Consider the following 57,122-nt stretch of genomic DNA (forward strand, 5'->3'; position numbering starts at 1 on the left):
GTTCCGGGGCGGGGCCGGCACGCTCCTACGCGTGCGGGCCCGGCCCCGAAGCCTTCCCTGGCTCTGGACTGCGGGAATTATTGAATCATTGTCCCGTCAGGGGAAATCGCATACCAGACCCCGCCTACTCCGTGGCCGGCGGTATCTCCGGGCTTGGCATCCTGGGCGAAGGTATACAGCGGCATGCCGTTGAGCGTCAGCTGCATTTCTCCCTCGGGGCTTTCTATGACGTCCACGTCACCGGTGACACCATCCAATGCCGGCTCATCGCTCGTGGTCGTGGCAATCGGCCACTTGGCCAGGCAATCACCGGTGCAAGCGCTGGTCGCTGCGCCCTTCTCATCCTTTGTGAAGTAGTACAGGGTCATGCCTTTGGAATCCACCACGACATCTCCTAGCTCGGTGGAAGCAACACCCAAGTCAGCCCCGGACCCGGTTTCCATTGGGGCTTCGCTGGTGCTTCCGCCTCCGCCCCCATATCCTCCGCCACCGCCGCCGGAACCAGTGCCGCCACCGCATCCGGCCAGCAGCAATGCCGCTGAGAACACGGCGGCCGTTGAAACCGCAACTCTCTTGCTGTTCTTGTTACCCATGGTCCGTTCCTTTCCTCGTGCAGGCTGAACCGCGTCCCAGGGGAGCGTGCTTACCGCGCCCTCACCCTATAAGACGCAGGGAATCGTGCCCGGGTTCACTTTTCATGGAATTTCTTATTCATACTTGGGCCATGGTTGAACCATTTGCCGCTCGGCTACGTCTAAGGAAGTGAAGCCTTGGATCACAGGAAACCTGATGGAACGAAGGTGCCCTTGGATGCGCAGGTAGTCTCCGATATCTACCGCGAGCACGGCGATGCCCTGCGGCGTTTCGCCATGCGAGTGGCACGCAGCCCAGAGGAGGCCGATGACGTGGTGCAGGAAACGGTGCTTCGTGTCTGGAAGGCCGCTCCGGACGTGACCGGTTCACTGCGCAGCTACCTCTTTGCCACGGCACGCAATGTCATCATTGACCGGCACCGACGAGCCGCCGCGAGGATCTCGGCAATTCCCCTGGGAGAAGTCGATCCCGAGTCCAACGGTTCGGCTGCCGGCATCGCCGAGGCCCTGGACCGGATCCTGATGGAGGAGGCGCTGATGCGTTTGAGCCTGGAGCATCGGCAGGTGGTAGTCCATCTGCATTACTTCGGTTCCACCGTGGCCCAAACGGCACTGGAGCTGCAGATCCCGGAGGGAACCGTGAAGTCCCGCGCCTACTATGCTCTGCGCTCGTTGCGCGAGATCCTGGTCGAGATGGGAGTGGAACAGTGAACGAGCACCTCGAACTCGGCACATATCTGCTTGGCGGGTTGGCTCCCGGAGAGCAAGCAGCATTTGAAGCGCACCTCTCCGGGTGCCAGCAATGCCAGCTGGATTCGCAGCAATTAGCCGCAGTGGGCCAACGGCTGCGCACTATGGACCGGGCAACCGCCCACGCCCTGCTCGCGGCTCGCCCTGCGGATCGGCAGTCTGCTGCCCCGGCCCGATCGATGGGGGACTTGAGGGTCCGGCGGCGCAACCGGCGGATCGCGCAGGGCGCCGGCTTCACCGCGGCCGTCGCGGCTTCGGTCGCACTGGGGCTCGGGCTATCGCCCGTGCTGTTTCCTTCGCAGGTACCGGAACCGGATGCCAGCTACGAGGTGCAAAGCAGCACCGGCGCGCAGGTGGCCTTGGGGCTGAACGCCAAGGCATGGGGCACCGAAGTGAATTTCAATGGCCACGACCTGCCCACCGATGGCAAGCTCTCGCTATGGGTGCTGGATGCGGCAGGAAGTGCCGACCAGGCCGGAGCCTGGCAGGCCACCGCTACGGGCCAGACGCAAATGACCGGTGCTGTGCCAGTGATGCTGCACGACATTTCGGCCATCCAGCTGCGCGATGCCGGCTCAACGGTGCTGGCCGAGGTTCCGCTGCCCCAGCATGGCACTTCCTAGCCCAGGAGCATCACGCGCGGATCCCTACCACGGCGAGGGCTCGTAATCCTTGAGGAAGCACCCGTACAAGTCAATGCCGCGCTCCCCGTCAACGATGGGCTGGTACACCCGGGCGGCGCCATCGATCAGGTCCAATGGGGCATGCCACCCGGCGGCGGCTTTGCGGACCTTCGCCTCATGCGGGCGTTCATCGGTAATCCAGCCGGTGTCCACTGCGGTCATGAGAATGCTGTCGGTGTTCAGCATTTCTTCCGCGCTGGTGCGGGTGAGCATGTTCAGCGAGGCCTTGGCCATATTCGTGTGCGGGTGCCCGGCTCCCTTGTAGCGGCGGGAGAACTGGCCTTCCATTGCTGAAACGTTCACGATGTACTTGCGCCGCGCCTGGCTGGCGGCCAATGCCGGGCGCAGGCGTGAAGCCAGCAAGAACGGGGCGGTGACATTGCACAACTGCACTTCCAGCATTTCCAGGGCGTCAACATCGCCTAGGATCTGGGTCCAGGAATTCTCCGTCACCACGTCCGGGATCAGGCCGCCCGCGTCGATTGCGGTTCCCGCTGCCATGCGTTCCAGCGATGCGGAGCCTGCGCGCATGGCCAACTCTGCCAGTTGCTGCGCATCGAAGCTTCCCGAAGTTGCCGGGGCCAGCAGGGCCGTTTGTTCCAAGCGGAAGGCACTGGCCAGGGCCCTGGGATGCGCAGCCGGCGGGTTCGCTTCTCCCCACAGCTCTGGTCCCCCGTTGCAGGCCAGCAATTCAGCTGCCAAGGGCTGGCGCTCGGATTCGATCAGATGCTGGTAAGAGTTGGCGGTACGCCGCACGGTCTGTGCCGCATTATTGATCAGAATATCCAGCGGGCCTTCGGCAGCGACGCGGTCTGCCAGGGAGATGACCTGGGCTGGGTCGCGCAGGTCGATACCGGCAATGCGCAGCCGGTGCATCCATTCGGCACTGTCCTCCACGGCCGCGAAGCGTCGTGCGGCGTCCTTGGGGAAACGCGTGGTGATGGTGGTGTGGGCGCCATCGCGCAGCAGACGCAGCGCGATGTGCATGCCAATTTTGGCTCGTCCGCCGGTCAGCAATGCGCGCTTTCCGCTCAGATCCGCGCGTGCATCCCTGCGTTCGCGTCCCGCGGCAGCGCAGTCCGGGCAGAGATAATGGTGAAAGGCATCCACGGTGGTGTAGCGCTTCTTGCAGATGTAGCAGCCACGCGGCTTGCGGAACTCCCCGGCACTTGAGCTGCCAGTTGAGCTGCTCAGATCCAGGCCGAGGGTTTCATCATCCAGCCGATGCGGCGAGCCGGTGGCGGTACGCTCAATCACGGCCCGGTCCGCGGCGCTGATTTCGGCACGCTTTTGGGACTTGCGGTACCGCTTGGCTGCTTTGAACATGTTGCTGGTGGCTCTGCGCACGGCAATATGCCGTTCATCCTCGGGGTCCAGCTGGTGCACCACCGATAAGACCTTCAACGCGGCGGACAGTTCCGCTTCGGTAAACAGTTCGGTTTCTAGTGCCTGCCCGGGCAGCGGTGTCAGTTCAGTCATCTCCCCACCAATTTTACGCGGTGGGTTGCACGCTACTTTCCCCGGGCGAGGTCGGCAAGGGTAGCGATGAGCAGGCGGCGCTCAACCACCTTGATGCGTTCGTGCAGGGTCTGTTCGGTATCGCCCTCCTCGATGGCTACCGCTTCCTGGCGCAGGATCGGACCGGTATCAACCCCGGCATCGGCAATGTGCACGGTGCAGCCGGTAACCTTCACGCCGTAGGCCAGCGCATCGCGCACGCCATGGGCGCCGGGGAAGGACGGCAGCAGCGCAGGGTGGGTGTTGATGTAGGTGCCGTCGAAAGCCTTGATGAATTCTTCACCGACGATGCGCATGAAACCGGAGGAGACAACATAGTCCGGGGCGTAGGACAAGCACTTTTCGGTTAGCGCATGGTTCCATTCGGCACGGTCCGCGAAGTCCTTGAAGTTCACCACGAAGGTCGAGATGCCCGCCTCTGCAGAGCGCTGCACGCCGTAGGTGTCGTGCTTGTCTGCACCGACGGCCGCAATCTCGACGTTTTCCAGCTGGCCGTCGGCCACTGCATCGATGACTGACTGGAGATTAGAACCGGTACCTGAAACCAAAACCACAATGCGCATGAGCTCAATTCTACGGTTCGCCGGTTCCTGCGCTTCAACCCGGACGCAATGTTGCACGGCGTTTCCCTGTGGTTGCCATAATCCCTGCCCCTGCTGCTGCATCGGCCATAGACTGGCCTTCACGGCGGCGTTCGACTTGGAGGTCTTGATGAGCCAGCTAGTTCCCGATGGCAAGGACTGGACCTTTGTCCTGGACACGGTGTGCGAGCAGTGCGCCCACGACGTGCGCAGCATCTCGCCCGGCGATGCCGTTGCCCGGCTTCCGGTGTGCGTAGACCGCTTTATCGAGGTGCTCGGGCGCCCCGATGCGCAGACCCGCACGGACCCTGCGCGCTGGAGCGACCAGGAGTACGTTGCCCACGTAGCCGAAATGCTGCAGGTGATGATCGGGCGCTTCGAATTGATGCTTGAGCACGATGACCCGACATTCCCCAACTGGGACCAGGACCGGGCCGCCGAAGAGGGAAACTACAATTCGCTGCCGGCAGGGCAGGTCGCCGAGCTTTTGCGCCAAAGCGCCGCCCGCTATGCCGCGAAGCTGTCGAGCATCGACCCGGCACAGTATTCCCGCCGCGGCCTGCGCTCGAACGGTGCCGCTTTTACCGTGGAAACCCTGAACCAGTACGCCTGGCATGACGTGGTGCATCATCTGTGGGATCTGGCTCCAGCGAGCAGCTAGCCGCGCCCGACACAAACGAATGGGCTAAATGGCAGGTGTTCTGCCCTTTGGCTAGACTTCTTGGCGTACGCGCGAAAACAGTTCTATGTAAGGAGCCAGGCAGTGATGCCCAAGGCACATCTCGGAAAAATTGCGGTACTGGCTTTCACCGGACTGCTGTGCTTATCTGCGTGTTCTGCCGGGATTCCGGAGGCCGGGGAATCTGATGCCCCGGTCCCATCGGCTGGAGAATACCTGCCGCTTCTGGCGCAACCGCAGAGCGACGAAGACAAGCTTCCAGAGGGATTTGAGGATACCGAATCCTACGATGCGGAAACCCGCCACCTGCTGGCCACCTCGGATTTTGGCAGGCACTATGTCGCCGTGGGCAGCGAAGGACAGTTGTGCATGGTGGCCATTCCAAAGCCGACGGAAGAAGATGGCGATTACGAAATCGCCGGGACCACCTGCCCGACGATGGATTACGTGGTGCAGAACGGTGTTCCGCTCAAGGTCGATGGCGGTGAAAACAGCCTCAAGATCGTCACCTACCTGATGCCTGCTGGCGTTAGCGACGTGACTGTGAAGAACTCCATCTCCGGGCTTCGCGCCGAGCACCCCGAGCTTGAAGCCGAAGATATCCAGGTAGTCGCCGAAAACGATTCGGTGCTGCTGGTGATGGAGGATTCGACCGCCCGAGCACTTGGAACGATCACCATCAACCGTCCTGGCGGCGATCCGCTGGTTTTGGCCAGTCTGACCTAGAACAACAGCGGCAAGCCTCTAGCCTTCGAGTACCGGGTCGGTCTCGAACAGCGGGGCAATCAGGTAGCCGATCGCGGTGCCCACACCGATTTGCAGTGCCAGTGCGCCTGCGGTCGCCCACATGTTCGGGCCGATCTCAACCAGTCGCCCAATGGCCAGGGACCCGGATGACAGCCAGGAACCGATCAGGCTCAACAGCCCGCAGACAATGCCGGTGAAGACCGCCAAGGACGCGGTCGATGCCGCCAGCGACAAGGCATTGAACGGAATCCGACGGGCAAACCAGTCTTCGAGGTGGTTCTCGCCCACGCGCAAGAAGTACCAGCCGGCGACAATGCCCGCGGCCACTGGAATCAGCAGGAACAGCCATTGATGCGCCATCTCCCCTGAAGGAAGGGCAGCCAGCATCGGAATCGACGGCAACGGGCCCACCGTGGTTTCAAGGGTGGACAGGGTGCTGCCGGTGCCGATGCTGAAACCGCCACCGCTGATCCAGGACAAGACCCAGAACACTGCATTCGGGACGAAGGAAAGCTGGACCGTAGTCAGCGCGGCCGAACCGATCGGGCCCGGACGCAGCTCCTGCGACACGTTAGCGACGTCGGTCCAGTGCACGCCCAGGTTGATGGTCAGCAGCAATCCGGAGATTCCCACGGCCGCAACATAGCCAAGGAACCCGGCCACGATCACATGCCATACGTAGGATCCGGCCCAGCGGCGATGCGGTGAGATCCGCTGAATATAGGCGGCCATGTCAACACCGAAAAGACGAGCCCAGGAGCCGGCTTCGCGGCGCGCACCAATGACCAGGCCCACGAGCGCGATGATCAGCGGAATGAAGGCAGCCGCGATGATATTGACCCGCGCGTGCGAATTATTGGCGAGGAACCCGATGCCGGTACCGATGGCCCCGTAAGCTACGAAGGCGCCGAGCAGCCCTTGCCAGAGCTGGTCGGTGTAGGAGGCGCGGGCGATGCGTCGTCCCGCACGCAAGCAGAACAAGAACGGCAATAGCGATAGTCCCAATGGGATCAGCGTGACCCATCCAGTCACCGAACTGGGGTCCGCCTCGGGTCCGAGATTCAAGAGCTCCACTGGCACGCCGTGGATGAGCAGCCAAATGAGCCCGCCGAACTGCAAGATGGCCTCAAACGAGTCTTCGAGGAAGCCGCCGCTGAAATAGACGGCGACCAGCGGCAGCGTGATCAGGGCAAGGCAAAAGACCACGGATTGCAGTATCTCGAAGACCCCCTGCAACGCCAGGGGCATTGGCCAGCCGTTGCGCAGGCGCAACATCACTGCCTTCATGGGTTTCTTTTCGCGGCTCATCATCTTCAATGTTGCCATCATTGGCGCCGACCGACCTCGATCGACGCGCAATGATGACCTGAAGGGTTGCCTAGAACACCGGGTTAGTAGCTGTCCGGTGCAGCGCTTTGGGCCTCAGAACTGAAGCTTGCAGCCAGTGTTTCGGTGGCACGTGCCAGCAGTGCCACGTCGGCGCCCACGCCCACGTAGTCCGCGCCGGCGGCCATGTATTCGCGGGCGCTCTTCTGGTCGAAGGCGTTGACCCCGGCATACTTGCCTGCGGCCTTGGCAGCATTGATGGACTTGATCACCGCGGCGACCACGTCTGGGTGGCTCTGCTGGCCAATGACGCCCATGGAGGCGGCCAGGTCCGATGGACCGATGAAAATACCGTCAACACCTTCGGTGGCAACGATTTCCTCGACGTTCCGCACCGCTTCATCCGCTTCGATTTGAACCATGATGGTGATGGTTTCATCAGCGCGGGTCAGGTACTCGGGGATGCGGTTCCAACGGGCCGAGCGGGCCAGGGCGGAACCGACACCGCGTACGCCCTTGGGCGGGTACTGGCAGGAGGCCACGGCAGCGGCAGCTTGCTGGGCATCATTGACCATTGGGATGATCAGCGATTGCACGCCCAGATCCAGGAACTGCTTGATGACCACCGGATCGTTGACCGCAGGGCGGACCACTGGAACTACCGGGTAGCTCCGGACAGCTTGCAGCTGGGCCAAGATGTTCTGCAGGTCGTTGGGCGAGTGCTCGCCATCGATGAACAGCCAATCGAACCCTGCACCTGCGCAGATCTCAGCGATCAGCGGGGAGGCCGAACATACCCAGATACCTGCCAACGAGTGGTCGGCGTCCTTGAGCGCGTCTTTCAGCGACGGATCTGCTTCTACTCGAAATGACATGTGACAGTTCCTAGCGGTCCGTAATCAGCAAAGACGGTATCCCCTGCATTGACCCACATTGGACGGGAGAAGGATCCGGCCAGGATGATTTCCCCGGCCTTGAGCTTGTCGCCGTGCGGGGCAATCTTGTTGGCCAGCCAGTACACGCCAGCGGCAGGGTGGTTCAGCACACCGGCTGCGACGCCGGTTTCTTCAACGGTCTGGTTCTTGAACAAGATCCCGGAGACCCAGCGCAAATCGACGTTTTCGGGCTTGACCGGATTGCCGCCGATCACCATGGCACCCATGGCGGCGTTGTCACTGATGGTATCCACAATTGTGCGGCCTTCCATCTCCACGCGGGCATCGAGGATTTCCAGAGCAGGGATGACGTATTCAGTAGCCTCGAGTACATCGAAAATGTTCGCCCTTGGACCTTCGATGTCCTTCTTGAGTTTGAAGGCCAGCTCCATCTCCACGCGGGCGCCGGTGAAGTCTTCCCACTTCAGCTTCGCGCCGGAATCGTAGACCATGTCATCAAAGATGATTCCGTAGTCAGGCTCCGTGATTCCGGTAGCCATCTGCATGGCGCGGGAAGTCAGCCCAATCTTGCGGCCTACCAGCACCCGGCCAGCAGCTTCGGAACGCTGGCGCCACAGGTTCTGGACCCGGTAGGAATCTTCTACCGTCATTTCTGGATAACGTGCGGTCAAACGCGGCACGGGAGTCCGTGTCTCGCCGGCCTGGACCAGCTCATCGGCAATGGCCGTGATTGTTTCCTCGGATAGCATCGACGGCTACACCTTTCACTACTGTTCAAACCTCTTGGAGCTGCCATCATCTCGAAGAGATGACTTAGCTCACGGTTCTTGATCGTACCGAGGTTCGAGATTGATGGCACATCGTACTAACATTTTGCTCCACATTCATGGCCGTTCGAGCTCCCATGCGCAAAAAAGAAATGATCCCACCACCATGCAACCCGGTGCGGGTACATGGTGGTGGGATCAACACGGCGGAACAGAACGCCTCAGGATCCGGACTTGAGGTTTGCCAGCAACGCTTCGAATGGCAATGAGGAGAGTTCATCGTCAGGATCGGCGAATTCGCTGACCGAAGGGGCGATGGAACGGGTATCCCCCAAATCCGCGTCAGCGGATAACTCCCCTTCGTCCAGGGACAGCACCAGGACGACTTCTTGCGCAACCCTGCGAGCGCGATCGGCCAGTGTGCCAGACAGTCCCTGCCCACCGAAGTCTTCCGAAGCCGCAAAAACCGTTGTCGGCATGATTTGCGCCCTGAGGTAGGAGAAGATCGGGCGCATGGCATAGTCAACCGCGAGCTGGTGCCGCTGGGTTCCCGCGGTGGCGGCTAGCACGACCGGCTTACCGTTTAGCGATTTAGGGTCCAGAATATCGAGGAAGGACTTGAACAGACCTGAGACTGACGCTGTGAAGACCGGGGTAACGGCCACGAGCACGTCAGCATTCACCACCGCGTCGATAACTTTTTGCAGGCCTGGGGCGGCAAAACCGGTGAGCATATTATTGGTGATCTCACCAGCATGCTCACGCAGTTCGATATTGCTCACGTCGGCCTGCACCCCCGCGGAAGCCAGCTGCGTGGCAATATTCTGTCCGATTTGCTGACCCAGCAGCGAGGAGCTCGACGGAGTTCCCAGCCCACCGCTAATGACGACTACTGACTTGCTCACGATTCCTGACCTTCCACTATTTATATGCGTATGCATGTATCAACAGCAGGGGCGCCAGGTGTATTCCCGGCATTGGAAGATCTTTTTCGATTCGCCGGCCAAGGTCGGTTTTTCACTATTGTGACGGTCGCAAATTTATTGATAATATCTGCCTATGAGCAATTCGAAGCCACAGACCGAGAACCAGCGCGCAATTGAAGATGGCGTCCGCACTGACTTCAAGAACACGATGTCCTACGGTAGCTACCTTGATCTGGAACGCATCCTGTCCGCGCAGCATCCGGTCAGCGTTCCCGAGCACCACGATGAAATGCTCTTCATCATCCAGCACCAGACCAGCGAACTGTGGCTCAAGCTCATGCTCCATGAACTCCTCGAAGCTCGCCGCCTGCTGGGCCTCGATGACTTCGGCAAGGCACTGAAATGCCTTGCCCGTGTAAAGCACATCCAAAAAACCCTGACCGAACAGTGGTCGGTCCTGGCTACCCTGACGCCGCGCGAATACGCACAGTTCCGCGGCTTCCTCGGTTCGTCCTCCGGGTTCCAGTCTTTCCAGTACCGCGCCGTCGAATTCATCCTGGGCAACAAGCATGACGGCATGCTCAAGGTCCACGAGGCAGATCCAAAGGCCCACGAACTACTGTCCAAGCTGCTTCACGAGCCAGGTCTCTACGATGTCTTCCTCGCGGCTCTGGCCCGCCACGGTTACGACATTCCCGAAGAGGTGCTTTCACGGGACTTCACCAAGCCTTGGGCATTCCAGGAGGCACTGGTGCCAGTGTTCAAGGACATCTACGAGTCGGAGGACACCCGCTGGGGCTTCTACCAGGCCTGCGAGGACTTGGTAGATGTCGAGGACAACTTCCAGGCATGGCGCTTCCGCCACATGCGCGTTGTCCAGCGCACCATTGGCTTCAAGCGTGGCACCGGAGGTTCCTCGGGCGTTGACTTCCTCAAGCGCGCCCTGGATCTGACCTTTTTCCCAGAGCTGTTCGCGGTGCGTACCGAAATTGGCAAGTAACACCTCCCTCACGGCGCTGAGCCTCGATGATTTCGAGGCGAGAAGCGGAAGCGCCACATCGATTATCCGCACGATTACCGGCCTTTATATACGGCACGAGAAAACACCGGTGGCGCGCACCCAGATAGTGGAGCTGGCCCGTGCTGCCGGAGTTTCGGTCCCTGCGGCGCAAACCGCCATCTCTCGACTAATTGACCGAGAAGTACTGGAAGCAGCGCAGCCTTCCACCTTGCGCGTTTCGAGCGCCGCGCAACAGATGTTTGAGCGTGGCACCAGAAGAATATTCACCCCACGTCAAATGTCGGGCACCGACCCCTGGTGCCTGGTGGCCTACTCGCTGCCGGAGACCTTGCGCTCATTGCGCCACCAGGTTCGCAAGAATTTCCTGCAGCTTGGCGGAGGCATGCTCGGATCCGGGTTATGGATTTTCCCTGAGTACTTGCGCGAGGAAGTCTCGGCGGTGCTCAGCGCCTTGGGCGCCAGGGAACATGCGACGCTTTTCACCGCCCAGCAACCGCACTTCCCCGGAACACCGCAGCAGGCTGCCGGGCAGTGGTGGGATCTTGAGCGCCTGGGCACGTTGCATCTAGCCTTCTTGGAGAGCACCGAGTCCTTCGATTCCAGCGACACTGCTCCGCCCAGCGCTTATCGGGGGTACGTCAAGATGGTCGATTCATGGCGCGCCCTTCCCTACCTTGACCCCGGTTTACCGGGGTTCATGTTGCCCGCGCATTGGCCCGGCGATGAAAGTCGAGAACGCTTCTTGGCACTGTCCACCGCATTCCAGGAACCAGCCTTGCTCTTCGCACGCTCGCTTCTGGCTTCCTAGCTCCAGACTGGTTCGTCTTCTCCATACGGCGCAGGCGGATCGGCGTAGTCCAGTGCTTGGCCTGCCAGGCTGAAAGGCGGCGGGACATATTCAAGAGTCCCGTAAGCGCTATCCATTCGCTTCAGCCGCACGCCACTGTCGAATTGAGCGGGTTGTTGCGTGGCGTCGAATGCGAACAGGGCATGAGCCGTCCGAGCCAAGGAGAATCGCACCGACCCGGTACGTCCTTGGGCGCTGCGGGCACGAACCAAGGCGATAATGGCAGCAGCGAGCCCGTAACCGGTGGCGTGATCCAGGGCCTGCACCGGCAGAGCGCCCGGAGATTGCCCGTTGCCACGGTAGACCTGTGAAATGCCGGTGGCGGCTTGCACGATGCTGTCGAACCCGCGCCGCTGGGCCCAAGGCCCTGAAAAGCCCCACGCACCTAATTCAGCAACAATGAGCTCCGGGTACCGCTGGGCTAATTCATTCTCGCCAAGCCCTGCCCTGGCCAAGGCCCCGGGGCGATAGCCCAGGATGACGGCATCAGCATCCTGCAGCAGTTCGTGAATCCGCGCCTGCCCCGATGCGCTTTTCAAATCCAGCAGCGTGCTGCGCTTGCCGAATCCGGTATCAACATATTGCCAAGGCAATTCGGGGAGTAGCGGCCCGTCCACGCGCAAGACCTGGGCGCCAAGGGCGGCGAGCGTTCTGGTTGCGGTGGGGCCGGCGATAACCCGTGTGAGGTCCAAGACCTTCAACCCGTGAAGCGGCATTCCTGCGCGCGGTTCAAATTTCCAGACCGGGGCCGAACCTATTGGGCGCATGCGAAATTGTGCCCAGTGCCCGCTGCCGGCCACCTTGCCTTCGGCTGAGCTGAGCCACTGTTGACGTGATCGCACCTGCGCGGCAATTCCCCCAGCTGCAACGATGCGTTCTTGGGCATCGTGGGCTGAAAGGCTTGCCAGCGCATCTGCAACTTTGATCCCCGCAGATGCTCCCAACGCGGATTTGAGCGAGTGCTCGTGATGAGGGTAATTCGCGTGGGTTCTGATCCAGCCATCGGCAGTTCGGTAAAATCCCGAATATGGAGCAAAACCTTGCGTTTTCTCCCCAGCAATGCGCAAGTGAGCAGAGGACGCGAAAGCAGCTGCGATATCCGGCGTCTCCGATGCCAGCCACGGTGACGAAGCGGCAAGGGCATTAAGCGCGGTGCAAACCAAGCCAACGGATCGCGCTGCGAGCTTCTCCACATTCAAGGGACCAGCCCACCAGACCGCGGGCCCGGTAATAGGGCAGTTGCCAGCCGCCTCGAGCAATCGGTGCGCAATGAACCCTGATCCCAGGATGTTCTCTACCGCCACGCGCTCATCTTCGGAATGTCGCATGCGCCCCAGCCTATACCTGGATATTCACCACTACGGTGCAGGCAGCTCCAAAACAGGAAACCCGCGTCGCGTAAAAAATACGCGACGCGGGTTTTCTGAAGCTCTGCGAAATTAGTTCGCTGGAACGTTCAGGGTCTGCCCAACCATGATCAGGTCTGGGTTGGTCAGCTGGTCGTCGTTCAAGACGAACAGGCCGCGCCAGTCCTTGACGCCAAGCTGGTCGGCAATCTTGGCCAAGGTATCACCTGACTTGACGGTGTAGTCCTTGCCCGAATCGCTCACGTCAATGTTGAACACTGGTGCCTTTGGAGCCGGAGCAGCGTGCTTTGGAGCCGCCTGCTGCTTAGGAGCCTGCTTCTGAACCGGAGCGGTCTGCTGCTTTGGCGCTGCCTGCTGCTTCGGTGCTGCCTGCTGCTTAGGTGCTGCCTGCTGCTTTGGCGCTGCCTGCTTCTGAGGAGTCGCGGAACCCGAAGGGGTACCGCTAATGCCCAGCTTTGCAGTACATGCTGGCCATGCGCCCCAACCCTGAGATGCCTGGACCTTGGTTGCAATGCGGATCTGCTCGGCCTTCGAGGCCTGGTGCGGCATGCCCGAGCCGCCAAACGCCTTCCAGGTGGACAGCGAGAACTGCAGGCCGCCGTAGTAGCCATTGCCGGTGTTGATCGACCAGTTGCCACCGGACTCGCACTGAGCAAGCTTGTCCCAGGTGCCTGCAGCGTTAGCTGGTGCGGAAGCGGCAACGATTGCGGTGCCGGCAACTGCAACGGCGGCCAGCGAGGCTCCACCGCGACGGATCAAGTTCTTGGTCTTCTGCTGGATCATGATTCTCCAGTTGCTCTTCCCGCGCTCAAGTCTTCCTAGACCATCCTTGTGCACCACTCAGCGTCGCATTTCGACTTTGATTAAATACTGCCCTGGTGAGTGGTTTGGAAGTCCCGGCAGTACCTGTTTCCCCATAACACTGCGAGTGTTATCGAAACGTTATGAACGACCATAACGCACCAACCCACCACCCTCGCAACTCAGGAAACGGTCAGAAACCCCGTAAATACAGGTCACTTGGTTAGAAAAAAGTTTTAAATCTGCTCCGAAATCCACCACGATCCCCATATCAAGCAACGAAAATGTTACTTTCCAAAAGTGGATATTCATCAGCGCACTGTGATATAGCTTGCAATCCGCTCGCGGGTCACGCCCAGCGCCCTCTAAGGTTGCATTCCTGCGTCGCCATAGGTGGAAAAGCTGCGCCCGATACGAACGGCGGAAGGCACTCTGAAGGGGCATTATTTCTCCAGCAGACGCCCGCTTCCTCGCTGCCCTCTCAAGGTATTCCCGGGCAATGGACACACCGCGACGCTCAAACAACAAGTCAACTAAATTGCCCTTAGGTAATGTGTTTCAAGAAGCCAGAGCTGTAGGTTTGATTTCATCAGTCAGACAGGGGAACTCAATGCCAGTAAAAGGCAGCATGACCAAAGACCGATTCATAGAATCCTTGACCTGCTATCCCCGAGCCCTGCGGGAATTCTTTCGCAACGATGGACTAGATGTAGCAGCCTCCCTGTCTTACTTCATGGTCCTTGCCATGTTCCCCGGCTTGTTGGCATTGATCTCGCTCTTGTCCTTGGCAGGTGCCAGCGAAAGCGGCACCAAATGGATCATGGAGCTGCTAGAGCAAAGCCTCGCCCCGAACGGACAATCCGTAAGTGGCGACTCCCAGCAATTGCTCGACACGGCCGAACAGTTGCTCGCAGGTTTGGCATCCCAAGCCAGCGGAACGTTCTGGGCAATCCTCGCCGGTTCACTCGGTGCGTTATGGAGTACATCTGGATACGTCACGGCATTTAGCCGCGCGTTGAACCGGCTTTATGGTGCGCCGGAAGGCCGCCCGCAGTGGAAGCGCCGTCCGCAGATGTTCCTGATTACCGTACTGATTATGCTGGTTGCGGTCGTGACCCTGGTGCTCTTGCTAGCTTCGGGCTCCGTCGCCCGTGGAATCGGCAATATCATTGGCATGGGTGACAGCTTTGTACTCGTGCTAAATATCGCTAAGCCCCCATTGATGCTCGTGATGCTGCTCCTGGTTCTGGCCTTGCTTTACTACTTCACCCCCAACGTCAAGCCAACGAAATTCCGCTGGTTCTCGCCCGGCACCCTGACGGCTCTGGTGATCCTGGGACTGTCGGTCTTCGGCTTCGGTTTTTATGTTTCACAGTTCGCCAGCTACTCCGCCACCTACGGAACCATTGGTGGCGTGATCATCTTGGTTCTTGCTTGCTGGATCAGCAACATCGCTTTGCTCCTCGGAGCCTTGGTGGATATCGAATTCATCCGCCTCCGCCAGCTTCGCACGGGCATGCCTGCCACCGATGATGTACTTCTTCCGCTGCGTGATGACACTTTGGTAGCCAAGCAGGAATTGGCAACTTACAAGGACCTCGTCCAGGCCCAGGAAATCCGTATCAAGCACGGTGGCGACCCACTGCAAGATATGGAAAGGGATCCATCCACCAGGCCAAAGCGCAAGATGAAGCTACTCCCCATGGGGCTGGTTGCCGTGGCGGCTTGGACCGCTAGCCGCGTGAAAACCAAACGCGATCTGCGCAGGGGCTCAGAATAGTCCCAATAAACTCAGCAGTGCCCACCAGAGGCCACCAGAACCCAAAACAAGAATCACCAAAACCCACAATGAGGCAAAGGTCCGCGTAGCCTCGGCGATCAAGTATGCATCGGATTGCGCAATATCCTGGCGTCTCCAGAGATGTACCGAAAGAAGCTTCACAAAGTCCTTAAGGCCAGCCAGCAGCAAGAACCCAGCGATAAGCAAAGCCAGATACAGGTACGCTTCGACAGGTGCAAAGAAGACCACTCCCAATGCCACTACTGCGCTGATAGTGCACACAATAAAGGCCGGCCAATTTCGGACAAAGATCAGCGCCAGCAGGAACAGCAACGCGTAAATTCCTAGCGCCCGCCCGGAATAGCCCGTAGATATCCCCCACAGCATCAAGGCTGAAACCCATATTGGTGCGGGGTACCCGAAAATCCCCGAGACAATGACAGAGATCTTGCCCCGTCCAATACTTCGCACTTCTCCGGAGTGGTCCCAGCCCAACCGCAGGCCAGCCACATATCTACCCGTGAATAAGGCCGCGATGATATGGCCGAGCTCATGAATAAGCGTGGAGTACAAGCCGGTGATACGCCAGACCGGACGGGGTACCACCAATAGCAGGATCACGAACGCAACGATCAGCCACTGCCACTGGTTCAAGGCCACGTTCACCGGCTGCGAGAGCCGCTCCCAGGCCTGGGCAATATCTAGATTCATTCCTGCTCCTAAGTGGCGTTCGGTATTACTCATTCTTGCAAGCCCCACCTAATACCAAGTGGCCGGAGAGTGCATGTCCCGACTTTCTGGGAAACATCACAGGTGACGGGCATAGTCTGCAAAGCGAAACATTTTGCTATATATCTGGAGGAGTCTCATGTCTCGCATCGTTTCAACCGCCTTGGCCACCACCGGTTTAGTGGGCGGATACGCTACCGGTCGTGCCACCAAGAAGCGCCCGCTGGCTGCGGTAGTGCTCGGTATTGCAGGCGCCGGCGCCTTCGTGCTTTGGAAGAAAGATGCTGGAACGGCTAAAGCCATTGCCTTGATCAGCGCCTACCTCGGAGGCTTCGGCGCTTCTCATCCGCTGGCCAAGAAAATCGGTGCGTGGCCAGCGGTGAACTCGGTGACGGCTGGCGTTGCCATTCTCTCGCTCGTTCTTGGCGGTTCCAACAAGAACAAAGAAGAGCTGTCCTAATCGGCATCAGCGAATCTGTCGGGGTCTGGTGCTACGTTGACTAGGTAAGAAACAAGTCAACGAAAGGCTCAGGCCCCGTGTTCTTTCTAGATGATCAGTTCATCTTCTCAGCGAGTGACCTGTCAGTCTCCGTTGACTGCAACTACCAATCCCTGTACCTGCTGGACGTGAAACTCGGCCTGCGTCCCAAGCCTGATACGGCACGAGACGAGATGCTGGAACGTACGGCGGTGCTCGGCGACGCCCATGAGCGGAACGTTCTCAAAGACCTAATAGCTACCTACGGCGATTACGACCCGGAGACGGGAACCGGCGTCAAGCAATTTACTGATCGTCCGCAGATGTCTCCAGCCGGTCTTCGGGCAGCCCACGAAGCGACCATGAATGTGCTTCGCAACGGTGCCGATGTCATTTTCCAGGCCACATTCTTCGATGGGGCTTTCATTGGCTTTGCTGACTTCCTGGTCCGTCAGGAGGACGGCACCTGGGCCGTTTGGGATACCAAGCTCGCCCGCCATGCAAGGGTCAGCGCCCTGCTTCAGATCGCAGCCTACGCGGATCAGATGCTGGCAGAAGGGCTCCCCGTGTCCACCTCGGCAACACTGGTCCTCGGCGACGGGACTCATTCGGTGCATCGGGTTGATGAAGTGCTGCCAGTCTTCCGGGCCCAACGCGAACGATTCTTGAAGATGGTGCAGGAACACCGTGCGACAAACCAGCCAGTTCGGTGGAACTCCGATGAACTGCGCTTATGCGGTCGTTGTGATTATTGCGAAGAGCAGGCTCAGGAAACCCGCGACCTTCTATTGGTCGCTGGCATGTCCATGGTGCAGCGTGAGAAGCTTCGCGCCCGTGGCATTTTCACCATTGACCAGCTCGCCCGGTTGGAGGCTGAACCGGGTACATCCCTGCAACGTGTCGCGGAGCAGGCCAAAATGCAGTTGGGCCTGGCTGAAACAGATGGCAGGGTCCAAGGCGTCTCCTATCGGGTGAAGAACGAAGGCCCGATCTCCTCGTTGCCGCGTCCTGATCAAGGCGACATCTTCTTTGATTTCGAGGGCGACCCGCTCTATCAGGAACCTTCCGACGGCTCCTGGGGCCTGGAATACCTCTTTGGCGTCATCGAATATGACACCGGCGTGCCGGTGTTCAAACCCTTCTGGGCGCATAGCCGTGCCGAAGAACGACAAGCATTCCTGGACTTCATTGCCTATGTCGAAGAACGCCGCCAGCGGTTCCCGCACATGAAGGTCTACCACTATGCACCCTATGAGAAAACTGCCCTGCGCAAGCTCTCGCAGGTGCACATTGCTGGTGAGGACGAAGTCGACCAGTGGCTGCGTGAGAACCTGCTAGTCGATCTCTACGAGACCGTGCGCAATGCCTTGGTGGTTTCCACCCGCTCATACTCCATCAAGAAGCTTGAACCGTTGTACATGGGAGAGCACCTTCGCTCCGGGGATGTCACCGATGCCGGAGCATCGGTGGTCGCTTATGCCCAGTACATGCTGGCGCGGGATTCGATGAACGATGGGGCCGCTGAAGCCATTCTCGAGTCCATTGCCGATTACAACGAGTACGACTGCCTTTCCACCCTGCGCTTGCGAGATTGGCTGCTCTCGCTCAGCGATGAGGCGCCTGGCACTCTGGCGGATATGCCTGAGCCCGGCCCGGCCGGTGACGAATACGAGCCCACAGCCGAAGAGCTTCGGCTGCAAAACTACCTTGCGGACCTTCCCCACGCTCAAGCGCTGAGCGACGATGACCGCGCGATAGCAATGGTCGCCGCTGCTACCGGTTACAACCGCCGTGAAAAGAAGCAGTTCTGGTGGGAGCACTTCGATCGCTTGTCCGCGCCGGTGGATGATTGGAGCGATGCCAGAGGAGTGTTCATTGTGGACACTGCGGAAGTACTCGAAGATTGGCACAAAGCCACGCCTCGGGCGCGCACCTATACGCGTGTGACTAGATTGCAGGGGACCTTGGCGGAAGGTTCCCTGCTCTCCCCCGGCTCATCAGTGTTCGCCATGTTTGATGCTCCGTTGCCTGAAGGTATGGCCGTTGATGACTCCGTGCGCGGTGGCGCATTCAACGCCACGGTAGTCGAGCTCGGAGCGGGCTGGATTACCATCTCGGAGAAATCCAGTGCCAAGGTCCCTGACTATGGTGCGCTTCCTTGTGCATTGACGCCTGATAAGCCGTTGGCGACGATGAGCATCGATGCTGCGCTCAAGGAGATCGCCCAGTTGGTTGGCTCCACCGTGCCTGTACTCCCGGAACGGCCGGGAATCGACATCCTGCGGCGGATTCCGCCACGCCTGAAGACCCTTGCGGCGCCGGTGGAACCAGCCCTGGTTGATGGCCAGGCGCAGATCTATCCTGCCGTGGTTCAGACGTTGAAGGATCTGGATAATTCCTATCTTGCGGTACAGGGTCCTCCGGGGACCGGCAAGACCTTCGTCGCTTCGCATGTGATCCGCGAACTCGTTGATTACGGATGGAAGATTGGTGTGGTTGCCCAGTCCCATGCGGTGGTTGAAAACGTCCTGCGGAAGGCGGTAGATGCCGGGGTCGATCCCGAGGCAGTAGCCAAGGAAGTCAAGCACGATGATCCGGTTCCTTGGGCCGGCACGTCCAAGGATTCCTTGACTGAAGTTCTTCAGGCTTCGGGCGGTGGGCTCATTGGCGGTACTGCCTGGACACTGACCGGTTCGAAGGTTCCTGCAGATAGCCTGGATTTGCTGGTTATCGATGAGGCCGGGCAGTTCTCATTGGCCAATACCTTGGCGGTGTCACGGGCAGCCCGCAATTTGCTGCTGCTCGGTGATCCTCAGCAGTTGCCGCAAGTCACCCAGGGTACTCATCCGCAGCCGGTGGATGAATCGGCGCTGGGCTGGCTTTCCGGTGGCGAACCGGTGCTGCCAACCGAATTGGGCTACTTCTTGGCAGCTTCATGGCGAATGCATCCAGCGCTTTGCGCCAAAGTTTCGGCATTGAGCTATGACCACCAGCTGTTCTCGGCAGACGCCGCCGGGTTGCGGCTGCTCGAAGGCACACCGGCCGGGGTCGAGACGGTGTTCGTTGAACATCGAGGCAATACGGTCAGCAGCGCGGAAGAAGCCGGGACTATTGTCCGATTGGTTCGTGAGCATTTGGGAATGATGTGGAGTCCTGGTGCAGGCAAGCCTGCACGCCCATTGGCCGCCGCTGACATCCTGGTGGTTGCTGCCTACAATGCCCAGGTAAATCTGGTGCGCGATGTCCTCGAAGCTGAAGGGCTGTCGGCGGTCAAGGTGGGAACGGTTGACAAGTTCCAGGGACAGGAAGCACCAATTGTGCTGGTGACCATGGCATGTTCGAGCGCTACCGATGCATCGCGTGGCATAGAATTCCTGCTCAACCGCAATCGCATCAACGTTGCGATTTCCCGTGGCCAATGGAAGGCCATCATCGTGCGTAGCGAAAGGCTCACCGATTACCTGCCCTCCAACCCATCGACGCTCTCGCAGCTCGGTGCATTCATGGCTTTGTAGCTTGATGATGGATTGGTCCGGTCATTCGCGCGCCGGATCAATCACATCCTCGACTTTGAAGAAACTTCCCAGAACGGGCCGGTCGCCGCGTAGTTCCTTGGCGAACTGCAACCCATCCACATTGATGCGCATCTGCCGCTGGTATTCATCGCCCTGCTGCATCCATGCGCGAATCGTTCCATCAACGCCGTAGAAGTAATCGAACCCCTGGTCTTTGAAGAACTGATAGCGTGCCCCTGCGTAGCGCTGGGTCCGGGCAATATCTGATCCAAAAGGATAGATGTAGTGCCCGGTTTTTCCCACGATCGGTTCCACTTCGGCTTTCCACAGTTTGGTGTCCCGCTTGAGCCGGTCCATGCTGACCGTCCCGGTGGCAATGTGCCCCCACGAATGAGACGCGAAAACCCAACCGCTGTTCTTCATCGCTTCCGCGATCTCCGCGGCCTTCTTCTGGTCAGCTTTCAGAGTTTTGCTCTGCGGGTACTGGCTGGCCGAGGTGCGGTAGCCGAATGCGCCGTTATATCCGGTCATTGCGATCAGGCCGCGAGCGTCCCGATAGGTGAAATCGGGATGTTCCGCTATGAAGTCATCGACCATCGTGGTGACGTCAAAAGCGCCAACCTGCGTTTTTCCCTCCGCGTCCACGTATTCGTTACGGACCTTGCCGTCCTTATCCAGCACGAGTTTGCTGGCGAAGCCATCACCTTCCATATATTCGTAATAGCTCAGGTCATCGATGGACAGCACCAATGGCTTCTTGCCCTTGGGCAGCATGATGTCCCGATACTTCATCTGCCCCTGCTCGTCGAGCGAGGCGAAATCTCCCGGGTTGACCAGCACGTAGTCACGCGCATACAGCTCGTTGAGAATGGCCGCAAACTCTTTTTGAGTCACCATGTAGTTGGCGTATCCCTGTGAACTGCTGTCTTCGTCAAAGGCTCTGTCGGGATCGACAATCAGCGAGTGAAAGAACAGGTGAGGTATATTATTCGGCTCTTCCCAAGCCGAAACCTGGCCTTTCTCATCTTCTAGGCCGCCGGCCATCTGGTTCAGCTGTTCGGCGCTGTCTTTCTTGGCGAGTTTAATGGCCGCGTCATAGTCGTATCCGTCAGCTAGCCGGTTGATCTCGGCTTTAACGCCGTCCACTCGTGCTTTTTCTTTCTCAGCCTTTTCGACGGCAGCAGGATCCGGGGGCGGCGTTGACGGATCCTCTGCAGCGCTGCACCCGGCAAGGCCCAGCGCCAGCCCGAGCGAAATCACTAATCGTAGGTTCTTCAATGGCTGCGACCTCCGTGACCTCCACCGCGCCCGCAAGGCCGGAAGAAAACGAGTTGTCATCTGGTTATTTCGACCCTACACAGATAGCGCAGGGGGCAACACCCTTTCACGATGAATTATCGAACTTGAGCGGTGTCTAACATTCAGCTTTTAGGGAGCTCACATTTTGGAAGGAGTCCAATGATTTAGAATTGATTGGTTAGGCATCCCAAAGATCAAGGAAGTTCATGCAGCCCTCGCACCGCGCGAATAGTTTGTGGCTTCAGTCCCAGCAGTTCAAAAGCTCGGCCGCGTATCGGCTTCTGACCGCCCAGCCGTGGGCTGTGGCGTTCATCCGTGCAGAGTTCACCGCAGATCGTTCCCGTATCGCATTGGAACTTTTCCATGCCTCCTTGGATTCCTTCCTGAAGCAAGCGCGCAAAAGCGATGACCAGATTCCCGTCTCGTATTCGGCTCAGGATTTCGCCGAGACATGGGTAAAACAGGGAATTCTGGCTCGTCCGCTGATTGATGGACGCTTCGTGTATGAACCAAGTGCGCAGACCCTGCGCGCCCTGCGCTTCTTGGCGGATTTTTCCACCGATGATTCGCATTTGAACTCGTCGCGTCTGAACACTTTGCTTTCTTCCTTGGAATCCCTGGCCCATGAAACGGATCCGGATCCCGAAGCGCGTATCCGTGCCCTCGAATCCCAGATCGCGCTACGCCAAGCCCAAATTGACCAGCTGCGCAGCGGGGATGATCCGGCGGTGCTTTCTCGCACGACCGCGTTGTCGGCAACCCGTTCCGTACTCGATCTGGCATCCAGCTTGCCAGCAGATTTCCGACGCATGCGCGATGGCGTCCAAGATATGCTCCATTCATTGCGTGAAGGTATTTTGGATGCTTCCACAGCCAAGGGCGTAGCCGTGGGCCAGGTTCTTGAAGCTGACCGTCAATTGCGTTCCACTGCCGAAGGCGAAACCTTTAGCGGGTTCACTGAATTCCTGAATTCCCCGGAAGCACAGCAGCGTTTCCGCGCCGCATTGGCCGAAGTCCTGGAACGCGACTTCGTAGATGATCTGGAAACTCCCGAACGCCAGATCCTCACTAACCTGTTGCGTGAATTGCGCCGCCAGGCAGCTGAAGTCCATGCCTCCTACGGCAAGCTCTCCGAATCCCTGCACGCTTTCGTGCAGTCTGAGGACTACAAGCAGGCCGAGCTATTGCGCCAAGCGGTCCGCGAAGCTGAACTAGCGATCAGCAAGTCCACGAGCCTGAAGCCCCGCAGCGGACTGGCCCCCATGGAGCTCTTCGCTCCGCAGTTTGTCACCCTTGCCGGACTTGGAATTTACGACCCTTCCGAGCATGTGGCTCCGCCTCCGCTGGCTCAAGCGCCAGAATTCAGCGAAGCCGACATTGTGCGTAATCCCTCAACGCCCCAAGCCGACATGCCGTTGCTGCGTGAATCCATCACCCGGCATCTGAGCCAGTCCAGTTCCGGCTCGATTCGGTTAGATGAAGTCTTCGAATCCTTGGATGCCGAGCAGCGGCACTTGAATTCGATTCGCGCCCTGGTGGAAATCGGGCGCACCAATGGCGAATCACTGAATGAGAGCGATCTGCTCAGCATCCATTTCCAGCAACTCGATGGTTCCATGCGAACCGCAATCCTGCCCGCGTTAAGCTTTACGAAGGAGCCGCTATGACCAAGAGCGATTCATACGCCGCACCGATCACCGAACCAATGTTTGAGGGCGATACCGGGAAGTTCTCGCTGCCGCTGCGCCAGCTGCTGGTCCGGTTGATGCGCGGCCCGTACCTGGATGGATCCATCGATGCCTCGGCTTGGCAGCTGTTGCTGGACCAGCAGCAGGGCATCAGCGATTACTTCTCCGAGATTTTCTTGGCACTGCAGCTAGACATGGATCGCAAGATCGCCATGCTTACCCCGGTCCAGATTGAACAGGTCCACACTTCTCCTATCGCTCCGCGCCGTCCGCTGAAGCGTGATGAAACCCTGCTGGCTCTGCGACTGCGGCTGTTGCTCGAACAGCATTCGGGCAGCGGCAGCGATGCCGTGATTTCGCGTGCGGGCATGCACGAGATCCTGGCCGAGCACCGCCAGACTTCAGACCGGGATGACAAGCGCTTTGCCGAATCCTGCGATGCTGCGGTTACCCGCCTGCAGGCTTTGCGCCTGCTGACCGGCACCGAGCTGGAAAATGAGTTCCGCATCTCCCCTGCGCTGGCGATGGCGCTACCGATCACCAATATTCAAGACATCCCGCGCTACATCGCGGCAATCGACGCTAATGACCCAGCTTTCAATCTGGGAGCCGAAGAAGCTGATGACCTCGCAGAGCAGACCCCCGAGTTGGTGCAGGAGTAACCGATGAGCATTGAAATGACTCTCCCGCTGGGCGGGGCTCTCAACCCAGGCCAGCATCGTCTGAGCCGAGTCCAGATTGTTAACTGGGGCACCTTCCACGGCTTGCATGATCTGGCCGTGGACCGTGCTGGCACCTTGGTCACCGGCCATCCAGGCGTGGGCAAATCCACCTTGTTTGATGCGATGGGCCACGTCTTTTTCGCGACTCCTCGCCTGAACGAGTCGGCCAATGATGCGGCCACCCGCGAGGACCGCCGCACCACGTTCTCCTACATGCGCGGGCGCAAGTTCAAAACCAGCGCCGGTACTGTCTACCAGCGCCCGGGTGCGACGTGGAGCGCCATTGTGCTCAGCTACGACGATGGCATGGGCAACACCGTTACAGCCGGCGCGGTCTTCGATTTGCCCGATGCCGGCCTAGAAGGACAGGTCTCCAAGCACTATCTGTTGTGCGAAGGCAAGGTCAATATTGCGGAGCTGGAAAACCACGGCCCGCGCCGCTTCACCGTCTCTTCATTGTCCAAGGCCCTGGCGCCGAGCGAGGCATTCGATACCCACAAGGCGTTCATCGAGCGATTGCGCCGCCGCTTAGGCGTCGAAAGCGATAAGGCATTTGCCCTGTTGCGCACCTTGCAAAATGGCAAGGGCCTGGCCAAGGGCGTCAACCAGTTCTTCCGCCACGAAGTGCTGGAAGAACCGGCCACATTGAAGGCTGCAGCCGCAGCAGTGGAAGACTTCGCTCACTTGCGTGGCATCTACCGCCAGCTGGATACCGCCCGTGCCCAGCGTGACGTGCTCGCACAGGTGCCGGAGCAGGATCAGGCCTACCGTTCCTTGGCTGGACAGATCGCCACCGCCAGGCAATTGCTGGAAAGCGACGTCCACACTTTGGAAGCCCAGGTCCGCCAGCTGGTACTGCGCAATGATTTGAACTCCCATGAAACGGAGCTAGCCAAGCTCAAAGCCGAAGAGGCTGGGCTGCGGCAGCGCAAGGAAAAGCTCGATGACCAGCTGGCGTCGCTGGAGGCTGCCCACGATTCCGCGGGCTCTGCTTCCTTGATGCTGCTGGAGCGCGAGGCCGATGTGGCTCGCAAGGCGTTGAGCGAGAAGGAGAACATCCTCCGCACACTGCAGCAGCAGGCCGCGGATGCTGGCTTGGCCTTCGACTTCTCAGCCACCGGCTTGGATGAGTTGCGGGCCAACGCTGCACGTACCTTGCAGCAGCTCAGCTCAATTACGCATGATGCCCAGACTGTTGAGTACGAGGCCATGGCCACCTTGGTCAACCTGCGTAAGCGCGCAGAAACTTTGGCTGAGCAGATCCGCTCCTACCAGCGCCGGGCCAGCAATATCGATGACCGTTCGATAGCTGCCCGCCGTGCCATCGCTTCGGCCTGCTCGCTCAAGGAGGAACAGCTTCCTTTCGCTGGCGAGCTCATGGATGTTTCGGCAGATGCCAGTAACTGGCGTTTGGCCGCTGAAAAGTCCTTGCACTCGTTGGCCCGTACCCTGCTGGTTCCCGGGGACCTGCTCACCCCGGTCACCCACGCCATTGATCAGCTCGACGGCCTGGGCCGTGTCCGGTGGAGCGACATTTCCCAGCAGCCTCGCACCGTTGAAGCCGGCCCGGCGGATCTGGTGGCCAAGCTGGACTTTGCCCCCGGTGAAGCCGGAGCATGGCTGAAGGCGAAGATCACCGCGGATTATCCGTTGGCCTGTGTTGAGAACGATGCAGCCATGCATGTGCACCCCAAGGCGATAACCCCGGCCGGCACGATCAAGTCCGGAACCGGAAGCTTTGAGCGCGATACCCGCACTTTGCCTGCTTCCGAGTACCTTCTGGGCTTCACTAACGAGTCGAAGATTGCCGAGTTGCAGTCCAAGGCAGCACGGTTGAACGAGAAGATCGTTCAAGCACAGCAGGCTGCCGATGAGCGCAGTGTGGCGAAGAACAAGATCGTGGCCAAAACCCAGCTCTTGCAGGCCCTGATTGCCGATGAGCGGACTTTTGGCCAGCTTGACGCGTCCGAGGCGTTAGAAGCGTTGCGCCGCAGCGAGCAGAAGCTCGGCGATGCACTGGCGCTGTCCGGGGACTCGTCCCGGGTTCGCCAGCAGATTGAAGCGGCGAAGGCTGAGGCCGAAACCTTGGTCGGCGACCTCGCGCTGGTTCGTTCACGCATTGCAGATCTTGACTTGCAGGTGCAACGTGCCCAGCAGGTCCTGTCCACCAGCGACGATTTGGGGTCCGGCTGGGAGGAGAGCATTCCTTCCGCCCTGCGCCAGCATCAGCTGCTTGGCCCGGTTCTCCAGCAAGTTGTTGCAGGCAACTGCCCTGCTAGTGAACAAATCAGCGAAGCCTTTGCCGAGCTCAAGCTCCAGTTGGGCAGCCAGGTCAATTCCTTGCAGTCGCAGCGCCAGGAAATCGGTGGCGCGCTGAGCGAAACCTTCCGTCGTTTTGCCCGCGAATTCGGCACCTCTCACGCGCAGACCCATGGCACCACCGCTGAAGCAGCTGAGCATTACGCGCAGCTGCACGATCAGATTGTGGCCGATGGCCTGCCGCACCATGAGGCACAGTTCCGTGAATACTTCGCGAACCGGTCCTACGAACGCTTCAGCGACCTCTTGCAGTTGCTGGATGAAGAGCGCCGGATGATCTCTGAACGCATCAAGCCGCTGAACCAGATTCTGGCAGAGGTGACTTTCGAGCATGGATCGGTTCTTCGCTTGGAAGCGGCTAATGCGATTCCAGTTGAGGCCGGCACCTTCCGCAAGGAATTGAAGGACGCTTTGCAGGAGGCTTACACCACCAAGGACGAATCCACCCTGGCCAGCTCTTACCAGGCGCTGGAGGCACTGGTTACCGCGCTCAGCGACCCGGCAATGGTCTCATGGCGTTCGACCGTGCTCGATGTCCGTCAGCATGTGATGATCAGCTGCAATGAGCACAAGCCCAATGGCGAGATTGAGACCGGTTTGGAACCCGGCACGCTCTCCGGCGGCGAAGGCCAGCGCTTCACTTCCTTCATCATGGGCGCTGCCTTGGCCTACCAGCTTGGCTTCGCTTCGGCCGGGTTCACTTCCTACGGCACGGTGATGATTGATGAGGCTTTCATTCAAGCCAACTCCGAATATGCAGCGGCAGGCATACGTGCGTTGCAGGAGTTCGGTTTCCATTTGGTGCTCGCTGCACCCGAAGACAAGATTGACCTGAGCCGTCACCTGGGATCCATCACGGATATCATCAAGCACCCCGGCTCTAATATTTCGGGCTTCGTGACCACTGGCCGTTCCCCGGCCATGGCCACCACGATTACCCTGCGCAGCTAATCATCCAGGACAAAGCACTAGGTCCAGAACTCGCCGCGGCGAGTTCTGGACCTAGTGCTTTGGTGCTTTGCCTCTAAACCATGCCGCGCTGCACGCGTTCAGGGATCATGACGACCCGTGGGACCAGTTCTTGGGGTGCGAAGGCGGGATCGATGCACTGTTTCCAATACTTCAGGTGCACCTTATCGATTTCATGTGCAGAATCCTGCACCTCCACACCACCTTCACCTTGGATGCTGTACCAGTAGAGGTAGTCGACGCCATCCAGGGTTTCACTGAAGATCGTCTCCACGTACATCTTTTCGCCTTCCAGGGTTTCAAGCACCGCGGGCATATTGCTGTTCAGGAATTCCAGCCATTCATTAGCTGCCGCAGTTTGGCCTGGCAGAACGCGGAATCGAGTGAGTTCAATTTTCATGCCTACAGCCTATTGGCTTCTGCTGCGCCCCGGAAAAAGACAGTGGTCCTGAAAGCCTTTGCTTTCAGGACCACTATCCATGGCTGGCTACCGGCTATTCGACGGCCAATCCTTCAACCGGCGACAGCTTTGCGGCGCGGCGGCCCGGAGTCACCGATGCCAATAGCGCTGCCACGATGCTGATCAGCAGGACCAGTGCGAGCTGCCACCATGGGATCTCGTAGGTCATCGCGCCCATGGACGAGAGGGCCGAGCGGGCTCCAAGCAAGCCGTAGGCGACACCCAGCACCAGGCCGAGCAGGGCTGCTACGCCGCCAATGAGCACCGCCTCGGTGGCCAGCATGCTGCGCAGCTGCTTCTTCTTCAGGCCCAGGGCCCGCAGCAGGGAATTCTCCCTGGTGCGCTCCAGCACCGAGAGGCTGAGCGTATTGGCGACGCCAATCAGCGCGATCAGGACCGCCACTGCCAGCAGCGCCGAGACGATTGCCAGCAGGACGTCGATGACTTGCGAGAACATGGACTTCATGACCACGCCTCCGGAGATCATCGACGATTCCACACCGGTAATATCCGCGATTTCGCTGACCAGGTCATTGACCTTCGAGCTGGCCAACTGGTCATCGGTCTTGACCAAGATCCCGGAGAAGGCTTCGGATTCATCGATCCCGAGCTTGCTGAAGGTCTCCTTGCTCACGATGTTCCCATCCACCGAGGCCGTTGAGGACTTGACCTGGAGAGTCTGGCCACCGATGCTCACCGAGGTGTTCTCGGTGGGCCACTGCGTGAACACGATCTGCCCGTCGTCCGGTACGATGCCCTCGGCCAGCGCTACGCCGGCAAAGGACTGCGGGTCGACGGCCATCAACTGCACGTCGTAGGATTCCTCCGCGTTGAATTCCGCCTTGGCTGAGCCGAAGTCGTAGGTGGAGGAAGCGCTGACGCCCTCTAGTTCCCCAATCTGCTGGGCAAAGTCCTGGGCCTTGGCTTCATCCAGGCCATTACCCGGCAGGGTGACCATCAGGTCCACCGGGAATTCCCCGGCGATGGAACTGTTCAGGCTGGCCTTGGCCGTCTGCCCGCCGACCATGATCATCGACACCAAGGTGACGCCGATCAGCAGCGCGGTAGCAGTCGCGGTGGTGCGCCCGGGGTTCCGCACGGCGTTCAGCGCGGCCAGCTTGCCGGCAGTCGAGTTGCCTGCGACTGCCTTGCCGATCCCCGCCACGCTGGAGGGAACGAAGAGCGAGGCGAGCATCAAGATTCCAGGGAAGGACACCAGTCCGCCGAGGAAGGCGATGACCAGGTCCCCTTCGAACGCACCGTAACCCAGTCCCACTGCTCCTGCGAGCACCAGCAGGGCACCGAAGATGATGCGCGCCTTGCCAGCCCGGTTCTTGACGCTGGCCGCATCGAAGGGACGTAGCGCGGCCAGCGGAGCCAGACGCATCGCACGGCGGGCCGGCAGGCTAGCAGAAACCACTGTCATCAGGATGCCGACGGCGATCGGGATGATCATCCCGGCGGGGTTCAACGCCAAGGTGGCATAGGACATCGATGGCACCAGCGCATGCAGCAGCTCGATCAGGCCGGCCATCAGTGCGATGGCCAACAGGACGCCGATTACCGAGGCGGCGATGCCGATGAGCAGGGCCTCGACGAGTACCGAGCTGCGGATCTGCGTGCGCTTGGCGCCCAGGATACGCAGCAGCGCCAGTTCGCGGGTGCGCTGGGCGATCACCACGGAGAAGGTGTTGACCACGACGAGCCCGGTGACCACCAGGGCGATCAGCGCGAAGACCACGAGCACGACGGTGAGCTGGTCGGTGCCTCCGGTCATCTGGGCCACATCGTGGACGACCTTCTCGTCCGCGGTGACCACTGCAATGTCCTTCATCTGCTGGCTGGCGAAGTGCTCCTGCAGCTGCGTCTCCAGGGCCGGCAACGGCCCCTGGGCGTTGATGACGATTTCCCCGAAGTTCTCCTGTCCTGCGGCGAACTGGCCCCAGGACTTCTCGCTCAGCCCGCCCAGGGCGGTCGCCGCTACCTGCGGATTGGTGCTGGAGCGCTGGATGCCGACAATCTTCATGTTCTCGGTCTTGCCCTGCTCATTGCCCAGCGCCACGACATCGCCAACTGAGATGCCCATGTCTTCGGCGTGGGCCTCATCGATAATCATCTCGTTGCCGCCCAGCGGCGGGCGGCCTTCGAGCAATTCCATGCCGCCGAGCCGCTGGTTGGGATCCACTGGCTGCAGCGCCACAGAGTAGCCGTTATCCGAGGTGTGCATCTGCCCGTAGGCGTAGCCCACTCCGTAGGCGGAGGACACCCCGGGCAGGTCGCGGATGGCCGCAATGTCCTTCATGTCCAGCCGGGTCAATTCCTCGGCGTCAGGGTCCATCTCCCAGTCCGGGTAGGCGACCAGGTCTGCATTCTTGTACGCATCGCCCAGGGAGTTGCGCAAGGTGGCCTGGGTGGAGGAATTCACCGCGAGGGTCGCGGCAAGGAAGGCGGTGCCAATGGCCACAGCCAGAATGACTGCGATATAACGCCGTGCATAGGTCTTGATATTCGAAAGTGCTACGTGCAGCATTGCTTACTCCGCCAGGGAGGCCAGGGCCTCGGTTACGGTAGCCACGGTTGGCTCCTGGATGGATCCGACAATCGTGCCGTCCTTCATCAGCAATACATTGTCTGCGTAGGACGCGGCGACCGGGTCGTGGGTAACCATGATGATGGTCTGGCCCATTTCACGGGTGGAAGTGCGCATCAAGGACAGCACTTCTGCACCGGTACGCGAGTCGAGGTTGCCAGTGGGCTCATCGCCGAAGACAACTTCCGGTCGGGTGAGCAGTGCCCGGGCTACCGCAACTCGTTGCTGCTGGCCGCCGGAGAGTTCATGCGGCTTGTGGTTCAGGCGGTCGCCCAGGCCGAGAGCCTGGATCACGGTGTTGAACCAGTCGCGATCGTGCTTCTTGCCGGCCAGCGACAATGGCAGCAAGATGTTGTCCTTGGCGGTGATGGTTGGCACGAGGTTGAAGGACTGGAATACGAAGCCGATCTGCTCGCGGCGCATCTCGGTCAGCTGGTCATCGCTCAGCTCCAGCAGGTTCTTGCCGCCGATGATGATTTCACCGGCGTCGGCGGTATCAAGTCCAGCCAGGCAGTGCATCAGCGTGGATTTTCCGGAGCCCGATGGGCCCATGATGGCGGTGAAGCGGGATCGCTCGAAGGAAACGTTCACGTCGCGAAGGGCCTCGACACGGGTGCTGTCATGTCCGTAGGTCTTGGTTAGGCCGCGTGCAGCGACCGCATTTTCAGTTCTCGGCAGAGTCTCAGAAGTCATACTAGAAAGACTACAAAGCACCTAGCCAAACCTGCATCCACCATCGGGACCTAGTTTGTCGGGGGCACGTCATACCAAGGTATGAGCAAGGCTGCAGACGCTATCCACCCGGAGGTTATCGGTTAGCAGCCATGTTCGCGTTCGGTTTTCTGGTGTGATGCTGGCTCAATCTGGAAGGTCGAGTGCTCAATGCTCACGGTGAAATGATCTGCCACGCATTGCTGCAAATCCCGAAGCAGCCCACCGGCTACCCCAGCGGAGAACATCGAGTCCTCGACCACCACATGGGCCGTGAGGACCGGAAGGTTGGAAGCAATCTGGCTGGCGTGCAGATCGTGCACCGCAATGACCCCGGGCAATGCCTCCAAATGCTCTCTTACCCCGAGCAGGTCCAATCCCCTAGGGGTGGATTCAAGCAGAATATGGGTGGTTTCCCCCAGCAGTTTCATGGCCCGGGGAACAATCAAGGCGCTGATGACCAGGGCTGCCACGGAGTCTGCGCGCATCCATCCGGTGAAGGTGATAACCAGCGCGGCAATAATGACGGCGACCGATCCCAACGCGTCGTTGACTACTTCCAGAAAGGCCGCGCGCATGTTGAGGTTGCTATTGCGTCCCGCGGAAATGATCCACATGGAGATGACGTTGCCTAATAGGCCGATGATGCCGAAGGCCAGCAGCCCGGCCGGTTGGACCTCTGCAGGGGTAAAGAGCCGCCGTACGGCGTCGATGGCCGCATAGATGCCCACAGCCAGCAGCAATGCCGATTGGAAGGTGGCGGAGAGGACTTCTGCGCGGCGGAATCCCCAGGTGCGCTTGGTCGTTGGCTTGCGCATGATCAGGTTGGCAGCGGTCAACGCCAGCAGTAGCCCCAGGGTATCGGTGAGCATATGCGCTGCGTCAACCAGCAAGGCCAGCGAGTTGGTGACGATAGCGCCAACGACCTCGGCGACGAGGATCGTAGCGGTGATGGCAAAGGCCCAGGCTAGGCGGGTTCGGTTTGCTCCGGAATGATCGTGGGAGTGCCCGTGAGAGTGGTCGTGTCCCAAGTTCAGCCTTCCTTCGGGTCCATGCTGTGCGCTTCTTGCCAATGGTGATGGGCTGGATCTTGTGGCAGAAGCGCCGAAGCGGCAGCAGTCAATGCGTCAAGTGCTTCGCTCTGGCCCAGCGAGTAGATGCTGGCCCGCCCTTGGCTTCTGACCAGCACCAGGCCGGTATCTTTGAGACAGGAAAGGTGCGCGCTGACCGTGCTTTGGGCAAGGCCCAAATGCTCGGTGAGTTCCCTGACCTTATGCTCCCCGGTGCGCAGATGGTCCAGGATCAGCAGCCTTGTCGGGTCAGCGAGGGCGTGGAAGAGCGCCGCGAATTGAAGCTTGCCGTTGCGGACTTCCAATGCATCGATATCCGACTCTATTATCGCCATATACCGATGATAGGTGACTTTGGCGCGAAACGAAACGTTTTATGGCCATCTGTGAATCGCGATGGATGGCAAGATGAAAATATGACTGAAGATCTCATCGTTGGCGAAGACGGATTGGCGCGCCCTCGCTGGGCCGCCTCGAATGACATGCTCCGCACATACTACGATGCCGAATGGGGCATGCCGATCACCTCCGAAGAGGGCCTTTTCGAACGCCTCAGCCTTGAATGCTTCCAGTCAGGCCTTTCCTGGGCCATCATCCTTTCCAAGCGCGAGTCGTTCCGCAAGGCTTTCGAGAATTTCAATCCCGAGAGGGTCGCATTATTTACCGAGGATGACTTCAATCGCCTGATGGAAGACACCGGGATCGTGCGCAATAGACTCAAAATCCGCGCAACGATCGCCAACGCCGAAGCGACCCTGATGTTGCGCGAAGAAGGCGGACTTTCGGAATTCGTGTGGTCCTTCAAGCCAGAACAGACCCCGGCTCCGCGTTCTTTCGCTGAAGTACCCACGCAAAGCCCAGAGTCCAAGGAACTGGCCAAGGCGCTGAAGAAACGGGGCTTCAAGTTCGTGGGCCCGACAACCATGTACGCGTTGATGGAAGCCATCGGCATGGTAGACACCCACCTGGTCGGATCGCACCGGCGTGGTACTTCTGGCATCTGGGCCTGAGCGCATGGAACTGCGTCTCCCGGCAACGGGAATTCTGGATGTAGGCCACGCACTGGCAGTCCTGGAATTGCATTCCCTGCCTGCCCAAGAGCGGCTGGATGCCAATGCGGCCCAGCTGCACCGTGTCCTGCAGCTGGAGGGAAACCTGGTAGAAGTTTCACTGGCCCTGGACCCTGCAGGCGTTTCGATCACCCACGATGCCCCGCCGGAATCCATTTCCCGCCTCACGCAGATCATCAACCATTGGCTTGGACTGCAGCAAGACACCGGAACTGCTTACAAAGCGCTCCAGGCCCTTCCTTGCTACCAACCGCTAGCGATGGCCTTCCCCCGCTTGCGGCTAATCAGCTACCCGGATATTTTCGAGGCTTTGGCGACCACGATCATTGGGCAACAGGTGTCCTTGGCGGCGGCCCGGACCCTGGGCGGCCGCTACGTCGGCGCATTGGGCCAACTGCATGGCTCGGGCCTTCGGGCTTTCCCCTCAGCTGCCTCAACGGCCGCGTGCACGCCTGGAGAATTGCGCGAGATCATTCACTGCCCGCAGTCGCGGGCAACGACGCTGCATGCGGCAGCCGAATGGTTCGAGGACAGTGGAAAGTTCCTGCTTGGAGACGTGCCGGCATTCCTGGAGCAGCTCCAGGGGCTGCGCGGGGTGGGTCCATGGACGCGCAATTACATGGCCTTGCGGGGCTTGCGGGATCCGGACATCTTCCTGGATTCGGATCTAGTAGTTCGCCGAGCCATGAGCAAGCTTCACGATAGCGGCGTAACCGTGGCACTTCCACCGAGGGGTGCTGGCTACCTGGCTACGTTATTGCTATGGTCTTTTGATGCTGCCAAGCCATAGCGACGAGAAAGGGAGCTTATCAAGGTGTGCAATCTTGATAAGCTCCCTTTTCGACGAATCAGCTGACCGAGCAAGTCAGCCGATTCTCCATTCCCCTTATTCAAGCCGGCTACGCCGCTCGCTGCTTCGAGGTGAGCAGCCCCGGTAAGCAGTGAGCTAGCCGATAAATATCGGTCAAGCTTGACGCTTCTCCCGACCACACACGGGAGAAGCTCTGGAATAAGCATATCCTAAGAACTGGCAATAACGTCAAGCCCTATTTGCGTAATTTTTCGATTAATTTCTTAGGTTCCTCTAACTCGCTCGATTCAGGCAGCGCCAAAAAGGCTAGTCGGCGAAGATCTTGCCAACTTCCGTACGCTTCTCGGCCTGGAACGCATCTTCCGCACGGCCGAAGGCCCAGTAGGCAGATAGCGACATGTCGCGGCGGTCCACGCCATGCTCGTCATAGAAGTACGCGCGCAGCTTCTTCATGACTTCGCGCTCACCGTGGGCAAAGACCTGCACCCGGCCCTCGGGCCATGGAATCGACCGGACCGCGGACTCCAGGATGGTGCTTTCAGGGGAGAATTCGGCATTGCGGTGAATCCAGCGAATTTCCACACCAGCGGGCGCCTGCAACTGCATTTCGTCAGCCTCGTCAGCGACCTCGATGACAACCAGTCCCCTCATCTGCGGGGTCATGGATTCCAAGGATGCTGCAATGGCGGGAATGGCAGTTTCATCTCCGGCAAAGAAGTGGAAATCAAATTCATCCCTGGGGACAAACATTCCACCCGGGCCCGAGAAGCAGATCGATGAGCCGATCTGCGCGTCACGCGCCCAAGGTCCCGCTAGGCCGTCATCGCCATGGACCACGAAATCAACCTCGATGGTGCCCGCCTGCATATCGCTGCGACGCACGGTGTAGGTACGGCGAACCGGCAAATCCTCGGGAGCCAGCCGCTCGCGCAGCGCTTCCATGTCGTAGGGCAGCTCAAGGTCCAGTTCCGGCTTGGCGAACAGGAATTTCACATAGCGGTCGGTCACCGGCTTATCAACGAAATCCGAGATGCCTGGGCCGCCAAGCGTGAGCCGCACCAGATGAGGTGCGATGTTCTCACGCTTGAGGACCTGCAGGAGGACCTGGGGGCGCGCAGGGCGTCCTCCAGTTTGCGGGCGACCACCAGCCGGCTGGGACACAAAACCACTTCCTGTCTTAATAAGGGTAGATAGATCAATCCTAATTGACGGGAGCGCAAGAGGTTACTTCGGGAAGGTCGGAGGCCCTTCATATGCACTCAACCCAGCGCGTTCTCCGGGGCTCAAACGCTGCACCCGCGAGGTCACCGGGTCGAAATAGGCCAAGGTAGTGGATGCCTTGACGCACAGATAATCCTCCACCGGATCACGGAACTCGTAGCAGATATCAAAGCTGGCCGGCTTGATATTGGCAACCCAGAGATCGACATTGACCGGCACGTTGCGGTATTCCAACGGGCGGGAATACCGCACTCGATGCTCGACAACGAGGATCTGGGTTCCGGCAGGCACTGCGGAGAAGATATCGGCTTGCGGCTGCGTGCCTGGCGCGCCGGTGCCACCGGGCACGCCAAATCCGGCGATACGCGCTTCTTCCATCAACCGGATCAGGTTGACGTTATTGACGTGGCCATAAGCATCCATATCGCCCCAGCGCATAGGGACCTGCACCCGCAAAGTGGTTTCAACCATGGCTAATCTTCCTTCAGCAGGTTTGCGCCGTCATTGCTCACGATCCCCAACTTGGCCAGTTCCCTGAGGATCCGGGCTCCATCTGGTTCGTAGACCCAACGCACCCCGGGGGTGGTTCGGCGCAGCTCATGCGAGCGTCCGCCGGCTAGCACCGCTTCCGAAGGGGTCAGCTGGCGGATCACAATAGCCCGGACCAGTTCGGGGTAGCGGCGCGCGAACTCCGCATAGATGGCCGGATCATGCTGGCCGTCATCGCCTATGAGCACCCACGAAATGTGCGGGAACTCTTCGGCCAGCCGACGCAGCTGATCAACCTTGTGCTGCATTCCGCTGCGGAACCAGGAACGGTCCGTCGGCCCCCAGTCGGTTAGCAGCAACGGCCCCTTCGGGTACAGGTTGCGCGAGATGAAGCGCTGCAGGGTCTGCGCGACATTCCATGCGCCGGTGGACAGGTAAATAGTTGGAGATCCCGGATGCTCAAGCAGCACCTTCTGGAGCATCACCGCCATCCCGGGGGTCGCCACGCGGGCATGCTCGGAGAGCACAAAGGAGTTCCACGCCGCCAGCATGGGGCGCGGCAGCGCGGTGACCACGACGGTGTCATCCACGTCGCTGATCACGCCGAACTTCTGCGCCTGGTCGATAACGAGGATCTTCGCCTGCGCGGCATCGCCGTTGTGGGCTTGAAGCCGGATCTCATTCCAGCCTGCGGGCAGGTCGACTATCAGCTTCACATCGATGACGCCGCCGCGGTCAGCCTGGACTTCGAAGCGCTGGTCGCCAACGTGAATGCTGACCTTTCCACCGGGAAGGATCGGGGAAATGAAATTGCGGAAACCGCGAATGCCATCGGCAATTACTTGGGCTTGGTGCTGCCCGTCTTCAAAGGCGCCTGGCTTGGCCAGGACAACGCGAGCGAAGACGCGAATCCAGCCGCCGCTCGGTCCGGTGGAGCCATATCCCACGTAGGGGAGGATTACCGCTTCCTGGCCGTGCGCCAGGGCGCGCCGTGCACGCCAACGATGCACCCCGTCTTCCATTCGCGAAGCTACATGCCGGGCATCGCCATCAGCCGAAATATGACTCATAGCCCCAGTCTTTCATGTCGACCCCCAAGCATGGGAAAACGACAACTTGTGTCTTAAACCCTTGCCTTTTTCTACGAAGAGTAGAAAACTGGTGCTATGAAATTCGAACACGAACTGAATAGTCCGGTCCTGGTATTGGATGAGGACCAATCGTGGCAGCTGCTCTCGCACACCTCCCACGGACGCGTAGCAACTTCGGTTGCAGGGTTGATCGATATCGTTCCGGTGAACTACGCGGTGCACAACGGCAAGCTATTCTTGCGCACCTCGCCCGGAAATAAGCTTGCGGCCATGTCGATCAATGAAAAGATCGCTTTCGAAGTAGACGGCATCCTTTCCGATGAAGCGTGGTCCGTTGTCGTGCACGGTAGCGCCGAGGTACTGGAGCATGAAGCCGATATCAAAGAGGCCCGCGAAAGCGGCGTCAGTCCCTGGATCCCCACCCAGAAGGATTTCTGGATTCGGGTCAACATTGATTCCATCTCCGGGCGCCACTTTGAACTTGGCGAACAACCAGAGGTCGCTGAATAGTTCTCTAGGATTTGCACGGCAAACGCCGCTGCCTGCCCCATGCCGATCGGGCTGGCAGCGGCGTTTCCAGCATTATGCCGATACCTGGGAATAAGGGTAGAACCCTTCTCCGCTCTTGCGCCCGAGCTTGCCCGCCGAAACCTTTTCGGTGATCATCGGGTGCGGCTGATCCGCCTCATCACCGGTCTCGGCGTAGGTCGCCTGGGCGATGAAATCGATAACATCCAATCCCACCATGTCCATCAGCTCGAATGGACCCATCGGGTGCCCCAAAGCGGTCTTCGCGGTGGTGTCGATGTCTTCGATGCTGGCGATTCCCTGGTGAGCCAGTTTCAACGCCTCGGCGTTGATGGCACCCATCATGCGGTTGGCAATGAAACCCGGAATCTCCTTGTTCACCAGCACCGGGTTCTTCCCAAGCTGGTTTGCTACCTCGGTGACAGCCTGAATCGTGGCATCGCTGGTCTGCTCATTGCGGACTACTTCTACGCATTTCATTACCAATGCGGGGTTGAAGAAGTGCATATTGCACACCTGCGCTGGACGGCCACTGGCCTGGGCTACCTTCGAGGAGGGCAGCGTCGAGGAGTTCGTCGCAAGGATGGCGTGCGCCGGTGCATGCTCACCGAGTTGGGCGAAGATCTGCTCCTTGATGTCCAGTCGCTCCACAGCAGCCTCGATCACCAAGTCCGCCGTGGAGGCACCCTGATTCAAATCGGTGTTCTGGCTCAAACGACCCAGCGCCGCATCTACCGTGGGCTGGTCGAGTTTGCCCTTGGCCACGCGGCCGGCAGCCCAGGATTCCAGCTCGGTGCGTGCTGCGTTCAACGCGTCGGCCGAGATATCCTGCAACACGGTGGCGTAACCGCCCAGCGCGCAGCTCATCGCGATCTGCCGGCCCATGGTGCCGGCGCCGATCACCAAAATACGTTCAATCCTCATTGATCATTCTTTCTCTGCAGTCCCAGCCTGCGCCCTTTAGCCGCGCAAGTAGGTTGTCGTGGTGTGCGTGTAGAACTCGCGAGCTGCTGCTCCCTGCTCCTTCGGTCCGTAGCCGGAAGCTTTCGCGCCGCCAAAAGGCACATGCGGGTCAGCGCCGGCTGACTCCGAATTTACATGCAAAATACCCACGTCGAGAGTTTGTTGCGCCTCGAGAGCCAGCGCAAGGTTCGAAGTGAACAACGCCAGGCTCAAACCGTATTCCGAGTCTTCTGCAGCTTCGAAAGCTTCCTTCCACCCGTCGACTCGGCGCACGGACAAGATGGGTGCGAAGAATTCTTCCTGCCATGCGCAGTTGGCTCGCCCTGCTTCCCCCTCCGGAAGTTCCAGAATGGTTGGTGCCAGGAAGCTGCCGGTTTCCGGGGCGAGCCCGCGATAGCGCAGTGTTGCACCCTGTGCCAGCGACTGGGCGATCCCCTTGGCCGCCGAGTTCGCCGCTTTGGCATCCACCAGCGGGCCCATGTGCACCGACGGGTCCAGCGGGTCCCCGGTCACCCACTGCTCCAGCCTTTCGGTTAGCTTGGCCAAGAACCTGTCCGCAATGGCCTCATCGAGGATCAGCCGGCTGGTGGCCGTGCATTTCTGGCCGGTTGAGCGGAACGCCCCGAAAAGCACCTGCTCGCTGGCCAGGTCCAGGTCTGCGTCGGCCAGCACTACCGAAGCATTTTTGCCGCCCATTTCGGCCTGCACCGGAATCCCCCGGGCCGCACCCGCCGCGCAGAGTTTGCGTCCCACGCCGGTGGAACCGGTGAAAGTCAGGCCGTCCAGATGCTCATGGGCGATGAAGGCATCGCCCAGCGCACCCGGGCCGATGACCAGGTTCAGTACGCCAGCGGGCAGCCCTCCATGCTCCAGGGCCTGCACGAAGCGCATGGCCAGCAACGGCACCAAGCTGGCCGGCTTGAACACCACGGTGTTGCCGAAGACCAGCGCCGGGGCAATCTTCCAGGCCGGAATTCCAATCGGGAAGTTGAACGGGGTGATCACCCCGATCACCCCCAGCGGCTTGTGGGTAACCATGATCTGTTCGCCGGCACGCGGGGATTGGAAGACGGTGCCGGCAGCGCGCTCGGCCTCGCCCGAATAGTAGGCCAGGATCTGCGCGGCGCGCAGCACCTCGCCAATTCCCTCGGTTCTGGTCTTGCCCTCCTCAGCGGCCAGTTCCGCTCCGAAGTCCTGCGCATGCTCCTTCAGGTAGCCGGCGGCCTTGGCCAAGATCGCCCCGCGGTCGGCCATCGGAGTGGACGCCCAGGACTTCCTGGCCCGATGGGCGGCGCCGAAAGCGGCGTCCACCTGGTCCACGCTGGCCGCGGTGCCCGCCGCGAGCACGCTGGATTCGTCGGCGGCCGCCTTCGAATCGATGCGGCGGCCCTCGCCAGGCACCCACACGCCATTGACGTAGTGCTCCAGGGTGGCAAGTGTTGTCGAAAGGTTCATTTGCTTGGTTCTCCCGTCTTCCTTGGCTTAGCGGAAGGCCGGCACGCCGGTGAGCTTATTGCCCAGGATCAGGGTGTGCACCTCGTCAGTGCCTTCGTAGGTGCGCACCGATTCCAGGTTGTTGGCATGGCGCAATGGCGAGTAATCCAGCGTGATGCCATTGCCTCCCAAGATGGTGCGTGCTTCGCGGCAGATCGCGATGGCTTCACGGCAGTTGTTCAGCTTCCCTAGCGAAATCATGTGCAGGTCCAAGTTCCCGGCATCCTTCAACCGGCCGATGTGCAGGGCCAGCAGGAAGCCCTTGTTGATTTCCAGGGCCATGTCCACCAGCTTCTGCTGGGTCATCTGGTATCCGGCCAGCGGCTTGTCGAACTGCATGCGTTCCTGCGAGTAGGCCAATGCCGCTTCAAACGAGTCGCGGGCGGCGCCCATGGAACCCCACAGGATGCCGTAGCGGGCTTCGTTCAGGCAGGAGAATGGTCCCTTCAGGCCCTTGGCGTTGGGCAATACCGCGGAACCGGGCAGGCGCACATCGACCAGATCGATTTCGCACTGGATGGAGGCGCGCATGGACAGCTTCTGCTCGATCGGGGTGGCGGTGAAGCCCGGGGTGCTGGTTGGAACGACGAAGCCGCGGATGCCCTCATCGGTCTGTGCCCAGATCACTGCCACCTGCGCCACATTGGCCAGCCCGATCCAGCGCTTGGAACCGTTGATCACCCAGTCATCGCCGTCGCGGCGGGCGAAGGTCTTCATGCTCGACGGGTCCGAACCTGCGGTTGGTTCGGTCAGGCCAAAGCAGCCAATGGCTTCGCCGGCGGCCATCTTGGGCAGCCATTGCTGCTTCTGCTCTTCGGAGCCGTGCTTGTAGATAGCGCTCATGGCCAACGAGCCCTGGACCGAAACGAAGGTGCGCAGCCCCGAATCGCCGGCTTCCAGCTCGGCACCGGCGATGCCGTATTCCACGGCCGAGCGCCCGGCGCAGCCGTAGCCTTCCAGGTGCATGCCCAGCAGGCCCAGCTTGGCCATTTCCGGAACGATTTCCAGCGGGAAGACTGCGTCGTTGTACCACTTGGCGATGTTCGGCTTGATGTTCTCGTTGACGAAACCGCGCACGGTATCGCGCAGGGCCAGTTCCTCCGCCGAGAGCAGCGAATCGAAGTTGATCAGGTCAGCTGGATCCAGAAGGCGTTCTGCGGTGCTCATGATAGGTCTCCTTGAAAGTTCTTGCTATTAGCTATTTGCCAGGGTGCCCAGAAGTTCTTGATGCTCCCCGTGGGCCGGCGGGATTGTGCGGTATTGGGCGGCGGTGCGCGAGAGCCCTATGGGGCTGGCGATCTGCTCGGTCGCTTCGCCGGTGGCCGGATCGGTGATCAGCGCGATGGGATCAAGGCCAAGTTCCTTGGCGAAGTCGATGGCCTCGGCGATGGAGTTGACCTTTCCGGCGGGCACTCCCGCGGACATCAGCGCATTCGCCCAGTGCGCGGCAGTGGCCGAGGCGGTGGCCGCTTCGATGATTGCCTTGAGTTCTTCGCGGTGGGCCACCCGTGCGCTATTGCTGCTGAAGCGCGGGTCTTGGGCCAGTTCCGGCCGGCCAAGGTGCTTGGCCAGAGCTGCGAACTGGCGGTCGTTGCCCACTGCGATGGCCACGACGCCGTCGTTGGCTGCGAAGGTTTCATAGGGGGCAATGCTTGGGTGCGCGTTGCCCATGCGTGCCGGGGATTTTCCGGTAGCCAGCGTGCTGCTGGACTGGTTGGTCAGTCCGGCCAGCAGCGAGCCGAGCAAGTTGACGGTCACCCGCTGGCCCAAACCGCTGGCATCGCGTTCGCGCAATGCCAGCAGGATACCGGCAACCGCATTCTGCGCAGCCAATACATCCACCAGGGCAACGCCGGCCTTGCTCGGAAGACCGCCTGGTTCTCCAGTGATGCTCATCAGTCCGCCCACTGCCTGCACCAGCAGGTCGAAGCCGGGCAAGGCTGCACCCTGTTTTTCGCCGAAGCCTGAGATGGAGCAATAGACCAGCTCCGGGTTCAGCTCGCGCAGGCTCTCGTAGTCCAACCCGAATTTGGCCAGCACGCCGGGGCGGAAATTCTCCACCAGCACGTCAGCCTCGCGGATCAATCCGAGCAGGGCACGCAGCTGCGTCGTGTCCGCGAAGTCGGCGACTACTGCCTGCTTATTGCGGTTCACCGACCAGTAGTAGGTGCTGATGCCTTGGGCATTGACCGGTGGCTTCCAGCTGCGGGTCTCATCTCCAGCAGCGTTTTCCACCTTGAGAACTTCGGCTCCGAAGTCGGCCAGGGTCATGGAGCACAGCGGCCCGGCCAAGATGCGCGAGAGGTCGATGACCTTGACCCCTTCAAGCGGTTGGCTCATTTGCTTCCACACCTTCAATCCACACAAAATGCCTTAGTTACATGTTGCATGCAACTCTATGTTGCACGGATCACCCTTGGCAAGGATTTTCAGGATATTTCGTCGGCTTCAGGGCACCGAGCGCAACCAGGCCGGCGCAGGGCGAAGCCACTTGGGGCTGAAGGGTGCGCCCGGCAGGTGCTAGGAAATCAATGCGTCCAGCCGCTCCAGGAACGGTTTTGCATCCAATCCCGGAGTACGCGAACAAACCGAACTGATCAGCATCTGCGCGGTGCGCATGACGTGGTCCCGTACGGCCATCGCTGCGGCGTTCGGGTCTCTAGCCAGAATCGCGTCCATGATCTCCTCGCGGTCCCCGGCCAAATCCTGGCTGGACCGGGCGAAGGGCACGGTGGTCTGCCCATGGGCCAGGACGAGGTTGCGCAACTCCCCCACCACGCTGTCGAGTTTCGCGTTGCCAGCCAGCCCCAGAAGGCATAGGTGGAATTCCTTGTCCGCTTCCAACGTTGCCCGGCCATCACCGGTTTCGCCGATTGCGAGCATTCGCTGGTGCAACGACTTCAGCTGGTTGATGTCGGCCTCGGTCGCGTTTAGCACGCCACGTGCGGCCGCTGGAGGCTCGATAGCCAAACGCAGCTGGAAGACTTCGACAATGTCGTCCAGGGAAATCTGGTTGACGCGCACCCCGCGGTTTTTGGCCACGGTGACGATTCCCTCTTTTTCCAGCAGCTGCAAGGCCTCGCGCACTGGAGTTCGCGAGACGCCGAGCTTTTCCGAGATGCCAATGGCTGAGTAGTGCTCCCCCGGAGTCATCTCGCCGGCAACGATGGCGGCACGGATCATCGTGGTCACCTGCTCGGTAAGAGATACCTTCGGCTTAATCGGTTGCATGCTACTCATGGTCTGAAGCTTATCCTGATTCGCCCCAACGACAAGGCCAAGCCGCTAGATCGTCTTGCGCAGCGGCACTTCCTTGATGAGCAAGATGCAGAAGAAGGCAACTACAGCTACGGCCGCCGAGACGATGAAGACGATTCCTGTCGCCTCGCCATAAGCCGCTTCCACGACCTGCCGTAACGCATCTGGCATCCCCGAAAGATTCAAAGAATCCTCGGTGGCCGGTGCCGAGGAGAGTTGCCCCTTGGCCGCCAATGATTCGGTAATAAGATCGGCCACATTGCGCGAAAGCAACGCACCGAGCACCGCCACACCTGCGGAGCCGCCTACGGAGCGGAAAAACGCCACCGAAGAACTTGCCGCACCGATGTCGGTAACTTTCACCGTGTTCTGCACCGAGAGCACCAAGTTTTGCAGCATGAATCCCATGCCCACGCCGTTGAGGAACATGCCGCAGGCCAAGAGCCAATATTCGGTATCCTGGCGCATCAGCCCCAGCAAGCCAAGGCCAGCGATATTCAGGATCGAACCGATCAACAGGTAGATTTTCCATCGACCGAAGCGGGTAATCATCTGTCCCGAGAAGACGGACCCAAAGTAGTTGCCCGCGATCATTGGCAAGGTCATCAGGCCGGCCATGGTTGGCGTGGCTTCGCGAGCAATCTGGAAGTACTGGCCGATGAATGCGCCGGTGCCGAACATCCCCACGCCAATTGAGATCGAGGCGAGAATGGCCAGCGAAGTTGTTCGGGTGCAAATGATCTTCAGTGGAATGATCGGTTCACGAACCCGCGATTCAACAAGCAGCAACGCGGCAGCCAGCAAAAGGAACATCGAGACCATCGTGTAGGTCTGCCACGAATTCCAGCCGAAGTAGTCGGCTTTGCCTACATAGGAGACCCAGATCAGCAGGATCGAGACGGCGGTGGTCAACAGGACTGCGCCGACCCAATCGATATGCACCGGACGCTTGAGGTGCTTCAGGTGCAGGGTCCGGTGGATCAAGAGCATCGAGAGCAAGCTGATCGGGATGCCGAAGAAGAAGCACCAACGCCAGCCTAGCGGCGAGTCCACGATGAATCCGCCGAGCAGCGGTCCTGCTGCGGTAGATACAGCCATGACGGCACCGAAATATCCCGAATAGCGTCCACGCTCTCGTGGCGGGATGACCGTGCCGATGACTGCCATGCCCATGGCGGTCAGCCCGCCCATGCCGATGCCCTGGATTACCCGGGCGAACAGCAGCACTGGTATGGACCAGGCAAGCCCGGCCAGCAACGAGCCGAGCACGAACACCAAAATTCCGGCTTGCAGCAGTTTCTTCTTGTCGAAGAGATCCGCCATTTTTCCCCAGATGGGAGTGGTGGCGGCATTAGCCAGCAGCGTGGTGCTCAAAACCCAGTTGAAGTCGGTTTGCGAGCCGCCCAGGACATCCATGATGGTCGGCAAGGCAATAGACACAATGGTCGCCGCCAGCATTGCGGCGAAAAAGGATGCCAAGACGCCAGCGATGGATTTGAGCACCTCGCGTTGATCCATCTGCGGCTGGTCTGCCGCTACCTCGGTGAGGTCAGTAGGACGTTCCTTTTCCGGCATGCTCTTATCCAAGGTCTGTATTTTCTGCGTTGCCGAACTGCTCGGTCCGTTGGGATTGGATGCCGCGGATCATCGTATCGTTCAATTCGCCCAGCGCGTGGGCAACGCTGGCCAAGCGGCCCGTATCCCAGTCGGGAAGGACTTCTCGCATTCGCTCCAGACGCAAGCGGTCGCGGAATTCAAGCCGCTCGCGACCAGCCTCGGTCACCCAGAGCACGTGGCGGCGTGCGTCGATTTTGCTGGGTTGCTTGGCCACCAGACCCGATTGCTCTAGTTCCGCTAAATGCCGGCTCATCGCTGCGGTGCCGATACTCAAGGACTGCGCAAGGTCAGCAGCATGCGTGGGTTCACGGGATTTCAACGTTTTGAGCACATGATGGGAGGCGTTGGATACTTCGGGGTCGGACTGATCCATATGCGAGAACACGCGAAGGATCCTGGAACTGCGGGCCAACTCGTCGAGCAGGTTCTTGAGTTCAGAATCCGAATGGCTATCTGGAGACTTATCCACGATCTATCGGCTGCCTATCTATTGTGTTTCCACCACAGTAAGTTTGAATCGTTGCTTTAGTCAACGTTTTTGCGTATTGCCGCGGCGGTAAGCTGGTTTTGTGAATGATCAGCGAGTTCAAGCCAGCACACAATACGCCGAAGAATTACGTCTTGCCGCGCTGAAGGCAGCTCGCCAGTCCGCCGAGCCGCTGCGTGCTTCCTTCCGCAGCAACGTAGAAGCCGAGCATAAAACCAACTCCCATGATCTGGTCACCGACATCGACCGGCAGAGCCAGCGACTAATCACTGCCTCCCTGTTATCGGCCTGCCCTGATTCCTGGGTTCTCGGCGAAGAGCAGGTTTCCGGTGATCAAGGGCAACAGGCCGCCGGGAAGGTGCAGTGGATTGTTGATCCGATCGATGGCACCAGCAATTTCGTCCATGGCGTGGCATTCTTCTGCATCTCGATTGCGGCAGCCATCGATGGAGAATTGGTTGCCGCCGCAATCCTCGATCCGGTCTCTGGTGATGAATTCAGCGCCAATTCGACTGCCGCGTTCCTCAACGGGCAGGTCCTTCATCCCAGTGCCCGCCCCGAGCAGTCCCGCGCCAACCTGATGACCGATTACCCGGGAGCAGAATCCATGCTCAAGGACGGGGACCTGTCATTGCAACTTTTTGGCCAGTGGATTCAGGATTTCGCCACGGTACGGCGCAAGGTCTCCGCAGCCCTGGCCCTGGCCCATGTCGCCGCAGGTTGGTGCGACGCCACCATCGGGTTCGATACCAAGGTTTGGGATGTGGCCGCCGGCGCGCATCTGGTGCGCATGGCCAAGGGCACGTTCCGCGGCTTGTCCTACGGACAGGCAGGACTCGTCGATCACCACTGTCCGGGATTCATCGCCCAAGGGCCCGGCGCCGACTATCCGTCCTTGGCAACCGCTGCCGAGCGGATTCATCAGCTGCGCACCGGCCGCTGAGCCAACAAAGCTGACAATATCGAAGTAGTTGGCCCTGCCCCTCGGCTTTGGCCTCTTTCGGACGTACGATGGCGAGATGGAACCACTATTTCAACGGACCGCACACTCCGCCGTGCGGCACCATGGAGGCGGAGGGGTGATCCTGGGAGGAATCGGAGCAATTCTGCTTTTCGCTTCCTTCGCAGTGATGTTGGCAGCTCAATCCCTGGATTGGGAGCCACTGCTCATCGGCATTAGCCTGGGCATCTCAACAGTGCTTTTTGGCGTGGTGTTTCACTTCACCCACTGACACGCACTGTTTCCTCATCCACTAACCACAACGGCCCCGGATCCATCGCTCTTGGGAGCAACAGGTCCGTGGCCGTTCATGCGTTCGGATGCGTTACAGGTGGGTAGGCGCAAACATCTTCAGCAGCGTGCGGACCACAATGACATTGGGCCCATCTGCTTTCAAGGCGTCGGCGAGCGCAGAACCGATGTCTTCCGGTTCGACCGCTTGGGCTGGGATGCCAAAGGAATGCGCAAGCGCCACGAAGTCTGGCCGGGCCAGTTCGGTGGCGGTGGCCTTGCCGAAGGCTCCCTCCATGTACTCTCGCAGGATGCCATATCCCCCATCGTCAACGATCAACCAGGTGACCGGCGCATGGTGTTGCTTGGCGGTGGCCAGTTCGGCAATGGAGTACATCGATGAACCGTCGCCGCTGACAGCCAGCACGCGCTGCTTGGAACCGATGGCGCCACCGATCGCGGCGGGGAAGCCGAAGCCGAGGCCACCTGCACCCTGTGCGGAATGGAATTCGCCATCTTTGGCGTCCCAGCAGCTCCACCCCCAGTAGGCAGCGATGGTCATGTCCCAGAAGGTCTGCATGCCTGCCGGGACTGCGGCGCGGATATCCGCCATGAACTTCCGTTCCTTGCCAAGGTCCTGCGCATCCAGGCGCGCCTGCACCTTCGCCAGGGTTTCGGCCACCACCTGCTGCGGGGTTTTTCCGTGCCATGAAGCCTGGGCCTTGAAGCCTGTCTCGCGCATTTCTTCATCAAGGAATTTCAAGGCTTCACGAGCATCGGCGCGGATGCCCAAGGCCGGTGTGTTGGACTCAAGTACGCGCGGCTCAGCATCAATCTGGATCATTTTGCCGCGTGGTTCCAGCGTGAAGTAATTGCTGGTTACCTCGCCCAGGGCCGAACCGATCACCACCAGCACGTCGGCATCTTCCATGACGTCCGAGACATAGCGGTCTTCTGCCCACGATTGCAGGGACAGCTCATGGTCCCAGCCAAAGGCGCCGTTGCCGCCAGGGCTGCACAGCACCGGGGCCTGCAGTTTTTCGGCCACGGCCAGCAATTCAGCTTGTGCCCCGGCCCGGCGTACACCGCCGCCGGCAATGATGGCCGGGCGCTTGGCCTCGGCCAGCCAGCGCATGGCTTCGCGAATCAGCTCTTCGCGCGGGGGATGCTCGTAGGCTTCGGCCAAGGCATCTTGTACCGGTGGCACCATCACCGGGGCGAGCAGGACATCCTGCGGCACCTCAACCCACACCGGCCCCATCGGCACGGTAATGGCCCGGGCCCACGCGTCCTGGATAGCCGAGGGGATGCCCGATGCATGATGCACGGTCTGCTGGAACTTGGTGACGTTGGCGGCCGAGGCCTTCTGGTCATCGAGCTGATGCAGCATGCCCTTGCGGCGGGCCCCCAAGCCGTCCAGCGGAATCTGGCTGGCCACCACGACCATGGGCACGCCGGTGGCGTAGGCTTCCTGCAGACCCGCTAGCGAGGTCAGTGCGCCAGGACCGGTGGAGAGGAACAGGACGCCCACTTCCCCGGTAGCGCGGGAGTAGCCATCGGCGGCGAAGGCAGAGTTGTTCTCAACGCGCGAGGAGATGAACTCCAAGCTTGAGCGCGAGAGTGCGTCAAAGAGTCCCAGGGCGTGCTGCCCGGGGATCCCGAACACGGTCTTGGCGCCGAGCGCGGTGAGGGTCTCGATGACCAGATCACCGCCATTGCGTTGCGGTTGCTCGTTCATTAGCTATTCATCCCCTTGCTGGCGCGGAAGTCGCTGATCAGGCTGATCAAATCATAGGTGACATGCGAGGCGGCTACCCCGGTCAGCTCTGCATGGTCGTAGGCGGGGGCGACTTCAACAATATCCGCGCCAATGATGTTCAACCCGCGCAAACCGCGCAGAATTTCAAGGAGTTCGCGGCTGGTGATACCCCCGGCTTCCGGGGTGCCGGTACCCGGGGCGTGGGCTGGGTCCAGCACGTCGATGTCCACCGAGATGTACAGCGGGCGGTTGCCGATGCGGTCCCGCAGCTTGTGCACGATTTCGCGTACGCCCTGGTAGTAGACATCCGAGCTGGTGACGATGCCGAAGCCGAAGCGCTTGTCGTCTTCCAGGTCTTTCTTGCCATACAGCGGACCGCGGGTGCCGACGTGGCAGATCGCCTCGGTATCAAGGATTCCCTCCTCGACAGCACGGCGGAACGGGGTGCCGTGGGTGTATTCGGCACCGAAGTAGGTGTCCCAGGTATCCAGGTGCGCGTCGAAGTGCAGCATCGCTACCGGAGCGCCGGCTCGTTGCGAGGCAGCACGCAGCAATGGCAGCGCGATGGTATGGTCTCCGCCCACGGTGACCAGGGTGGAGCCGTCACTGGTCAGTTCCAGTGCGTTGTGCTCAATGGTTTCAATAGCCTCGTTGATGTTGAACGGGTTGACGGCCATATCCCCCGCGTCAGCCACCTGGCTCTGTGCAAACGGCGAGGTATCGGTGGCGGGATTGTAGGGACGGATCAAGCGCGAGGATTCACGCACGTGGTTGGCGCCAAAGCGTGCGCCGGGCCGATAGGAGACACCGGTGTCGAAAGGCACGCCAACGATCTTGATATCGGCCGTCTCCACCTGATCCAGGCGCGGCAGCCGGGCGTAGGTGCCTCCTCCTGCATAGCGTGGAATCACCGCGGCATTGATGGGTCCTAGGTGACCGTTTTCCTCGATGCGGATTTCCTTCATCGCAACTTCCTCCCCAGACACATGAGGACGAAAGCCCAAGTTGTCTAATATGAAACTTCAGTTTTCCATTATGCTATTTTGTCTGCTGGGTCACGTCAAGATTCAGTTATCGCAATGCCCGGGAATCCGGGCAGAAATAGCCAATGCCGCAACCCGGGAACGGACTGCGGCATCGGCCGAAACTACAGCAAGGCGATCAGCTAGCGGAGCTGCGAATCCGCTGCGCAAGCACCTCTAATCCATCACGCAGCAGCGCCTCGCCGATAACCAACGGTGGCAGCAGGCGCAGTACATTGCCGTGCGTACCGCAGGTCAGGGTCAGCACCCCGGCTCGATGGCAGGCCTTGGAAACCGCAGCGGCCACATCGGCGCGCGGCGCCAGGCTGCCCCGGTCGGCGAACTCGATAGCCAGCATGGCTCCGCGTCCGCGCACTTCGGCAACCACCGAAGTCTCCTGCACCAGCGGTTCAAGAACCTCGCGTGACACCCGTTCGATGAGCTGGGCGTTGTCCAGAAGCGCCCCATCCTCGAACTGCTCGAATACTGCCAGTGCGGCTTCGCATGCCAGCGGGTTACCAGCATAGGTGCCGCCCAGGCCGCCAGCGTGCGGGGCATTCATCAGCTCGGCGCGGCCGGTCACCGCAGACAGCGGAACTCCGTTGGCCAGGGCCTTGGCGGTGAGGATCAAGTCTCCAGCCACGCCCTCATGCTCCGAGGCGAACAACTTCCCGGTGCGCCCCATGCCCGCCTGGATCTCGTCGATGACCAGCACAATGCCGTGCTTGTCGGCCAACTTGCGCAAGCCCGGGATGAAGCCGGCCATCGGAACAACGAAACCGCCTTCGCCCTGAATCGGCTCGATCACCATCGCAGCGAAAGACTGGGGGCCGTGGTCCATCAAGGTCTGCTCAACAGATGCCAGGACCGCTTCGACGGTGACTGCTCCTGCAGCGGGCCGCAACGGGTTGGCCGAAGCGGCGCGCACGATATGCTCGGGCATCGGGCCGAAATTCATCTTGTACGGATTGACCTTGGCGGTCATGCCCATGGTCAGCAGCGAACGGCCATGGTACGCCTCGTCGAAGACCAGCACGTTAGCGCGTCCGGTAGCCGCACGAGCAATTTTGACCGCATTCTCCACGGCCTCGGCTCAGGTGGAGAACAGTGCCGTGCGCTTCTCGAAGTCGCCAGGGGTGTGCTGGTTCAGCCAGCGGCACACCTGGGTGAAGGATTCGTACTCGGTGACCATGAAACAGGTATGGGTGAAGTCCGCCAACTGCTTGGCCACGCGTTCGGCCACGCGGCGGTTGGCGGCACCCAGTGAAGTCACGGCAATCCCCGAGGCGAAGTCGATTAGGCGATTGCCATCGACGTCTTCAATAATCCCGCCATCGGCGCGGCTGACGAAGACCGGCAAGGTGACGCCAAAACCGCTGCTGACCTGCCGCACCCTCTGCTCATGGAGGGCTGCTGAGAGCGGGCCGGGGATGCTGGTGGCAAGGTGCCTGGTTTGGGACAAGGTTGGCGCGTCGGTGGAAGCAAGGGTTTCAGTCATGGCTCAAGCCTAGAAATCGCCGTGACACGCGTCATTGGTCATTGCATCCAGGTTCGGCATCTTTCTTGGATAATTTACCCAATGATTACGCTTTTGCAGCTGGGCACAGAGCTGGGCCCCGAGTTCTTCCCCGCCCGCACCGGAACCTTCCGTGCCATCCCGGTCAGCGGAGTGCATGTCTCTGAGCTGGAGGATCCCACCACCTATCTGGACGGCGGCGAGCTGCTGCTGACCACCGGCATGCCATTCGCCGCGAGCGAGGAAGCCTCCCACGCATACATGCGCCGGTTGCAGGACAAAAAGGTCTGCGCCCTGGGCCTGGGGCTGGGCCCATGGCTTCGCACGGTGCCCGCGCACGTCATCGAAGCCTGCAACGCTGCCGGCATAGAGCTGGGCATCGTCCCGGACCAAGTGCCATTCCAGAACATTTCACGGGCTTACTGGCGTCTGGCCTCACGCGATCAGGCTTCGGACCTGATGGGCTCCTTGGGCACCCAGACTGCCCTGGCGCGAGCCGCGGTACGCCCGGATGCCATCAACGCAGTCGTCCGGGGTTTGGCTGAGGCTCTGAACGGTTGGGCCGCCTATCTTTCCGTCGATACCCGCCCGGCAACCTACTACCCGGCATCAGCCGAAGCGTTCCTAGGCGAACTCCGCCACGAATCCATGCGCTTCCGGCGCAATGGCATGCCCTCGGCATCCACCTTCGAGATCCAGGGCCACGAAGTCGTGCTCTATCCCATCCTGTCCGGAACCAAAGTCCACGGATATCTCGGAGTTGCCGCAGGGCGCAGGCCGACCAAGGCCGACCGGCAGATCATCATGACGGCATGCACGTTGCTCTCCTTGCGCGCCAGGCAACGGGAATTGGCTGCCAACACGCATAACGCGCTCAGCTCGGCCACCGCCAAATTGTTGCTGCATGGCCAACCAGAGGCGGCACGCCTGGTCGGGGAAGAAGCCGGATTGGGCCAAATCCCTACTCGTGTGCGAATCCTGCTGTACCGGACAGGCGCCGATACCGATGCCGCGACCGCACTTCATGCGATACCTTCACTGGCGCGCCCCGCCGCATTGCCCGATGTCGCTGCAGCGGTACGCGAGTGCCAGCTTCACTACGAGGACGGCGCCGCACATTATTTGGTTCTTCCCGAACCGGCGGAAAATCCTGGCATCGATGAGGCATTGGCACCGCAGGCTGCACATGCAACGAGCCCGATGGCCTGTGAGCAATTTGATTCCCCCGCACCCGAGGTCCACGCCGTGCTCTCCCAACCATTGAACTTGGCCGAAATCCCTGCCAATTTACCTGCTCTGCGCCAAGCTCTGGACGCTATCCCGGTTGGGACCATGGCCTGCGGCACCCCGGGCTTCGATGCCAGTGCAGAGACTTGGGTCAAGGCCCTCGCAGAGTACGCGCGCGCCGATCTGCTCTCGGCGGTCACCTCCTACCTGCGCCATCGCGGCCATTGGGAAGAAGCCTCCCGCGAATTGGGCATTCACCGAAATTCCTTGCGCCACCGCATCACCGTGGCGCAAGAATTGCTGGGCGCCAATCTTGATGATCCGGATGTCGCTGCTTCGCTCTGGATGGCCCTGCGCCGGGCACAGAAATAGGCACGCCGCAGTACCGGCAATAGCCGGATCCCGCGACGTGCCTTAGGCGCGGACTTCAGCCCTTGAGCCGAGTTGGGCTATCGCGCGGCGCATTGGCGCGGCGCACTGCTGCAGCGTCCGGGCCGGTGGCACCGAGCTTGGCCTGCTGGCGGATGCTCAACTTCTGCAGCAATTCCTCTTCCGCGAATTCGCCCGGAGCAACCCCGCGTGGCACCCGCAACAAGAAGGCTATGCCAAGAATCCACCAAGCGGCGAAGAGCAGCCACGGCTGCCACCCGATGGCCGCCGGCATTCCCGGAAGATACAGCGAGATCAGGCCGGCGCAGAAGACCACCGATAGTACGCCGATGACCTTGCCGCCGTTTCCCGCACCGCCCACGCGCAGCGGGCGTTGCATCTGCGGTTCGCGCTGGCGCAGAATCAAGAACGCCACACCCACCAGAAGGTAGGCGATCACGATCGACGGCGAACCGGAATCCACCAACCATCCGAGCATGGCGGTGCCGAAGAATGGAGCCAGCATGGAGAGCACGCCAATGAACAGCAGTGCGTGGCTCGGTGTGCGGTGCTTCGGATGCAGGTAGGCAAACCAGCGCGGCAGCATTCCTGAACTGGCCATCGCGTACATCAGTCGCGAAGCACCCATCAGCAGCGAATTCCACGAGGTGAGGATGCCGGCAATGCCGCCGGCGATCAGCACCTTTGACATGATTTCGGAATTGAACAGTGCGCCCATCGCGTCGGCAGTGGCAAGTTCGGATCCGGCGAGCGCCGAAGCGCCCATTCCCGATGAGGTGGCGAGGATGATCCCCACATACCAGGCGGTGGCGATAAGCACCGAAATCACCACATACTTGCCAATTTTTCGCGGGGCGATGTCGCATTCCTCGGCGGACTGCGGGATCACGTCGAAGCCGACGAACATGAACGGCACCACGATCATCACGCCGAAGAAGCCGGCCACCCCGTTTTCGAAGAATGGTTCCATATTCCTGCTCTCGCCTGCGGTGAAGGCACCAGCAAGCAGCATTGCGCCGATGACGAAGAGGAAGAGCACCACGAAGGTCTGCACGACACCGGCGGTTTTGATGCCGCGGATATTAATCCACGTAATCGCTATCGCACCGGCGGCCCCGACCAGCGCCCAAGTCAGGTAGACCTCGGAGCCAGCGATTTCCCATAATTTGATTTGCGAAAGGTCCGGGAAGAGATAGAGCACGGATTTGGGCAGTGCCACTGCTTCAAAGGCCACGATCGTAATGTAGCCACCGACGATCGCCCAGGAACCGGCAAAAGACCAGCGGGCACCCATCGCGCGCAGCAGGTAATTGTGCTCACCGCCTGCTTTCGGCATGGCAGCAACTAGTTCGGCATAGGTCAGGCCGACTACGGCCATGATGCCACCGCCAACCAGCATAGCCAGCGTGGCTCCCAGTGGACCGGCGGTGGTAATCCAGTCGCCGGTGAGCACGACCCACCCGAAGCCGATCATCGCGCCAACGCCTATGGCCAAGGCGTCCCAACGGCCAAGGACCTTCTTGAGTCCTGGTTCTGCGGTGTGGTTCTTCGCGGTTTTTCCTGACATGGCAACCCCTTCTGGAAAGTTGATCAGGATCACACTATGCAAAACCGCGCCAAAGGGTATTGGATGTTTTGACTACATTTCAGGCTATTTCGCCCAAATCGGAAGGCTAGTCCTCGTCGGAGCGCTTCTTGCTGGCTTTCACCAGCGCGCGGTCGACCTCATGAATGCCCAGGCAGAAGCCTGCGGACATTACCAGCGACTTGATAGTCAGTTCCGAAAGGTCATCGGCTACGTACACCAGCTGGATCGGTCCGGCCAGGATGAGCAGGACACCGGTCCACAGCACATAGACCCACGAGGTGCGCGCCTGCGCCATCAGCGGGAAGCGTGCACGTCGACGAATCGTTCGCACGCCAATGGTGACAATGACGACGGCCAGAATCGCGGCGCCAATGAAGAAGAAATTGCGTTGGGTGCGGATCCAGGTCAAGGTGGTGCCAATAAGAACGCCGAAAAGTATCGAAGCCCACCAGCTGATACTGCGCAGTTGATCTTGCGCAGCGGTTGGTTCGCCTGTCCTCACGCCTCTCCCATCACTCATCGTTCCGAGCGCCCGGAACAACGCATCGTTCCTAGAATACGCGGTTTATCTCCCCGCAGACGAACGCGCAGCCGCACTGCGCATGCCGCGCCCTGGCAGCAGGCGCATGGGATTGGCGTTATGCGAGGATCAGCGTCCAGGTAACCACAGCTACCTCATCAGAATCGTTTTCCCAGCTATGCGGTTCACGCCCCGGGAAAGTTATCGTATCGCCTGCTTCGAGTTCTATGCGCTGATCAGGCAATACCAGGATGAATTTTCCAGCGATCACGTGGAGCACTTCCAGCTCGCAATCCACCGAATACAGTTCTGCTTCACCGGTGCCTTTGGGCGCAATCTCAGCACGAATCATTTGCACCCGCTTTTCACTACGCGGCGTGACCAACTGCTCCGTGATGCCGTCACCACCCAGGGAGACACGGGGAGCCTGCTCCAGTCGGACCAGTTTCGTTTCTGGAACCTCGAAGAGGGTACCGACCTCCATGCCCAGCACTTCGCACAACCGCAAAAGGGTCGAAACCGAAGGGCTGGTCAGGTCGCGCTCGACACGTGAGAGGAAACCTTTGGTCAGTCCAGATAGCTCGGCGACCTGGTCAATGGTCATACGCTGGGTCTGGCGCACCCCGCGCAGCCTCGCGCCGATGTTGATCGCAGCACCGGTTGGTTCAACTGGCAAGGTTTTCATCGTTTGGCTCCATCGACGTTTTTTGCAGCAGCAACAACTGCAACCACTTTGGCTTCAAGGCCTGCGGGGCAAGTTTACCAATGGTAAACACACGGCGCCCCTACCGCGGACCCACCACGGTCACTAGACTCTGTCCATGGACAGCACCAAGGACAAGCTCTGCGGGTACCTGAACGACGCACGCGAGAATGCGATCTTCAAGGCAGAAGGCCTCGCCGAGCACCTGGCCCGCACCCCGCTCACCCCTACTGGCACCCATATTCTGGGTGTACTGCACCATCTGGCGATCAATGAATACGAATATTTCGGCACCTGCCTCAAGCGCAAGGCCGATGACCGCTACGTTCGCGAGTTCATAGCACCGCATGATCCCGACGCGGATTTCCTTCCGCCAGCAGACATGCGTGCCCAACAGCTGATCGGCCTCTATCGGAAAGCCATCGCCTTCGCGGATGCGGCCATCAGCACCCTGCCCCTGGACTGCCCCGTGGAGGTGCCGTGGTGGGGGCCAGCCGGGAATACCACCTTGGATCACCTGCTCATCCATGCGCTCGCCGAGACCTCCAGGCATGCAGGGCATTTGGATATTATTCGCGAGCAGCTCGATGGCCGCGCTGGCTGGACCGCGCAACTGGATTTGCTGCCCGACTACACCGCTGGGCAATGGGCCGAACAACGCGAGAAGCTGCAGCAACTGGCCAATGCCTTTGCCCCGGGCAGCTGACCCGCAGTCATATTACGCATTGGGACTTCACCGGGCCCGACCGGCGGCGGTACCATCGGAAATGTTGCTTCACGAGACGCGGCGCCAAGCTCCGACTGGCCGCGCACCAACCCCAAGTTCATGGGTGGTTCGGATGAGGAAGCGGTCCGCGCATCAACAGGTGCACGGGCAAGAGCTCGCAAGAGAGTTGACCTCCCATGGCATATCCGATTCTGCCCGTCATCGACCGCCAGACCGGCCAGGTGCAGTTCAAGGCCGAAGGCCGCTGGCGCACCCGCTACGTTGCAGATCCACTCAGGCTTGAACGGCTCATTGCTCGTTGTGCCCGCCGTCCGACCTTCGATCCGGCCACTTCTGAATTGCTGCTGGTGGTGCCGGTAGCCGGAGATCCTGCGGGCAAGCGATTTGCTTTTAGTCTTGCCAAATTCCCAAGTGCAGGAGCCCTGACTAAACTGGGTAGTTGATCCGATCCACGGGTTTCATTGGGAAACTCCACGTTCCAGGAGAGTCATCTTCGCGATGTCACAGCACTCAGCAACCGAACCTACCAAAGCGCAGATCCAGCGATGGCGCAAGTATCTCGCTGATGAAGTCGCCGAAGGCTCCATCTACCGGGCCCTGGCGGAAAAGAAAAGCGGGCAGGAACGGCAAATCCTGCTGGGCCTGGCAGAGGCGGAAGCGCGCCACGAATCCCACTGGCGCGTCCTGCTCGGCGAACATGTCAAGGAAGTCCGCCCGTCGCTGCGGCGCACGATGCTGCGTTTCCTGGCATTGCATTTCGGTTCGGTCTTCGTCCTGGCTATGACCCAGCGCTCCGAGAGCAGTTCGCCCTACCGCGACGACAAGGACGCCACCGCGCAGATGGCGGCCGACGAACAGGTCCACGAAGAAGTCGTGCGCGCACTAGCTACAGCAGGCCGGGCGCGCCTTTCGGGCAACTTCCGTGCTGCGGTCTTCGGCGCCAACGACGGGCTGGTTTCCAATCTGGCGCTGATCATGGGTATCGGCGCGACCGGTGTTTCAGCGACTTTCGTGCTGTTCTCCGGTGTTGCCGGATTGCTGGCCGGTGCACTGTCAATGGCAGCTGGCGAATATGTTTCGGTGCGTTCCCAGCGCGAGCTGCTGACCGCTTCACGTCCAACCCAGGTCACGCTGACCGCGGCCCCGAACCTTGATCTGGACGCCAACGAGCTGCTGCTGATCTATAAGGCCCGCGGCATGAGCGATGAAGATGCCGAGCACCGGGCCGCAGAACGCATGGGCCTGTTCACCTGCGATTGCAACCCCGACTTCTCGTTGAACCCCGAAGGCCGCGGCGAAGAACTTGAGAAGGAGCACCAGGAACTGGGGTCGGCCACCGGCGCGGCGGCCACCTCGTTCATCCTCTTCGCTTCCGGCGCTGTGGTGCCGATCCTGCCATATGTCCTTGGCCTGTCCGGCATGACCGCGATCATCGTCTCGGTAGTCCTGGTGGGCTTGGCCCTGATGATCACCGGCGGGATCGTGGGCCTGCTCTCCGGGGCCTCCCCACTCAAACGCGGCCTGCGCCAGCTAGCCATCGGCTGGGGCGCAGCGGCCATAACCTACTGCTTGGGCCTG

At 60.2% G+C, this 57,122-nt stretch carries 51 protein-coding genes, 1 pseudogene and 1 riboswitch (1 of these 53 running past the window's edge); of the genes and pseudogenes, 20 read left to right on the forward strand and 32 right to left on the reverse strand.

Annotation, left to right across the window (positions count from 1 at the left end; translation table 11 throughout):
* Window positions 1–77: 77 nt before the first annotated feature.
* The gene (locus ACRDT3_RS10770) at window positions 78–593 is read right to left on the reverse strand and encodes a COG4315 family predicted lipoprotein (RefSeq protein ID WP_431492963.1); all 516 of its coding nucleotides are present in this window, start codon (window positions 591–593) and stop codon (window positions 78–80) included.
* A gap of 207 nt (window positions 594–800) precedes the next feature.
* On the opposite strand from ACRDT3_RS10770, the gene ACRDT3_RS10775 reads away from it, so the two are divergent.
* Both ACRDT3_RS10775 and ACRDT3_RS10780 read left to right on the forward strand, forming a co-directional pair.
* Window positions 801–1,304, forward strand: a complete 504-nt coding sequence (locus ACRDT3_RS10775) for a sigma-70 family RNA polymerase sigma factor (protein WP_431493033.1) — start codon at window positions 801–803, stop codon at window positions 1,302–1,304.
* Window positions 1,301–1,966: a zf-HC2 domain-containing protein gene (locus ACRDT3_RS10780; protein ID WP_431492964.1), complete on the forward strand. Its 666-nt coding sequence runs from the start codon at window positions 1,301–1,303 to the stop codon at window positions 1,964–1,966. The genes ACRDT3_RS10775 and ACRDT3_RS10780 overlap by 4 nt, the downstream gene beginning before the upstream one ends.
* A gap of 24 nt (window positions 1,967–1,990) precedes the next feature.
* Here ACRDT3_RS10780 and ACRDT3_RS10785 read toward each other — a convergent pair whose 3' ends face one another.
* Entirely contained in the window at window positions 1,991–3,505 is a 1,515-nt protein-coding gene (locus ACRDT3_RS10785; RefSeq protein ID WP_431492965.1) for an SDR family NAD(P)-dependent oxidoreductase, read from the reverse strand.
* Window positions 3,506–3,537: 32 nt separating this feature from the next.
* Window positions 3,538–4,107 (reverse strand): phosphoribosylglycinamide formyltransferase, encoded by a 570-nt coding sequence (gene purN / locus ACRDT3_RS10790; RefSeq protein ID WP_431492966.1) that lies wholly within the window; start codon window positions 4,105–4,107, stop codon window positions 3,538–3,540.
* A gap of 148 nt (window positions 4,108–4,255) precedes the next feature.
* Between purN and ACRDT3_RS10795 the strand changes: the two genes are divergently transcribed.
* Window positions 4,256–4,786: a DinB family protein gene (locus ACRDT3_RS10795; RefSeq protein WP_431492967.1), complete on the forward strand. Its 531-nt coding sequence runs from the start codon at window positions 4,256–4,258 to the stop codon at window positions 4,784–4,786.
* Between the two features lie 105 nt (window positions 4,787–4,891).
* A complete protein-coding gene (locus tag ACRDT3_RS10800; RefSeq protein ID WP_431492968.1) occupies window positions 4,892–5,530 on the forward strand; it encodes a hypothetical protein in 639 nt (212 codons plus the stop codon).
* 18 nt (window positions 5,531–5,548) lie between these two features.
* Here the strand turns inward: ACRDT3_RS10800 and ACRDT3_RS10805 are convergent, their stop codons facing one another.
* From ACRDT3_RS10805 to ACRDT3_RS10820, 4 genes are all read right to left on the reverse strand, one after another.
* The gene (locus ACRDT3_RS10805; protein WP_431492969.1) at window positions 5,549–6,838 is read right to left on the reverse strand and encodes a cell division protein PerM; all 1,290 of its coding nucleotides are present in this window, start codon (window positions 6,836–6,838) and stop codon (window positions 5,549–5,551) included.
* Window positions 6,839–6,942: 104 nt separating this feature from the next.
* Window positions 6,943–7,752: an aldolase/citrate lyase family protein gene (locus ACRDT3_RS10810; protein WP_431492970.1), complete on the reverse strand. Its 810-nt coding sequence runs from the start codon at window positions 7,750–7,752 to the stop codon at window positions 6,943–6,945.
* On the reverse strand, window positions 7,737–8,522 hold the full coding sequence (hpaH, locus tag ACRDT3_RS10815) for a 2-oxo-hept-4-ene-1,7-dioate hydratase (protein WP_431492971.1): 786 nt from the start codon (window positions 8,520–8,522) through the stop codon (window positions 7,737–7,739). Before hpaH ends, ACRDT3_RS10810 begins: the two co-directional genes overlap by 16 nt.
* A gap of 239 nt (window positions 8,523–8,761) precedes the next feature.
* Complete coding sequence (locus ACRDT3_RS10820) at window positions 8,762–9,445, reverse strand: CE1759 family FMN reductase (protein WP_431492972.1); 684 nt, start codon at window positions 9,443–9,445, stop codon at window positions 8,762–8,764.
* A gap of 154 nt (window positions 9,446–9,599) precedes the next feature.
* Between ACRDT3_RS10820 and kynA the strand changes: the two genes are divergently transcribed.
* Window positions 9,600–10,466, forward strand: coding sequence for a tryptophan 2,3-dioxygenase (gene kynA, locus ACRDT3_RS10825; protein ID WP_431492973.1), 867 nt, complete (start codon window positions 9,600–9,602; stop codon window positions 10,464–10,466).
* Window positions 10,467–10,575: 109 nt separating this feature from the next.
* Window positions 10,576–11,295 carry a PaaX family transcriptional regulator gene (locus tag ACRDT3_RS10830; RefSeq protein WP_431492974.1) on the forward strand — a complete coding sequence of 240 codons (720 nt, stop codon included), beginning with the start codon at window positions 10,576–10,578 and terminating at the stop codon, window positions 11,293–11,295.
* Here ACRDT3_RS10830 and ACRDT3_RS10835 read toward each other — a convergent pair.
* Window positions 11,292–12,662, reverse strand: a complete 1,371-nt coding sequence (locus ACRDT3_RS10835; protein WP_431492975.1) for a CoA transferase — start codon at window positions 12,660–12,662, stop codon at window positions 11,292–11,294. The genes ACRDT3_RS10830 and ACRDT3_RS10835 overlap by 4 nt on opposite strands.
* A gap of 111 nt (window positions 12,663–12,773) precedes the next feature.
* The gene (locus tag ACRDT3_RS10840; protein WP_431492976.1) at window positions 12,774–13,484 is read right to left on the reverse strand and encodes a transglycosylase family protein; all 711 of its coding nucleotides are present in this window, start codon (window positions 13,482–13,484) and stop codon (window positions 12,774–12,776) included.
* Between the two features lie 517 nt (window positions 13,485–14,001).
* Here ACRDT3_RS10840 and ACRDT3_RS10845 point away from each other — a divergent pair.
* The gene (locus ACRDT3_RS10845) at window positions 14,002–15,282 is read left to right on the forward strand and encodes a YihY/virulence factor BrkB family protein (RefSeq protein ID WP_431492977.1); all 1,281 of its coding nucleotides are present in this window, start codon (window positions 14,002–14,004) and stop codon (window positions 15,280–15,282) included.
* Here the strand turns inward: ACRDT3_RS10845 and ACRDT3_RS10850 are convergent.
* Complete coding sequence (locus tag ACRDT3_RS10850; protein ID WP_431492978.1) at window positions 15,274–16,026, reverse strand: M50 family metallopeptidase; 753 nt, start codon at window positions 16,024–16,026, stop codon at window positions 15,274–15,276. The genes ACRDT3_RS10845 and ACRDT3_RS10850 overlap by 9 nt on opposite strands.
* 124 nt (window positions 16,027–16,150) lie before the next feature.
* Here ACRDT3_RS10850 and ACRDT3_RS10855 point away from each other — a divergent pair, with 124 nt between their 5' ends.
* Together ACRDT3_RS10855 and ACRDT3_RS10860 are read left to right on the forward strand one after the other, a co-directional pair.
* Complete coding sequence (locus ACRDT3_RS10855; protein ID WP_431492979.1) at window positions 16,151–16,471, forward strand: hypothetical protein; 321 nt, start codon at window positions 16,151–16,153, stop codon at window positions 16,469–16,471.
* A gap of 77 nt (window positions 16,472–16,548) precedes the next feature.
* Window positions 16,549–20,004, forward strand: coding sequence for a TM0106 family RecB-like putative nuclease (locus tag ACRDT3_RS10860; RefSeq protein WP_431492980.1), 3,456 nt, complete (start codon window positions 16,549–16,551; stop codon window positions 20,002–20,004).
* Window positions 20,005–20,025: 21 nt separating this feature from the next.
* Here the strand turns inward: ACRDT3_RS10860 and ACRDT3_RS10865 are convergent, their stop codons facing one another.
* A complete protein-coding gene (locus ACRDT3_RS10865; RefSeq protein ID WP_431492981.1) occupies window positions 20,026–21,282 on the reverse strand; it encodes a polysaccharide deacetylase family protein in 1,257 nt (418 codons plus the stop codon).
* 227 nt (window positions 21,283–21,509) lie between these two features.
* Here ACRDT3_RS10865 and ACRDT3_RS10870 point away from each other — a divergent pair, with 227 nt between their 5' ends.
* The 3 genes from ACRDT3_RS10870 to ACRDT3_RS10880 are packed head-to-tail and all read left to right on the forward strand — an operon-like array spanning window position 21,510 to window position 26,983.
* Window positions 21,510–22,970 (forward strand): DUF3375 domain-containing protein, encoded by a 1,461-nt coding sequence (locus ACRDT3_RS10870; protein ID WP_431492982.1) that lies wholly within the window; start codon window positions 21,510–21,512, stop codon window positions 22,968–22,970.
* Complete coding sequence (locus ACRDT3_RS10875) at window positions 22,967–23,653, forward strand: DUF4194 domain-containing protein (RefSeq protein WP_431492983.1); 687 nt, start codon at window positions 22,967–22,969, stop codon at window positions 23,651–23,653. The genes ACRDT3_RS10870 and ACRDT3_RS10875 overlap by 4 nt, the downstream gene beginning before the upstream one ends.
* Window positions 23,654–23,656: 3 nt before the next feature.
* On the forward strand, window positions 23,657–26,983 hold the full coding sequence (locus ACRDT3_RS10880) for an ATP-binding protein (protein WP_431492984.1): 3,327 nt from the start codon (window positions 23,657–23,659) through the stop codon (window positions 26,981–26,983).
* A 73-nt stretch (window positions 26,984–27,056) separates the two neighbouring features.
* Here ACRDT3_RS10880 and ACRDT3_RS10885 read toward each other — a convergent pair whose 3' ends face one another.
* From ACRDT3_RS10885 to ACRDT3_RS10905, 5 genes are all read right to left on the reverse strand, one after another.
* Window positions 27,057–27,401: a DUF6176 family protein gene (locus tag ACRDT3_RS10885; protein WP_431492985.1), complete on the reverse strand. Its 345-nt coding sequence runs from the start codon at window positions 27,399–27,401 to the stop codon at window positions 27,057–27,059.
* 94 nt (window positions 27,402–27,495) lie between these two features.
* Window positions 27,496–29,991, reverse strand: a complete 2,496-nt coding sequence (locus ACRDT3_RS10890) for an ABC transporter permease (RefSeq protein WP_431492986.1) — start codon at window positions 29,989–29,991, stop codon at window positions 27,496–27,498.
* A gap of 3 nt (window positions 29,992–29,994) precedes the next feature.
* On the reverse strand, window positions 29,995–30,744 hold the full coding sequence (locus ACRDT3_RS10895; protein WP_431492987.1) for an ABC transporter ATP-binding protein: 750 nt from the start codon (window positions 30,742–30,744) through the stop codon (window positions 29,995–29,997).
* Between the two features lie 122 nt (window positions 30,745–30,866).
* A complete protein-coding gene (locus ACRDT3_RS10900) occupies window positions 30,867–31,793 on the reverse strand; it encodes a cation diffusion facilitator family transporter (protein ID WP_431492988.1) in 927 nt (308 codons plus the stop codon).
* Window positions 31,794–31,795: 2 nt separating this feature from the next.
* Window positions 31,796–32,167 (reverse strand): ArsR/SmtB family transcription factor, encoded by a 372-nt coding sequence (locus tag ACRDT3_RS10905; protein WP_431492989.1) that lies wholly within the window; start codon window positions 32,165–32,167, stop codon window positions 31,796–31,798.
* Between the two features lie 81 nt (window positions 32,168–32,248).
* On the opposite strand from ACRDT3_RS10905, the gene ACRDT3_RS10910 reads away from it, so the two are divergent.
* On the forward strand, window positions 32,249–32,842 hold the full coding sequence (locus tag ACRDT3_RS10910) for a DNA-3-methyladenine glycosylase I (protein WP_431492990.1): 594 nt from the start codon (window positions 32,249–32,251) through the stop codon (window positions 32,840–32,842).
* A gap of 4 nt (window positions 32,843–32,846) precedes the next feature.
* Entirely contained in the window at window positions 32,847–33,692 is an 846-nt protein-coding gene (locus ACRDT3_RS10915) for a DNA-3-methyladenine glycosylase family protein (protein ID WP_431492991.1), read from the forward strand.
* Between the two features lie 327 nt (window positions 33,693–34,019).
* Here ACRDT3_RS10915 and ACRDT3_RS10920 read toward each other — a convergent pair whose 3' ends face one another.
* The 3 genes from ACRDT3_RS10920 to ACRDT3_RS10930 form a co-directional block, all read right to left on the reverse strand.
* Window positions 34,020–34,874 (reverse strand): siderophore-interacting protein, encoded by an 855-nt coding sequence (locus ACRDT3_RS10920; RefSeq protein WP_431492992.1) that lies wholly within the window; start codon window positions 34,872–34,874, stop codon window positions 34,020–34,022.
* A 63-nt stretch (window positions 34,875–34,937) separates the two neighbouring features.
* Entirely contained in the window at window positions 34,938–35,405 is a 468-nt protein-coding gene (locus ACRDT3_RS10925; RefSeq protein WP_431492993.1) for an acyl-CoA thioesterase, read from the reverse strand.
* A gap of 2 nt (window positions 35,406–35,407) precedes the next feature.
* Window positions 35,408–36,493, reverse strand: a complete 1,086-nt coding sequence (locus tag ACRDT3_RS10930; protein WP_431492994.1) for an App1 family protein — start codon at window positions 36,491–36,493, stop codon at window positions 35,408–35,410.
* Window positions 36,494–36,589: 96 nt separating this feature from the next.
* Here ACRDT3_RS10930 and ACRDT3_RS10935 point away from each other — a divergent pair, with 96 nt between their 5' ends.
* Window positions 36,590–37,024, forward strand: coding sequence for a pyridoxamine 5'-phosphate oxidase family protein (locus tag ACRDT3_RS10935; RefSeq protein WP_431492995.1), 435 nt, complete (start codon window positions 36,590–36,592; stop codon window positions 37,022–37,024).
* A gap of 72 nt (window positions 37,025–37,096) precedes the next feature.
* Here the strand turns inward: ACRDT3_RS10935 and ACRDT3_RS10940 are convergent, their stop codons facing one another.
* The 7 genes from ACRDT3_RS10940 to ACRDT3_RS10970 form a co-directional block, all read right to left on the reverse strand.
* The gene (locus ACRDT3_RS10940; RefSeq protein WP_431492996.1) at window positions 37,097–37,966 is read right to left on the reverse strand and encodes a 3-hydroxyacyl-CoA dehydrogenase family protein; all 870 of its coding nucleotides are present in this window, start codon (window positions 37,964–37,966) and stop codon (window positions 37,097–37,099) included.
* 36 nt (window positions 37,967–38,002) lie between these two features.
* On the reverse strand, window positions 38,003–39,460 hold the full coding sequence (locus ACRDT3_RS10945; protein WP_431492997.1) for an aldehyde dehydrogenase family protein: 1,458 nt from the start codon (window positions 39,458–39,460) through the stop codon (window positions 38,003–38,005).
* Window positions 39,461–39,487: 27 nt separating this feature from the next.
* A complete protein-coding gene (locus tag ACRDT3_RS10950; protein WP_431492998.1) occupies window positions 39,488–40,666 on the reverse strand; it encodes an acyl-CoA dehydrogenase family protein in 1,179 nt (392 codons plus the stop codon).
* Window positions 40,667–40,693: 27 nt separating this feature from the next.
* Window positions 40,694–41,839 (reverse strand): CaiB/BaiF CoA transferase family protein, encoded by a 1,146-nt coding sequence (locus ACRDT3_RS10955; RefSeq protein WP_431492999.1) that lies wholly within the window; start codon window positions 41,837–41,839, stop codon window positions 40,694–40,696.
* 180 nt (window positions 41,840–42,019) lie between these two features.
* On the reverse strand, window positions 42,020–42,739 hold the full coding sequence (locus tag ACRDT3_RS10960; RefSeq protein WP_431493000.1) for a GntR family transcriptional regulator: 720 nt from the start codon (window positions 42,737–42,739) through the stop codon (window positions 42,020–42,022).
* A 45-nt stretch (window positions 42,740–42,784) separates the two neighbouring features.
* A complete protein-coding gene (locus ACRDT3_RS10965; protein ID WP_431493001.1) occupies window positions 42,785–44,332 on the reverse strand; it encodes an MFS transporter in 1,548 nt (515 codons plus the stop codon).
* A 4-nt stretch (window positions 44,333–44,336) separates the two neighbouring features.
* The gene (locus ACRDT3_RS10970; protein ID WP_431493002.1) at window positions 44,337–44,843 is read right to left on the reverse strand and encodes a MarR family winged helix-turn-helix transcriptional regulator; all 507 of its coding nucleotides are present in this window, start codon (window positions 44,841–44,843) and stop codon (window positions 44,337–44,339) included.
* A 100-nt stretch (window positions 44,844–44,943) separates the two neighbouring features.
* On the opposite strand from ACRDT3_RS10970, the gene ACRDT3_RS10975 reads away from it, so the two are divergent.
* Window positions 44,944–45,804 (forward strand): inositol monophosphatase family protein, encoded by an 861-nt coding sequence (locus ACRDT3_RS10975; protein ID WP_431493003.1) that lies wholly within the window; start codon window positions 44,944–44,946, stop codon window positions 45,802–45,804.
* Between the two features lie 382 nt (window positions 45,805–46,186).
* Here the strand turns inward: ACRDT3_RS10975 and ACRDT3_RS10980 are convergent, their stop codons facing one another.
* The 3 genes and pseudogenes from ACRDT3_RS10980 to ACRDT3_RS10990 form a co-directional block, all read right to left on the reverse strand.
* Complete coding sequence (locus ACRDT3_RS10980) at window positions 46,187–47,830, reverse strand: thiamine pyrophosphate-binding protein (RefSeq protein ID WP_431493004.1); 1,644 nt, start codon at window positions 47,828–47,830, stop codon at window positions 46,187–46,189.
* Window positions 47,830–48,816, reverse strand: a complete 987-nt coding sequence (gene speB / locus ACRDT3_RS10985; protein ID WP_431493005.1) for an agmatinase — start codon at window positions 48,814–48,816, stop codon at window positions 47,830–47,832. The genes ACRDT3_RS10980 and speB overlap by 1 nt, the downstream gene beginning before the upstream one ends.
* A gap of 196 nt (window positions 48,817–49,012) precedes the next feature.
* Window positions 49,013–50,371: pseudogene (locus ACRDT3_RS10990) on the reverse strand (aminotransferase class III-fold pyridoxal phosphate-dependent enzyme).
* An 81-nt stretch (window positions 50,372–50,452) separates the two neighbouring features.
* On the opposite strand from ACRDT3_RS10990, the gene ACRDT3_RS10995 reads away from it, so the two are divergent.
* The gene (locus ACRDT3_RS10995) at window positions 50,453–51,988 is read left to right on the forward strand and encodes a PucR family transcriptional regulator (protein ID WP_431493006.1); all 1,536 of its coding nucleotides are present in this window, start codon (window positions 50,453–50,455) and stop codon (window positions 51,986–51,988) included.
* 55 nt (window positions 51,989–52,043) lie between these two features.
* Here ACRDT3_RS10995 and ACRDT3_RS11000 read toward each other — a convergent pair whose 3' ends face one another.
* The 3 genes from ACRDT3_RS11000 to ACRDT3_RS11010 form a co-directional block, all read right to left on the reverse strand.
* A complete protein-coding gene (locus ACRDT3_RS11000) occupies window positions 52,044–53,573 on the reverse strand; it encodes an APC family permease (RefSeq protein ID WP_431493007.1) in 1,530 nt (509 codons plus the stop codon).
* Between the two features lie 106 nt (window positions 53,574–53,679).
* Window positions 53,680–54,096: a hypothetical protein gene (locus ACRDT3_RS11005; RefSeq protein WP_431493008.1), complete on the reverse strand. Its 417-nt coding sequence runs from the start codon at window positions 54,094–54,096 to the stop codon at window positions 53,680–53,682.
* A gap of 136 nt (window positions 54,097–54,232) precedes the next feature.
* Window positions 54,233–54,799 carry a helix-turn-helix domain-containing protein gene (locus tag ACRDT3_RS11010; protein ID WP_431493009.1) on the reverse strand — a complete coding sequence of 189 codons (567 nt, stop codon included), beginning with the start codon at window positions 54,797–54,799 and terminating at the stop codon, window positions 54,233–54,235.
* 136 nt (window positions 54,800–54,935) lie between these two features.
* Between ACRDT3_RS11010 and ACRDT3_RS11015 the strand changes: the two genes are divergently transcribed.
* The 3 genes from ACRDT3_RS11015 to ACRDT3_RS11025 form a co-directional block, all read left to right on the forward strand.
* On the forward strand, window positions 54,936–55,523 hold the full coding sequence (locus ACRDT3_RS11015; protein ID WP_431493010.1) for a DinB family protein: 588 nt from the start codon (window positions 54,936–54,938) through the stop codon (window positions 55,521–55,523).
* Window positions 55,524–55,590: 67 nt separating this feature from the next.
* Window positions 55,591–55,704, forward strand: a riboswitch (SAM riboswitch).
* Between the two features lie 16 nt (window positions 55,705–55,720).
* Window positions 55,721–55,987, forward strand: a complete 267-nt coding sequence (locus ACRDT3_RS11020; RefSeq protein WP_431493011.1) for a hypothetical protein — start codon at window positions 55,721–55,723, stop codon at window positions 55,985–55,987.
* 55 nt (window positions 55,988–56,042) lie between these two features.
* Window positions 56,043–57,122, forward strand: partial view of a VIT1/CCC1 transporter family protein gene (locus tag ACRDT3_RS11025; protein ID WP_431493012.1) — the 5' portion only. Its footprint extends 24 nt past the window's final position; the window shows 1,080 of its 1,104 coding nt (coding positions 1–1,080); its start codon is at window positions 56,043–56,045; the stop codon falls past the right edge of the window.

Origin of the sequence: Glutamicibacter sp. (assembly GCF_050701915.1) — a bacterium.
GTDB lineage: Bacteria > Actinomycetota > Actinomycetes > Actinomycetales > Micrococcaceae > Glutamicibacter.

Bases quoted from the DNA above. Each gene is read 5' to 3' on its own strand.
- ACRDT3_RS10770 (WP_431492963.1), bottom strand. From the start codon at position 593: ATGGGTAACAAGAACAGCAAGAGAGTTGCGGTTTCAACGGCCGCCGTG.
- ACRDT3_RS10785 (WP_431492965.1), bottom strand. From the start codon at position 3,505: ATGACTGAACTGACACCGCTGCCCGGGCAGGCACTAGAAACCGAACTG.
- purN (WP_431492966.1), bottom strand. From the start codon at position 4,107: ATGCGCATTGTGGTTTTGGTTTCAGGTACCGGTTCTAATCTCCAGTCA.
- ACRDT3_RS10795 (WP_431492967.1), top strand. From the start codon at position 4,256: ATGAGCCAGCTAGTTCCCGATGGCAAGGACTGGACCTTTGTCCTGGAC.
- ACRDT3_RS10800 (WP_431492968.1), top strand. From the start codon at position 4,892: ATGCCCAAGGCACATCTCGGAAAAATTGCGGTACTGGCTTTCACCGGA.
- ACRDT3_RS10805 (WP_431492969.1), bottom strand. From the start codon at position 6,838: ATGAAGGCAGTGATGTTGCGCCTGCGCAACGGCTGGCCAATGCCCCTG.
- ACRDT3_RS10810 (WP_431492970.1), bottom strand. From the start codon at position 7,752: ATGTCATTTCGAGTAGAAGCAGATCCGTCGCTGAAAGACGCGCTCAAG.
- hpaH (WP_431492971.1), bottom strand. From the start codon at position 8,522: ATGCTATCCGAGGAAACAATCACGGCCATTGCCGATGAGCTGGTCCAG.
- kynA (WP_431492973.1), top strand. From the start codon at position 9,600: ATGAGCAATTCGAAGCCACAGACCGAGAACCAGCGCGCAATTGAAGAT.
- ACRDT3_RS10835 (WP_431492975.1), bottom strand. From the start codon at position 12,662: ATGCGACATTCCGAAGATGAGCGCGTGGCGGTAGAGAACATCCTGGGA.
- ACRDT3_RS10840 (WP_431492976.1), bottom strand. From the start codon at position 13,484: ATGATCCAGCAGAAGACCAAGAACTTGATCCGTCGCGGTGGAGCCTCG.
- ACRDT3_RS10845 (WP_431492977.1), top strand. From the start codon at position 14,002: ATGGACACACCGCGACGCTCAAACAACAAGTCAACTAAATTGCCCTTA.
- ACRDT3_RS10850 (WP_431492978.1), bottom strand. From the start codon at position 16,026: ATGAGTAATACCGAACGCCACTTAGGAGCAGGAATGAATCTAGATATT.
- ACRDT3_RS10855 (WP_431492979.1), top strand. From the start codon at position 16,151: ATGTCTCGCATCGTTTCAACCGCCTTGGCCACCACCGGTTTAGTGGGC.
- ACRDT3_RS10870 (WP_431492982.1), top strand. From the start codon at position 21,510: ATGCAGCCCTCGCACCGCGCGAATAGTTTGTGGCTTCAGTCCCAGCAG.
- ACRDT3_RS10875 (WP_431492983.1), top strand. From the start codon at position 22,967: ATGACCAAGAGCGATTCATACGCCGCACCGATCACCGAACCAATGTTT.
- ACRDT3_RS10880 (WP_431492984.1), top strand. From the start codon at position 23,657: ATGAGCATTGAAATGACTCTCCCGCTGGGCGGGGCTCTCAACCCAGGC.
- ACRDT3_RS10885 (WP_431492985.1), bottom strand. From the start codon at position 27,401: ATGAAAATTGAACTCACTCGATTCCGCGTTCTGCCAGGCCAAACTGCG.
- ACRDT3_RS10890 (WP_431492986.1), bottom strand. From the start codon at position 29,991: ATGCTGCACGTAGCACTTTCGAATATCAAGACCTATGCACGGCGTTAT.
- ACRDT3_RS10895 (WP_431492987.1), bottom strand. From the start codon at position 30,744: ATGACTTCTGAGACTCTGCCGAGAACTGAAAATGCGGTCGCTGCACGC.
- ACRDT3_RS10905 (WP_431492989.1), bottom strand. From the start codon at position 32,167: ATGGCGATAATAGAGTCGGATATCGATGCATTGGAAGTCCGCAACGGC.
- ACRDT3_RS10910 (WP_431492990.1), top strand. From the start codon at position 32,249: ATGACTGAAGATCTCATCGTTGGCGAAGACGGATTGGCGCGCCCTCGC.
- ACRDT3_RS10915 (WP_431492991.1), top strand. From the start codon at position 32,847: ATGGAACTGCGTCTCCCGGCAACGGGAATTCTGGATGTAGGCCACGCA.
- ACRDT3_RS10925 (WP_431492993.1), bottom strand. From the start codon at position 35,405: ATGGTTGAAACCACTTTGCGGGTGCAGGTCCCTATGCGCTGGGGCGAT.
- ACRDT3_RS10930 (WP_431492994.1), bottom strand. From the start codon at position 36,493: ATGAGTCATATTTCGGCTGATGGCGATGCCCGGCATGTAGCTTCGCGA.
- ACRDT3_RS10935 (WP_431492995.1), top strand. From the start codon at position 36,590: ATGAAATTCGAACACGAACTGAATAGTCCGGTCCTGGTATTGGATGAG.
- ACRDT3_RS10940 (WP_431492996.1), bottom strand. From the start codon at position 37,966: ATGAGGATTGAACGTATTTTGGTGATCGGCGCCGGCACCATGGGCCGG.
- ACRDT3_RS10945 (WP_431492997.1), bottom strand. From the start codon at position 39,460: ATGAACCTTTCGACAACACTTGCCACCCTGGAGCACTACGTCAATGGC.
- ACRDT3_RS10950 (WP_431492998.1), bottom strand. From the start codon at position 40,666: ATGAGCACCGCAGAACGCCTTCTGGATCCAGCTGACCTGATCAACTTC.
- ACRDT3_RS10955 (WP_431492999.1), bottom strand. From the start codon at position 41,839: ATGAGCCAACCGCTTGAAGGGGTCAAGGTCATCGACCTCTCGCGCATC.
- ACRDT3_RS10960 (WP_431493000.1), bottom strand. From the start codon at position 42,739: ATGAGTAGCATGCAACCGATTAAGCCGAAGGTATCTCTTACCGAGCAG.
- ACRDT3_RS10965 (WP_431493001.1), bottom strand. From the start codon at position 44,332: ATGCCGGAAAAGGAACGTCCTACTGACCTCACCGAGGTAGCGGCAGAC.
- ACRDT3_RS10980 (WP_431493004.1), bottom strand. From the start codon at position 47,830: ATGAACGAGCAACCGCAACGCAATGGCGGTGATCTGGTCATCGAGACC.
- speB (WP_431493005.1), bottom strand. From the start codon at position 48,816: ATGAAGGAAATCCGCATCGAGGAAAACGGTCACCTAGGACCCATCAAT.
- ACRDT3_RS10995 (WP_431493006.1), top strand. From the start codon at position 50,453: ATGATTACGCTTTTGCAGCTGGGCACAGAGCTGGGCCCCGAGTTCTTC.
- ACRDT3_RS11000 (WP_431493007.1), bottom strand. From the start codon at position 53,573: ATGTCAGGAAAAACCGCGAAGAACCACACCGCAGAACCAGGACTCAAG.
- ACRDT3_RS11010 (WP_431493009.1), bottom strand. From the start codon at position 54,799: ATGAAAACCTTGCCAGTTGAACCAACCGGTGCTGCGATCAACATCGGC.
- ACRDT3_RS11015 (WP_431493010.1), top strand. From the start codon at position 54,936: ATGGACAGCACCAAGGACAAGCTCTGCGGGTACCTGAACGACGCACGC.
- ACRDT3_RS11020 (WP_431493011.1), top strand. From the start codon at position 55,721: ATGGCATATCCGATTCTGCCCGTCATCGACCGCCAGACCGGCCAGGTG.